A 55,082-nucleotide genomic window follows, 5' to 3' on the forward strand; every position below is an offset into this window, starting at 1 on the left:
CGCGCCGGGCCATGGATGGCCCGTCGCGGCGGCCCGCGGAACCGGGCCTTCGTTCCGGCATGCCGAGCCTAAGCGAGGCACCGAGTGGTGGGGCAAAGACCTTTTGGTTACTTTTGGCTGGGCCGGCATTCCGGGCGTTTGCCAAAAGTGACCCGCTGTAAGAGCGGAACCATAAGTAGCCGTTACCTAAATAACGGATATGTACTCAATACCCCCCCAAAAAACCAAGCCCAAATAAAAGGCCTCGAACCAGCGAGGCCTTTTATTTGGGCTTCAATCTCTTCAACTTTGTGGCCTCATCCCTTGGGACATCCCAAACATGAACAACAACAACTCATGATCAGGCTTGGCCGTAACACCGACCTTGGCGATCCGCGGCATCGGGCATTGCTGCCCGGCACCCTGCACCGCACTGAGGACTTGTGTCCGGGGCTGCTCCCAAGCAGCCAGGGCCAGGGCCGCTATGCCCAACGCCCCCAACAGAAACAAACCTCGTGCAATTTCTAGCTTCATTACGTTAAACCTTTGATAGCGCTGCCAAACGCCGTCTCGTAAAAGTAGCTGAGTTTTTTCCAGTCCGTAGAATTCCACGACGAATGGCGACGCAATTGCAGCATGTCATGCCGAGCCGCCCGCAACGCGGTCAACCGCTGGCGGCACTTCTCGAAATCCAGCAACGCCACTTCCACCTTGGCCGCATCGCCCTCGCCCGTGACCCGCACAAAAATATGCTTGATATACAGGCAACCATGCTGCCAACGACCCTTGTGCATCCGCGCCAGGGTACCGGCCAATTCCTTGAGCAGGCGCTCGTGCACCAACTCACCGTACTGCTCACGACCACCCGCGGCGTACCAGTTTTCGATCTCGTCGAAACCGTCCAGCGACGCCGTCACCAGCAACGCCTTCCATTGGTGTTCCGGGTCGCGGCGGGCTTCGCAGAACACCAGTTCCGGCACGCGTACATCCAGCAAACGCAGGCCCTTGAGGGCATCGCGCTCACGCAACACAGTGGGGCGTCCAAAAGGATGGAGCCAACTGCGGTAGATATGGCCGGTCTGGCGCTTGCTGTAGAGCAAACGACCATTGGTGCCCATCACCCGTTGCACACCACTTTCACCGCCACGACGACGATTGGGTTCCTCGACCCACTCGCCCTGCTGGCGCCAGAAATAATCAAATCGCTCCTCGGGAGCTACTTCACTACCTGCTAAACACTCGACAGCCATCCTGTTACCTCTTGCGCAATACATACACTCGCCACATGGCGTAGAGCGGTATGAAGTCCAGTGATTCCTGAATACGGAAACCGGCTTGTTCAAACTCTGCTTCAACAGTAGCAGCCGGTAACACGAATCGATTTTGGTAACCTTCCTGCTCACCCTTTTTGCGACGGCGCACTTCGGCGCGCTTGCGTTTCCAGGCCTTGAAGTTGCCGTCCACCCACAACGAGATAATCACGCTGTCGCGGGTAACACGTTGAAACTCACGCAGTATTGTCAGCCTGTGCGCGGGATCACCGATGTGGTGCATCAAGCGCATGCAGAAAATGCTGTCGACTGCGTTGTCTGGCAAATCAATATCAAAAGCAGACGTCTGCAAGGGCCGTACCCGTTTCACCACATCCGCCGGTTGGGCGACAGTGGCGATCTTCAACATCGACGCTGAATTGTCGGCGCCGATGATCACACGGTTGGGCTTTTCTGCCAGCAGCGGCCAGAAACGCCCCGCCCCACACGGTAAGTCCAGCACCAGGCCAGGCTCACCGGCCATGGCCAGCGCACCCCGCGCCAATTGCTCGTCGCGTTTGTGGGACAACCGGCGAGCCAGATTGTCCTGATGCTTGAGCAAATATTTCTGCGCGTGTTGATCGTCGTACTTTTCGGAAAATTCGAGCTTGGTCGGAGTAGGCATCAACGGGTCCCCAGTTACTGATGCCTACAACCCTAAGCAGAATCCTGTGATCAACAGGTCAACACGTTGTGAAAAACTTGTCCTGTCGAATCCTATACATTACAAAACTTTGCAGATACAAGTCGTGGCATGTTGCCATCTTCGGCGAAAAATGGGGATTCTGCCGCAGGATAGCGGCAGGACAGGTATCAGGGTTTGACCGGGCTCAACTCGACATGAAAGCGGCAGCCATTGGGCTCCATGGTACTGAGGCTGACGCTCCAGCCCTGGTTTTCGCAGATGCGCTGGACCAGGGACAGCCCCAGGCCCAGGCCTTCGCCGCGCTTTTCACTGCCGCGCACAAATGGCTCGAACATCGCTTCGCGCTTGTCCTCGGGAATCCCCACGCCGGAGTCTTCCACCACGAAGCCACTCGGCTCCAGGGTGAGGCGGATAAAGCCACGTTCGGTGTAATGCAGTGCATTACGCAGCAGGTTGCCCATCACCGCGTGCAGGAAGGTTGCGTTGTAGCGGGTATCCAACGGTGCGCCGGGCTGATAGACCAACTCAAGGCCCTTGTGCTCGATGGGCTCACGCCAGATTCCCAGCAGATCGTCGGCCACCTGCGCCAGGTTGGCCTGGGGCGACATGCCCGCCTCCTCGCGCTGGGCACGGGCCAGCATCAGGAAGGTCTGCACCAGTTCGCGCATTTCTTCACAGGCCCGCGCAATGCGTTCAACCTGTTTGCGGCCGCGCTGATCAATGGCCGGATTCTCCAGCAACAATTCGCAGGAACTGGCGAGCACCATCAGCGGAGTACGCAACTCGTGGCTGACATCACTGGTAAACAGCTGCTCCCGGGACAACGCCTGGCGCAAGCGGCCCAGGGTCGCGTCGAAGGCCACGGCCAACTCGCCCACCTCATCCGCCGCATAATCCGGGGCCAGGGGCGGCGCCAGGCCAAGTAACTGGTCGCGATGGCGTACCTGGCGGGCCAGGCGCACCACCGGCGCCATGACCTTGCGGGCCAGCACCCAGCCGAGGAACACCGCCAGCGCGAGGCTGAGCACAAACCCCACCAGCACCACGGCAAACAGAACGCGCTCGCGCTCTTCGAAATCACTCTGGTCTTGCAGCAGGACATAGCGGCGACCGTCGACGATTTCGACCATCGCGTGGTAGGAAAGCTGCTCGCGGAACACCTCGTGAAAACCGGCGTCCAGGTGGCGCAAGTCTTTGGGCAGCTCGAAATCGCCGGGGCCGCCGCTGAAGTAGAACAACTGGTCGGGCTCGGGACGGTGGCTCCAGTCCTCGACGCTGTCCATCAGCAGCAGGCGTTGCAAGTCACCGCCCAGGCCTGCCGAAATGAGCTTTTCTTCCACCAGGTGCACCGTGGCGACGATGCCCATGGCGAAGGCCCCCGCCACCAACGCGCTCATCAAGGCGAAGGCAATGATGATCCGCTGGGCAAGGCTTTGCTTAAACTCCATCACGACCCTCGGCCAGGCGATAACCCACACCGTGCACCGTTTGCAGCAACGGTTTGGCGAAGGGTTTATCGATCACCTGACGCAGTTGATGGACATGGCTGCGCAAGCTGTCGCTGTCCGGGCAGTCATCGCCCCACAGGGCTTCTTCGAGAATTTCGCGGCGCAACACGTGAGGGCTTTTTTGCATCAGCACCGCCAGCAGCTTCAGGCCGACCGGGTTGAGCTTGAGCAGGCGCCCTTCGCGGGTAACCTCCAGAGTGTCGAGGTCGTAATTCAGGTCACCGACCTGCAACGCACGGCGACCGCCGCCCTGGGCACGGCGCAGCACCGCTTCGATGCGTGCGGCCAGTTCCGACAGCGCAAACGGCTTGAGCAGGTAGTCATCGGCGCCGGACTTGAAGCCCTGCAGCCGGTCGTCCAACTGGTCGCGGGCAGTGAGCATGATCACCGGCGTGTCGCGGCGGGCATCTTCGCGCAGGCGTTTGCACAGGGTGTAGCCATCAATGCCAGGCAGCATGATGTCGAGCACGATCAGGTCGTAATGTTCGGTGGCAGCCAGGTGCAGGCCCGACAAACCGTCCTGCGCACAGTCTACGGTGTAGCCCTTCAGCCCCAGGTAATCGGCCAGGTTGGCCAGAATATCGCGGTTGTCTTCAACCAATAAAATTCGCATGGGCAGTGTCTCCGTACGCGGTAACGGCCGTGTTGGCTCGCGCAGCTTAAGGCCAAGTATGGCTCACGGCTAGGCCTGAAGGCCGCGCCGATTACTGTTTTCAACCGATTGCGGGTGTTAACGAGTTTTTCACTATAGGTTCACAACCTGACTACAGTGTCAGCGCGAAGATCGCGCCCATCGAAAATAAGGAACATTGCCATGGGCTTTCCAAAAACGGCGCCAATGCGCTATTTGCTGTTGGTGACCGGTGCCTGGCTGGTGGTTTTTCTACTGACCCGCATCCTGCTGCTGGTATCCCACCTGGACGAAGTCAGCGGCAACCTGCTGCCGGTATTCGGTGTGGGCCTGCTCTATGACCTGGGCTTCCTCGCCTATGCCGCCCTGCCCCTGGGCCTGTACCTGTTGCTGTGCCCACCAGCGTTGTGGCGCCGCCGTGGCCATCGCTGGTTCCTGCAGGCAGTCCTCACCGTCAGCCTGTTCGCCATGCTCTTCACCAGCGTGGCGGAGTGGTTGTTCTGGGACGAGTTCGGCGTGCGCTTCAACTTCATTGCCGTGGATTACCTGGTTTACTCCAAAGAGGTGCTGAACAACCTGCTGGAGTCGTATCCGATCGGCAAGCTGCTGAGCCTGCTGGCCGTGATGGCCATCGTCCTCAGCCTGGCTTTGCGCAAAGCGTTCAACGCCGCGATGAATGCACCATTGCCTGCCATGCGCAAACGCCTGATCAGCGCCCTGGGCCTGTTGCTGGTGGCCGGCCTGAGCCTGCAATTGATCAACCAGGACCGCCCGCGCAGCCAGGGCGGTAACGCCTACAACAACGAACTGGCGAGCAACGGCCCGTATCAGTTCTTCGCGGCCTTCCGTAATAACGAACTGGACTACAACCAGTTCTACAAGAGCCTGCCGGCCGATGTGGTCGCCAAGCAGTTGCGCGCCGAACTCAGCGAGCCCAATGCACGGTTTATCGGCACTGACCCGCTGGATATCCGTCGCGCCATTACCAACCCGGGCACGCTGCGCAAACCCAATATCGTGCTGGTGACCATCGAAAGCTTCAGTGCCAAGTACATGGGCAGCAACGGCGACGCGAATAACCTCACGCCCAACCTCGACGCGCTGCGCAAGCAAAGCCTGTACTTCAATAACTTCTACGCCACCGGCACCCGCACCGACCGCGGCCTGGAAGCCATCACCCTGGCCATTCCACCGACGCCGGGACGCTCCATCGTCAAGCGCATCGGCCGTGAAAGCGGCTTCGGCAGCCTGGGCCAACAGCTCAACGCCGTTGGCTATGACAGCGTGTTTGTCTACGGTGGCCGTGGCTACTTCGACAACATGAACGCGTTTTTCAGCGGCAACGGTTACCGCGTGGTTGACCAGAGCAGCGTGCCCGAGTCAGAAATCAGCTTTAAAAACGCCTGGGGCATGGCTGACGAAGACCTCTATAAACAAACGCTGAAACTGGCGGACGAAGACTACGCCAAGCAGCAACCCTTCCTGCTGCAACTGATGACCACCTCCAACCACCGCCCCTATACCTACCCGGCGGGCCGCATTGATATCAAATCCGGCGACGGTCGCGACGGCGCGGTGAAGTACACCGACTACGCCATCGGCCAGTTCCTGGACGCGGCGCGCCAGAAGCCGTGGTTCGACAACACTATCTTTATCTTCGTCGCCGACCACACCGCAGGCAGCGCGGGCAAGGAAGACTTGCCGATGGTCAATTACCAGATTCCGCTGTTCATCTACGCCCCCAAGTTGATCGACGCCGGCGAGAACGCGAAGCTGGCCAGCCAGATCGACCTGGCGCCGACGCTGCTGGGCTTGCTGAACCTGAGCTACGAGTCGACGTTTTTTGGCCGCAACCTGCTGCAGGACAACCCGCTGCCGCCACGGGTAGTGGTGGGCAATTACCAATACCTGGGATTGTTCGACGGTAACGACCTGGCGATCCTCAGCCCGCGCCAAGGCCTGCGCCGCCATGACCAGGCACTGGGCGACAGCCACGAGTCCCAGGTTGGCAGTGATGACCCGTTGATCCAGCGCGCCATTACCTACTACCAGGGCGCCAGTTACGGCTACAAACAACAGTTGCTGAGCTGGAAGACGCCCAAGGACGAAGTCCCCCAGGTGAGTGCACGCTAACCAAAACGCCCTGGCCAGGACTGTCCGGGGCTTTTTTTAGAGTTTGAGTTCGCCATGCAAGCAGTCGCTGTTCGTCCCGTTTCCAACCCCCTCAACTTCTGGCTGGGCCTCGGCGTGCCTGCGGTGTTGGCGGTGCTCATGCTGTTGCTGGAGCTGACATCGCTGGACATGGACGTGGCCAAGTTGTTTTACAACGCTGGCGAAGGCGGCTTCGTGGGCCGGCACAGTTTTTTTCTGGAGGACATTCTTCACGATCGCGCCAAGCAGATGGTGATCGTGTTTTCGGTATTGGCCATCGCCGGGTTTGCCGGGGCATTTGTGGTGGAGCGGCTCAAACCCTATCGCCGGGAACTGGGTTGCCTGGTGTTGTCGCTGGCACTGGCCACCTCGTTTGTATCGCCGTTGAAGACCGTGACCGCAGTGCAATGCCCGTGGAGCGTCAAGGAGTTTGGCGGCCAGGAGACCTACAGCGAACTGCTGAGCCCCCGACCGCCCACCGACAAACCCGGGCGCTGCTGGCCGGGCGGGCATGCGGCCACCGGCTTTGCCTTGTTTGCGTTGTTTTTTGCCCTGCGGGATCGCCGGCCGAGGATGGCGCGTTGGGCATTTATGTTTGCCCTGGGGCTGGGCACGGTGCTTTCGGTGAGCCGCACGATGCAAGGCGCGCACTTTCTTTCCCATAACGTGTGGACGGCGATTTTCAGCTGGCTGATCTGTTTGGGGGCGTATTACTTCTTGCTGTACCGGCCAGTCAAAACATCCCCAATACAGGCCGCAACCGCGTGATGAACAGCCCTTGCCTCGCCGGGGGCAAGGGCGCAACACTCTGCGCACTTTTCTGGCAACGATCCCGCTGAGCCATGTCCGATACCCTGCTGCTGATCGAAGACGACCTGCCCCTGGCGGCACTCACGGCCGAGTTCCTGCGCGCCGAGGGATTTACTGTCGCGGTGGAACACCGTGGCGACCGCGCCGCCCAGCGTATCCGCGATGAACAGCCGGCACTGCTGATCCTCGATGTAATGCTGCCGGGCATCGACGGTTTTACCCTGTGCCGCCAGATTCGCGACCACTACCCCGGGCTGATCCTGATGATGACCGCCCTGGACGAGAACGCCGAACAGTTGGTGGGGTTTGCCGCCGGGGCCGACGACTATGTGGTCAAGCCGATCGACCCTTTATTGTTGTTGGCGCGGATCCGCTCGCTGCTGCGCCGCCATCCTCAGGCACACCGCAGTTACTATCAGTGGGGCACTTTTCGGCTGGACCTGAACAACCACTTCGCGTGGCTTGGCGAGGCGCCCTTGCAGTTTTCGGTGGCCGAATTCGAGCTGCTCGCCATCTTCGCCCGTCACTGCGGCGTATTGCTCACCCGGGAAAAACTGCTCCAGCGCCTGCGCGGCCTGGAGTACGACGGCCTGAATCGTTCGATTGACATGCGGGTATCGCGCTTGCGCAAAAAACTGATGAGCCTTGAGTGCCCCGTGACCATCCAGACCATCACCGCCCAGGGATACCTGTTCGTCGAGATCCCGACGGGGAGCCAGCATGCTGTCTAAAGTACGCCCATGGATGGCCATCGCAGCCGGTACCAGTTGGGCGGCCCTCACCCTTTACCTGTTGTGGCTGTGCACGAACGCTGCGGTGTTTATCGGCGACTACAGTTTCCTGCGCCTGATGGCCGGCCCGGGTTATCTGGTGGCCGAGCAACTCAAGGCGTTGCCCGCCGAACAGCGCGAGGCGCAGATCGAGGCGCTGCAAGCGCGCTTTCAGTACCCGGTGAGCCTGGTGAAAAAGGATGATATTGAGCTGCCGCCGGAAGCCCTCGTCATGCTCGACCACCATCAACCGGCACAGAACAGTGATGAAGACATCACCTACTTCCCGCTGGACGACGACACGGTGATTCAATTCGGCCCCCTGTGGGGCACCGCCGAAGTGAAGGACCTGATGCAATACCCGGTGTATTGGCTGACCGCCTGTGTCGCCGGCCTGCCGGTCATGCTGTTGCTCTGGCTCACCTTGCGCGCCCGACGCAAATACACCCACGACCTCAACACCCTCAACGCCAGCGTTGCGGCACTCGCCCGCACACCCAACACGCTGCTGCCGGCGATGAGCCAGGAGTGGGCCCCGCTGCTGCTGACATTGCGACAGCATGCCCAGGACATCACGTCGATGGGCGAACGCCACCGCGAGGTTTCCCAGGCGGTGTCCCACGAACTGCGCACGCCCCTGGCCCGGATGCGATTTGCCCTGGCGCTGCTGAGTAAAAGTGCCGACCCTGACACCCGCATCCGCCTGCAAGAGCGGCTGCAAACCGACATCGAGGAGCTGGAGTCGCTGGTTCGCGCCAGCCTCGCCTTTGCGCGGCTGGCCGATGCACCCAGCGACCTGCAGCATGAGCCGATCAATATCCGTGACTGGCTGCAACAGGAGTTTGCCCTGCTGGACGGGCACCATCGCTTGCTCACCCTGGACACCAACCCCGCCGACCTGGAGCTGATCGGTGATCGCGCCCTGCTGCACCTGATCGTGCGCAACCTGCTGAGCAACGCCATCACGTACGCCCGCGAACAAGTGAACGTCAGTGCCTCGTGCCAGGGCCAACACCTGGTGCTGCATGTGGACGATGACGGCCCCGGTGTGTTGCCGGAAAACCGCGAAAAGATCTTCGAACCCTTCGTTCGCCTGGCCATGGGCGGTGACGAGCCCAGCGGGTTTGGCCTCGGCCTGGCGCTGGCCAAGCGAGCCTGCCATTGGCACCACGGGGAGCTGTCGATCACCCGCAGCCCATTGGGCGGCGCGCGCCTGACCCTGACCCTGGCGCTGCGCCCGGGTTAGGCTGTTACAGCCTGTGACAGTGGAACCTGCGCGCTGCCGCTAACCTCGCGACCTGATTCAGGATCGCCCGCGCCATCCTGAGTCCATGCCCTTTGGATCAGGTTGGAGAGTCACTTCATGCGTCACCCTAAACGGCATCTGTCTACGCTGGTGTTATCACTGTGCATGGCCGCTGGTTCCTGGTCGGGCAGCATTGCAGCCCAAAGTGTTCACGCGCCCTATTACCCCGGCTCGATCCTGCCCAATCGCCAGCCCCAGGCGATCATGGATCAGCAACTGGTCAGGTTCTACAAGGACTGGAAGGCGGTGTATCTGTCGGGGGAATGCGGCAGCGGCCGGTATTTCGTCAAGGTCAACGCCGACCACAAACCAGTGGGCGGTGGCACCGCGCCCGGCACCATCACGGTGTCCGAGGCCCATGGCTACGGCATGCTGCTCACGGTGATGATGGCCGACTACGATGACGACGCCCAAAAAATCTTCGACGGCATGGTGCGCTACTTCCAGGATCACCCGGCGGCCTCCGATCCGGGCTTGATGGCCTGGAACCAGATCGAAGGATGCGGCGATTCCACCGACCCGTTCCGCGGTGACGTCAGCGCCACCGACGGCGACCTGGACATCGCCTACGCCTTGCTGCTGGCCGACCAAAAATGGGGCAGCCAGGGCACCGTCGATTATCGCAACGAGGCCAACACCGTCATGGCCGCGATCATGAAACACGAGGTGCACCCCAGGACGCATCATTTGATACTCGGCGACTGGGCCGGCACCGACGGCGACCCTGAGCTTGAGTACACCACCCGCAGCTCGGACTTCATGCAGTCGCACCTCTACAGCTTCTTCGCCATGACCGGGGATAAACGCTGGCAGGCGGTTCGCGACAAGAACTATTCGATCATCAGCGCCTTCACCCAACGCTACAGCGCCAACAGTGGCTTGGTGCCGGACTTTATCAGCCACCTGGACACCTCGCTCACCCCGGCGCGCCCCGAGTTGGTGGAAGGTCAATACGACGGTGGCTACTCATGGAATGCCGCCCGCTACCCGTGGCGCATCGGCCTGGATTACCTGATGTACGGTGACCCTCGTGCCCTGTACACCTTGACCGCCTTCAACCGCTGGGCACGCTCCACCACCCACGATGAGCCGGGCGCGTTCAACAGCGGCTACCGCATCGACGGCAGCGCCATCGAGGAAGACCAGAATGAGCCGGCCTTTGTGGCGGCATTGGGGGTCAGCGCGATGATCAGCCCCGACAATCAGCCGTGGCTCAATAATATTTGGGACAACCTGCAACGCCGGTCCATCAGGGATCAGGACTACTACGGCAATACCCTGAAACTGCTGGGCATGGTGATCATGTCCGGCCATTGGGAGCGGCCCCAACCGGCGCCCATCAAAAAAACCGCGCACGTGCCTGTCGATCCGCCATCCGGCATTGCTGCACCGGGACCCGTGGCATCTTTGCCGCCCGCCCCGCAGCTGATGCTGGCCCGCGGGTTCAGTTTCAAGAAACTCCTGGGGCGCCGCGGCTTCAGCTGAGGTACGCACATAAAAAAACCCCGCCTGCATCGCTGCAGGCGGGGTTTTTCAGTAGCGGGGTAAGGCTGGCTTACATCATGCCGCCCATGCCGCCCATACCACCCATGTCTGGCATACCGCCGCCGCCAGCGCCTTCAGCCTTAGGCTTGTCAGCAATGGCTGCTTCGGTGGTCAGGATCAGGCCACCGATGGAGGCTGCTGCCTGCAGAGCCGAACGAGTCACCTTGGTAGGATCCAGGATGCCCATTTCGATCATGTCGCCGTAGACGCCAGTCGCAGCGTTGTAACCGTAGTTACCTTTGCCGTTCTTGACTTCGTTGACCACAACGCTTGGCTCGTCGCCGGAGTTGGCAGCGATCTGACGCAGCGGTGCTTCAACAGCACGACGCAGTACAGCGATACCGACGTTCTGGTCGGCGTTGTCGCCGGTCAGGTTGGTCAGGGCTTCCAGAGCACGGATCAGCGCAACGCCACCGCCAGGTACCACGCCTTCTTCAACGGCTGCGCGGGTTGCGTGCAGGGCGTCTTCAACGCGGGCTTTCTTCTCTTTCATTTCAACTTCGGAACCAGCGCCAACCTTGATCACTGCAACGCCGCCAGACAGCTTGGCCAGGCGCTCTTGCAGTTTTTCACGGTCGTAGTCCGAGGAAGTTTCGGCAACCTGGGCACGGATCTGAGTGATGCGAGCCTGGATGTCCTGATCAACGCCAGCACCGTCAACGATGATGGTGTTTTCCTTGGAGATGGTCACGCGCTTGGCACTGCCCAGGTTTTCCAGGGTGGCGCTTTCCAGGCTCAGGCCGATCTCTTCGGAGATAACGGTACCGCCGGTCAGTACGGCGATGTCCTGCAGCATGGCCTTGCGACGGTCGCCGAAGCCTGGAGCCTTGACGGCTGCGACTTTAACGATGCCACGCATGTTGTTCACAACCAGAGTCGCCAGGGCTTCGCCTTCAACGTCTTCGGAAACGATCAGCAGTGGGCGGCCGGCTTTGGCAACGGCTTCCAGCACTGGCAGCATTTCGCGGATGTTCGAGATTTTCTTGTCAACCAGCAGGATCAGCGGGCTGTCCAGCTCGGCAACCATGGTTTCTGGCTTGTTGACGAAGTACGGGGACAGGTAGCCACGGTCGAACTGCATGCCTTCAACAACCGACAGTTCGTTTTCCAGGCCAGTGCCTTCTTCAACGGTGATCACGCCTTCTTTACCGACTTTTTCCATGGCTTCGGCAATGATGTCGCCGATGGAGCTGTCGGAGTTGGCGGAGATGGTGCCTACCTGAGCGATGGCCTTGGTGTCGGCGCATGGCTTGGACAGGTTTTTCAGCTCGGCAACAACGGCGATGGTCGCCTTGTCGATGCCGCGCTTGAGGTCCATCGGGTTCATGCCGGCAGCGACAGCCTTGTAGCCCTCGTTGACGATGGCCTGGGCCAGAACGGTAGCGGTGGTGGTGCCGTCGCCTGCGTCATCGTTGGCACGGGAGGCAACGTCTTTGACCAGCTGCGCGCCCATGTTTTCGAAACGGTCTTCCAGTTCGATTTCTTTGGCGACGGAAACGCCGTCCTTGGTGATGGTCGGAGCGCCGAAGCTCTTCTCGATGATCACGTTACGGCCTTTAGGGCCCAGGGTCGCTTTTACTGCGTCAGCCAGGACGTTTACACCGGCGAGCATTTTCTTACGGGCGGAATCGCCGAATTTAACTTCTTTAGCAGCCATGATCGATATTCCTTAAATACTTTGTAGTAACGGGAAGATGAGCGGGGAAATCAGCCTTCCAGAACAGCGAGAATCTCGTTCTCAGCCATTACCAGCAGGTCTTCGCCGTCGATTTTCACAGTGTTGCTGCCGGAGTAAGGGCCGAAAACAACCTTGTCACCCACTTTCACAGCCAGCGCACGTACTTCACCGTTTTCCAGGGTCTTGCCTGGGCCAGCAGCGAGAATCACACCGTGGTTGGCTTTTTCAGCAGCCGAACCTGGCAGCACGATACCGCCAGCGGTTTTCTTTTCTTCTTCACTGCGACGGATGACGACGCGGTCATGCAGAGGACGAAGCTTGCTCATTGTCGATCTCTCCTAATTGTGTTTTTCATCAGCCGGTGTCAATTCCGGCAGGTTAAATTCCGGCGGTGCCGGTCGCGGTTCGCGGCGCGAAACGCGGAAGTCTGTCTGGTGTCGCCACCAGAAACCTTGCGGTGACCGTTACATAAGGGCGCATAAGGTTATTACAAGGGTGCAGAGATGAAAATTTTTGTGTCGGGGGAGTCTTCAAACGCCGCACGGCACCCGCAGGTGCCGTGCCGCTGAAGGGATTACTTGGGGTCGCGGTGTTCGAATTCGCCTTCGATCACGTCACCTTCACGCCCCAGAGGCTGGCGCGGGGCCGGACCACCACGGGGTTGCAGGTCGTCGGCAAAGGCGCGCTGGCGGATCGCCGCCTCTTCGGCACGCTGGCGCATCTTGCCCGCCAGCAACTTGCGGGTGAAGGGCAACAACATGACCAGGCCCACCACATCGCTGATAAAGCCCGGGAGGATCAACAGGCCACCGGCCAAGGCCATCATCAGGCCTTCAAGCATGGTCTGGGCCGGCAGTTCGCCGCGATTCAGGCTTTCACGGGCACGCAGCGCCGTGGCCAGGCCGGCGACGCGCAGCACCAGCACGCCGAGCATCGAGCCGAGAATGATCAGCAGCAGTGCCGGGAAAAACCCGATTGCGCTGCTGACTTGTACGAATACGAACAGCTCCAGCACCGGAAACAACAAAAAGAGCAACAAAAAAGGGCGCATCAAATGGTTCCTCAACGCAAGAATGCCTTGCTACTTCACCTTAGATGACGTCGCCGTTTCGTGAATTCAAGCTTCAGCGCCTGCTTTTTTCGGCCAGACCTCAGCGTGAGCCAGGAAAACCAAGGCCTCGCGCACTTGTGTCGGCGTGTTGCAAGGCTCGGCAAAGGGTAGCCAATAGAGCGCCTGGCCGATGCGCAGGTGCATGCCCTCGCTGTCGATGCCCGCCAATTGCGCGGGATCGGTGGTCGGCAGGCCTGCCAGTTCGACGTAATGGGCGATGGCCTTGGTGTGGTCGCTGTTCATGTGTTCGATCATGCTCAGCTCGGCCTTGCCGGCGAACGGGTTGGCCAGGGTCAACTGGTCGACCCAGTGGATCGCGCCAAACCCACCGATATAACGGTGGCGTACCGGCTTGAGCACCCAGAAGTCAAAATCATGGGCCTTGTGGTAGTTGGCCGAATCCGGGAAATAGCGGTAGTAACGCTCGGCGGCGGCGTCAATCTCGGCACTGTCTTCGAGTTTCTCGGCTTCGGCCAGGTAGGTCAGGCGCCCTACCGCCTGCACGTCGTCCGCCTCACGCTCACCCACCAACAGCGAACACTTGGGGTCTTTCTGCAGGTTGTGGGTGTGCTGGGCGATGCGGCTGATCAGGATCAGCGGCCGGCCCTCGGCATCCAGGCAGTACGGCACCACTGAGCCAAACGGGAAACCGGGCATGGCCTTGGACAGGGTGGCGAGTGCCCCACGGTATTCCTTGAGCAGTAGTTCTCGGGCATTCTTGGCAACGTGCGCGCTCAACTTATGACTCCTTTGATAAATATCGTCAAAAAATAAACCTGGATAGTCGCTTCATTCTGCCCACAGGACTTGCGAATGCATCTCAACGACAAAGTAATCATTATCACCGGCGGTTGCCAGGGTTTGGGCCGTTCCATGGCCGAGTATTTTGCAGCCAAAGGCGCGCACCTGGCGCTGGTGGACCTCAATCAGGAAAAGCTCGACCAGGCGGTGGCCGCCTGCCAGGCCCATGGCGTGAAGGCCCGGGCCTACCTATGTAACGTGGCGAATGAAGAACAGGTGACCCAGACCGTGGCACAGATCGCCGAAGACTTTGGCGCGATCAACGGCTTGATCAACAACGCCGGGATCCTGCGCGATGGCCTGCTGCTCAAGGTCAAGGACGGCGAGATGACCAAGATGAGCCTGGCCCAGTGGCAGGCGGTGATCGACGTCAACCTCACCGGCGTCTTCCTGTGTACCCGTGAAGTGGCGGCAAAAATGGTGGAGCTGAAGAATCAGGGCACCATCATCAACATCTCATCGATCTCCCGCGCCGGTAACGTCGGCCAGACCAACTACTCCGCCGCCAAGGCCGGCGTGGCGGCCGCTACCGTGACCTGGGCCAAGGAACTGGCGCGCTACGGCATCCGCGTGGCGGGCATTGCACCGGGGTTTATCGAGACGGAGATGACCCTGGGCATGAAGCCCGAGGCACTGGAGAAGATGACCTCGGGCATTCCCCTCAAGCGCATGGGGCGGCCCGAGGAGATTGCCCATTCGGCGGCGTATATCTTCGAGAACGACTACTACACCGGGCGGATCCTGGAAATGGACGGCGGGTTGCGCCTGTAATGACCCGATGGCCCTTTACCAGGTGACGCCGAACCCAGCGGTATAGCGGGTCTTGCTCAACGCGCTTTCCGAGTCGCCACTAATAACGTCGCGCTCGGCCTTGAGGTTGAGAGAGGCCCACTCGGTGACTTTGTAGCGCAGGCCCATTTCCGCGTCCAGGGAATAGTCGGACGGCCCTGCCAACGGCTTGCCAAGCTCGCCATTGGTGAAGAATTCGACGGTCTTGCCCACCAGGTAGCGGTTGTAGTTCCACTTCATGGCCAGCGAGTAGAAGTTGTCCTTGCCGCCGTCCTGATATTCGTAATCGGTGCGGTTGACCAGCGAACCCAGGGAGAACGCACCCAGTTCGTCATCCCAGAACTGGTAGCCCGGGCCGGTACCCACCGTGCGCTGGCGAGACAGGTCTTCGACCTTGTCGCGCTTGTAGGTCAGGCGGCCCTGCCAGAACCAGTGTTCGGTGAGAAACCGGTCCAGGTCGTATTCCAGCGCCCAGTTGTCGGTGGTGGTCACATCGTCCTGGAATTCGCGGTTGTATTCGCCCTGGGCGGTATGCCGCCATTGGCCATGACGCGCGGTAGTCTTGAAGTCGATGTCGTAGTCGTTGGTGTCTTTTTCCGCACGCTTATAGTCCAGCGCCATATCGACATTGCCCTTCCACACCAGGTCTTCGATCACGGGTTTGGGCTTGATGATCTGCTGGATACTGGCCAGTTCGACCGTCTTGGGCGCTTCGCCGTTGGCCAGGGTGACTTTGCCGTCATCCGCCGCCTGCAGGGACTTGGCCTTCTCACCGGTATAGGCATCCTGCTTGACCAGAAGCTCCTGGTCACTTTCCAGGGTCTTGACCTGCTTCCAGTCCACCGGGATGGCGCCAGCGTAGTCGGTCTGGATCAACAGTTTGCCACCGTCGAAAACCTTGATCTTGCCGGTCAGGCGGTCACCGTTCTTCAACCAGACGGTATCGGCGAGCAGCGGCGTGGAGGCGCTGAAAACAGCGAGGCATAGCAGGGTTCTGGACAACATAAGCAGATATGGGGCTCGAGTTTGGCGAAAAAACGGGCATTATCGGGGTGGATAACTTCTTAGCAAGGACTGACTCGGGTATTGCTATCGAGTTCCATGCTTAACGTTAGATTTGCAGACGTTTCCTACAAATAGACGAACATTTTCATCGGATATGCCCAGCGTGAACGAAACGACCGACGCCCCGCAAAGCCCGGCCGAAATGCGCCGCACGGTGCTGTACCTGACTCTCGCCCAAGTGCCTGAGGGCTGCGTAATCAGCTACGGGGAGCTGGCGCGCCTCGCCGGTTTGGGGCGCGCCGCGCGCTGGGTGGGCCGTACCCTGAGCCAACTGCCCGAGGACACCAAACTGCCCTGGCACCGGGTGCTGGGTGCCGGCGGTCGGATAAGTCTGCCGGTGGGCAGTGCCTCAGGTGACGAGCAACGCGCGCGTTTGCGCGGCGAAGGTGTCAGCATCCTGAACAATCGTGTTGATATTCAGCGTCATGGCTGGCGCCCGGTAGAGCACAGCGGTTAGAGTGCGCGCTTTATTTGCGTAATTCTGAGGCAGACTCCAGCCCATGCCCCGTAAAACCTGGCGCGCCGCGCTCGCCGCCTATGCCAGCCCCTCGACGTTAGTGCTGTTGCTGCTCGGCTTTGCTGCCGGCTTGCCTTACATGTTGGTGTTCTCGACGCTTTCGGTGTGGTTGCGTGAGGCCGGTGTGGCCCGCGAAACCATCGGTTATGCGAGCCTGATCGGCCTGGCATACGCCTTCAAGTGGGTCTGGTCGCCCTTGCTCGACCAATGGCGCCTGCCGCTGCTCGGCAAGCTCGGACGTCGTCGTTCCTGGCTGGTACTGTCCCAGACGCTGGTGATCCTCGGATTGATCGGCATGGGGTTCTGCGATCCGCAAAAGCACCTGTCCTGGCTGATCGCCATCGCCGTGATCGTCGCCTTCGCTTCCGCCACGCAAGATATCGCCGTCGACGCCTACCGCCTGGAAATCGCCAGCGACAGCCAGCAGGCCGCGTTGGCCGCCAGCTATATGTCCGGTTATCGCGTGGCCGCCCTGCTGGCCACCGCGGGTGCACTGTTTTTCGCTGAAGGCTTTGGCTCCACCGGCTTCAATTACAAGCACTCGGCGTGGGCTGGCACTTATGTGCTGTTCGGTGCGCTGATGGTGCCTGCGTTGCTGACCACCCTGTTCATGCGCGAACCCAATGTGCCACTGCGCACCCAGTTACAGGCCGGGCGCTACAGTTTTGCGCACCAGTTGGTCTCGGTGTTCGTACTGATCGTGCTGTTGGTGTCGGTACCGGCGATGTTTACCCAGCTGTACAACACAGACTTCGCCAGCGTGCTGTTCCACGGCGTCAGCCTGCTGGATCTGCTGCTGGAAGACCGCGCGTTCCTGCGGGCCATCCTCTATATCATCCTGACCACCCTGTGCCTGTCGACCATGGGTCGCCGAGGCCTGGCGCCGGTGCTCACGCCGGTCAACGACTTCATCCTGCGCTACCGCTGGCAAGCCTTCCTGCTGCTGGGGTTGATTGCGACCTATCGGATGTCGGACACGGTGATGGGCGTGATGGCCAACGTGTTCTATATCGACCAGGGGTTTACCAAGGACCAGATCGCCGGCGTCAGCAAGGTGTTCGGCCTGATCATGACCCTGCTGGGTGCCGGCATGGGCGGCCTGCTGATCGTGCGCTTCGGCATCCTGCCGATCCTGTTTATCGGCGGCATTGCATCGGCCGGTACCAACCTGCTGTTCGTGATGCTCGCCGACATGGGCCCGGACCTGCAGATGCTGATTTTCACCATCTCCCTGGATAACTTCAGCTCAGGCATGGCGACCTCAGCATTCGTCGCGTACCTGTCGAGCCTGACCAACCTGAAATTCTCTGCCACCCAATACGCCTTGCTCAGCTCGATCATGTTGCTGCTGCCACGCTTGATCGGCGGGTATTCAGGGGTGATGGTCGAGAAATTCGGTTACCACAACTTCTTCCTGGTCACCTGCCTGCTGGGTGTGCCGACGCTGATCCTGATCGCCTTGCACTGGTTCCAGGAAAGCCGGCGGATTCGCTTGAATCCTCCCGAGGAAAACGAATCACTGTAGGAGCTGGCTTGCCCGCGATAGCATCACCGCGGTGCAACTGATACACCGTGTTGCCTGCATCGCAGGCAAGCCAGCTCCCACAGAAGCCCCGCTCCAGCAACCAGATGCCTGTACGTCGGCAGCAAGCGCCCGTACAATCCAAAGTCATTTAAAGTCCAAGCAACCGACAACGGCCTACCATGCGCACCAGTCAATATTTGCTCGCCACACAGAAAGAAACGCCTTCCGACGCGGTCGTGATCAGCCATCAGCTGATGCTGCGCGCCGGCATGATCCGCAAACTGGCCTCGGGCCTGTACACCTGGCTGCCCATGGGCTTGAAGGTGATGCGCAAGGTCGAAGCCATCGTTCGTGAAGAAATGAACGCTGCCGGCTCTCTGGAAGTGTTGATGCCGAGCACCCAACCGGCTGAGCTGTGGCAGGAATCCGGGCGCTGGGAAGAGTACGGCCCTGAATTGCTGCGCTTCAAGGATCGTCACGGCCGCGATTTCTGCGCCGGCCCGACCCACGAAGAAGTCATCACCGACCTGATGCGCAACGAGTTGAGCAGCTACAAGCAGCTGCCCCTCAACCTGTATCAGATCCAGACCAAGTTCCGTGACGAAATCCGCCCACGCTTCGGTTTGATGCGCGGCCGTGAATTCATCATGAAGGACGCCTATTCGTTCCACGCTGACCAGGCGTCCCTGCAGGTCACCTACGACCGCATGCACACCGCCTATTGCAACGTGTTCACCCGCCTGGGCCTGAAATTCCGCCCGGTTGAAGCGGACAACGGTTCCATCGGCGGTGCCGGCTCCCACGAGTTCCACGTGCTGGCCGAATCCGGTGAAGACGATATCGTGTTCAGCAACGGTTCCGACTACGCGGCGAACATCGAGAAAGCCGAAGCCGTGCCACGGGAAACTTCCCGCCCTGCGCCAAGCGAAGAGCTGCGCCTGGTGGACACGCCTGAGACCAAGACCATCGCGGCCCTGGTGGAAAAATTCAATCTGCCGATTGAAAAGACCATCAAGACCCTGATCGTGCGTGCCGAGGAAGAAGGCAAGCTGATCGCCCTGGTGATTCGTGGCGACCACGAGCTTAACGAAATCAAGGCCGCCCAGCAGCCAGGCGTTGCCAGCCCGCTGGTCATGGCCACCGACTCCGAACTGCGCGACGCCATTGGCGCCGGCGCCGGTTCCCTGGGTCCGTTGAACCTGCCGCTGCCGATCATCATCGACCGTTCGGTTGAGCTGATGAGCGACTTCGGCATCGGTGCCAACATCGATGACAAGCACTACTTCGGCGTGAACTGGGAACGTGACCTGCCGGTTCCGACCGTGGCCGACCTGCGTAACGTGGTAGCCGGCGATCCAAGCCCGGATGGCAAGGGCACGCTTGAAATCAAGCGCGGCATCGAAGTCGGGCACATCTTCCAGCTGGGCAACAAATACAGCAAGGCGATGAAGTGCGAAGTGCTGGGCGAGAACGGCAAGCCGATCACCCTGGAAATGGGCTGCTACGGCATTGGTGTTTCCCGCGTGGTTGCGGCTGCCATCGAGCAGAACAACGACGAGAAAGGCATCATCTGGAGCGACGCCCTGGCGCCATTCCAGGTTGCCCTGGTACCGCTGCGCTACGAAACCGAGCAAGTACGCGAAGCCACCGACAAGCTGTACGCCGAACTGACGGCTGCCGGCTTTGAAGTGCTGCTGGATGATCGGGACAAGAAAACCAGCCCGGGCATCAAGTTCGCCGACATGGAACTGATTGGCATCCCGCACCGGATCGTGGTCAGTGACCGCGGCCTGGCCGATGGCAATCTGGAATACAAGAGCCGGACCGAAGCCGAAGCCCAACCGTTGCCGGTGGCTGACGTGCTGTCTTTCCTTCAGGCGCGTATTCGTCGCTGAAAACCAGATCAAGAGTCGTCATGTTCAAGCGAAACACCATAGCCCTGGGGGGCGCCACGTTATGTGGCGCCCTGCTGGTCAGCGGCTGCGCCAACCAGATGTCGCAACGCAGCGAGCACGAGGAACGCATCGAGCGCAAATTGCTCGATCACAGCCTGCAGATCGATGTGGGCGAGCCCAAGGTGCTGGAGCTGCCGCAACGCCGGGTTCGCATTCACGAGCAAAAGACCTTTGAGGTCACCGAATTCGAAGTCACCCGTCGCTACGACCGCTACACGCCCTACCAGCCTTGGCGCAAACTCTATGAGATGCCCCTTGGCGCGGTTGCGCTCGTGGCGGGTGTCGGCGCCAACGTGGCGAATATCTTCGCCCTGGGCAACCTGCCTGCGAGCATGACCCGCGACTGGCTCAGCTACGGCGTGGACGGGATCAACCCGTTCATGAACGTGCAATCCAACGGCCGTGCGCAACAGAACCTGGCGGGCATCGATGAAGTCCAGCGCGACAAGCGCGTGGAGTATTCGAGCCTGCCCTGGAGCGAGCGCCCGGTGCAGGTGACCGCCGGCAAGCAAACCTTTGACCTGACCACCGACCGTAATGGCGTACTGCGCCTGAACCTGTTGGACAGCCCGTTTGCCGAACATGACCTGAACCGCATCAGCACCCTGAAGATCAGTGTTGAGGATGCCCAGGATGACGTGCATTCGGACTCGTCACTGGCCATCAGCAGCACCCTGCGGGGCAAATTGCTCGAAGCACATGCGCTGATCTACGACGACCTGGAAGACGACGAGGTCAACGAGTGGGTGCACCGGGTCAAGCGCCTGTCGGAGCTGGGCCTGGAAGAGGAAGCCAGTGAGCTTGAACAAAGCCTGATCGAGCTGACCCGTAATGATCCGGAGCTGCAGCAGGAATTCCTGCAGGCCTTGACCAAGGATGCAGGTCGCCTGGTAGCAGACCCTGAGGCACGCTAACCTCCCGTAGCAGCTGTCGAGCCCCAGCGAGGCTGCGTCAGCGGTGTCCCTGATACACCGCTGACGCAGCCTCGCTGGGGCTCGACAGCTGCTACGCGGATAACCTACCAACACAGCTCAAGCTGCTCGTTGCCGTTACTCAAATCCAGCAATCGAACCCCAATCCCCAGCAATCGCACCGGCTTGCCGCCGCGATTGAACGCCTGGGTCAACAGCTGCCGATAACTCTCCAGGTCCCGCCCTGCTCCGGCCTGTTCCAGGGTCGTCTGGGTAAAGTCGTGAAACTTCACTTTGACGAACGGCTTGCCCGCCCGATAGCTACTGTCGATGCGCGCCATGCGCCCGGCGAGGGTGTCCATCAGTTCAGGCAATTTTTCCAGGCAACTGGGCAGGTCCGGCAGGTCGACATCGTAGGTATTTTCCACACTGATGGACTGCCGCCGGCTGTCGTTCTGCACCACACGGTCATCGATCCCACGAGCCAGGCTCCAGAGGCGCTCGCCAAAGCTGCCGAATTCACGCACCAGCGCCAGCTTGTTCCAGTCCCGCAGTTGCAGGCAATCCTCAATCCCCAACCGCGCCAGCTTGTCAGCCGTGACCTTGCCCACGCCGTGGAGCTTTTTCACCGGCAGCGCCGAGACAAAGTCTTCGACCTGGTCGGGGGTGATCACAAACAATCCGTTGGGCTTTTTCCAGTCGCTGGCGATCTTGGCGAGGAACTTGTTCGGCGCCACGCCCGCAGAAACGGTGATGTGCAATTGGTTGGAGACCCGCCGGCGAATGTCCTGGGCAATGCGCGTGGCACTGCCGCCGAAATGTGGGCTGTCAGAGACGTCCAGGTAGGCTTCGTCCAGGGACAACGGTTCGATCAGGTCGGTGTAGTCGCGAAAGATCGTCTGGATTTCCTTGGACGCTTCTTTATAGGCATCCATGCGCGGTTTGACGATGGTCAGGTCCGGGCACAGCTTCAAGGCGTGCCGGGACGACATGGCCGAACGTACACCGTAGGCCCGCGCCTCATAGTTGCAGGTGGCGATCACCCCGCGCCGGTCTGCCGAGCCGCCCACCGCCAGCGGTTTTTGCGCCAGGGTCGGGTCGTCGCGCATCTCGATGGCGGCGTAGAAGCAATCACAGTCGACGTGGATGATTTTGCGCTGCGTCATATATAAGGCAGTGGTTCTGGGCAGAAAACGAACAGGCGGGCAGTATCTCACTCACACCTGTATATAGCACCAGTAGTTTGAATCTTCCGCCTAAGCGGTGGGAAAATTCGCACATGAATTCATTTTCTCAATCGAAACTCACCCCCCGATAGAGCTGAAAGCCTCGGCCAGACTGGCCCGCAGGCCCATCAAGGGGCCACCTTGGAGAGCTAACCGATTGAACCACAAGCGCTTTTCTTTGAATCAGCGGTTGACACACTCGCGTTCCTCTGTAGAATGCCGACACACAGACGCGGGATGGAGCAGTCTGGTAGCTCGTCGGGCTCATAACCCGAAGGTCGTCGGTTCAAATCCGGCTCCCGCAACCAAACATCAAAAAAGGCTACTCGAAAGAGTGGCCTTTTTTGTGCCTGTCTGTTTTAGCCCTCTTTTCGATTGTCTGACAAAAAACCTTTTCCAATCGCGCACTTACCACCCGTGCGTGACAATCCGAGGCTAATTCGCACTTATTTGACCCATCGGCCGATTAACGGTTGACACCCCGGCGTTGCTCTGTAGAATGCCGCCACACAGACGCGGGATGGAGCAGTCTGGTAGCTCGTCGGGCTCATAACCCGAAGGTCGTCGGTTCAAATCCGGCTCCCGCAACCAAACATCAAAAAAGGCTGCTCGAAAGAGTGGCCTTTTTTGTATCTGACGAAAAAGTCCTTTTGAAACAATGGCATGGCATCTTTCATGAAACCGTACACGGTTTGTAGAGTCCATCTCATTGCAAGCTATGCTAAGTCTTCAAGCACTGTCCTTCTACGACCAATGGGCGCTGTCGCTGCACTTCGCGATACGCGTTAATATTTGTAATTATTTTGTCCATAGGGATTGGTAACTTGGCTGGATACCTCCATCCTGTCGCGCACAATCCACGAGGTGATTGATGCGCGCCAACTCGTCTGAACCACAAGACACTGTCACAGCGACACAACCGATCACTCCCACCCGTTTGCGCTGGCTGGATCTGTTGAGCAAATACCGCCAACCCATCGGGCTGGCCGTCACGTTGTTGCTGTTCGCAATCGCCCTTATTGCCTGTCGCCACCTGCTGCTTGAGCTGGACTTGTACGCGCTCCACGATTCGATCCTGGAAGTGCCGAAACCTGCACTGCTGGGCGCATTCGGTGCCGCGGTCGCAGGCTTTATCATTTTGCTGGGCTATGAGTTTTCCGGCGCCCGCTATGCCGGGGTGAAACTGCCGGCCAAGACCCTGGCCTACGGCGGCTTTACCGCATTCGCCATCGGCAACGCCATTGGCCTGTCGATGCTCTCGGGCGGCTCGGTGCGCTACCGTTTATATGCACGGTATGGCGTCGGCGCCTCGGAAGTGGCCCGCATGACCGTGTTTGCCAGCCTCGCCCTGGGTTGCGCCCTGCCACCACTGGCAGCCCTGGCCACCCTGAGCAACCTGCCCGCCGCCTCCAACGCACTGCATTTGCCGGCGAGCCTGCTCGGCGGTATCGCAGGCGCTGTACTGTTGTTGACCGCAGCACTGTGCATCGGCATCTACCGTCGTCGCCTGCCGGAACAACCGTATCCGGACAACCTGCTGGTCAAGGCCGGGCGCCGCACCCTGCGCCTGCCAGGCCGTCGCCTGACCTTCCTGCAACTGATCATCACCGCCCTCGACGTCGCCGCTGCCGCCACCGTGCTTTATCTGCTGCTGCCGGAAGCGCCGCCCTTCGGCCCGTTCCTGCTGGTGTACCTGCTGGCCCTGGCCGCGGGTGTGCTCAGCCATGTGCCGGGCGGTGTCGGGGTATTCGAAGCGATCCTGCTGGCGGCCTTTGCCGACAAGCTTGGCGCTGCGCCACTGGCGGCCGCCTTGCTGCTGTACCGGATGATCTACGTGGTGCTGCCGCTGTTGATCGCCTGTGTGTTCCTGCTGATCAATGAAGCCCAGCGCCTGTTCCAGACGCAGCAAAGCCTGCGGGCGGCCTCGGGCCTGGCCGCACCGATCCTGGCCGTACTGGTTTTTTTGTCCGGCGTGGTCCTGCTGTTTTCCGGCGCAACCCCGGAAATCGACTCACGCCTGGAAAACATCGGCTTCCTGATTCCTCATCGCCTGATTGACGCTTCGCACTTTGGTGCCAGCCTGATCGGCGTGCTCTGCCTGTTGCTGGCACAAGGACTGCGTCGCCGGTTGTCCGCCGCGTGGATGCTGACCATGGTGCTGCTGCTGACCGGCGCCCTGCTCTCGCTGCTCAAGGGTTTCGACTGGGAAGAAGCCAGCCTGATGACCATGACGGCGGTGCTGCTGGCGATCTTCCGGCGCTCGTTCTACCGCGCCAGCCGCCTGACTGAACTGCCATTCTCGCCGCTGTACCTGGTGGCGAGCGTGTGCGTGCTCGGTGCGTCGATCTGGCTGCTGTTGTTCGCCTACCAGGACGTGCCCTACAGCCATCAGCTGTGGTGGCAGTTCACCCTCGACGCCAACGCCCCACGTGGCCTGCGCTCGCTGCTGGGCGCTGCCGTGGTATTGGTGGTGGTCTCGCTGACCTGGCTGCTGCGCACCGCGCGCCCGATCATCCACCTGCCAACACCCGACGAACTGGAACGCGCCACCAAGATCCTGATGAACTCGGCGCAACCCGACGGCGGCCTGGCCCTGACCGGCGACAAGGCCCTGCTGTTTCACCCCAACGACGAAGCGTTCCTGATGTACGCGCGTCGCGGTCGCAGCCTGGTGGCCTTGTATGACCCGATCGGCCCGACCCTGCAACGGGCCGAGATGATCTGGCAGTTCCGTGACCTGTGCGACATTCACCATGCGCGCCCGGTGTTCTACCAGGTGCGGGCAGAGAACCTGCCGTACTACATGGACATCGGCCTGACCGCGATCAAACTGGGCGAAGAAGCCCGGGTCGACTTGAAACGCTTTGACCTGGAAGCCAAGGGCAAAGAGATGAAGGACCTGCGCTACACCTGGAACCGCGGGACCCGTGACGGCCTGTCCCTGGAGATCCACGAAGCCGGCCAGGCCCCGATGGAGGAGCTGAAAGTCATCTCCGACGCGTGGCTGACCGGCAAGAACGTGCGGGAAAAGGGCTTTTCCCTCGGACGATTCAGCGACGACTACCTCAAGCACTTTCGTATTGCGATCATTCGCTTCGAAGGGCGCCCGGTAGCGTTTGCGAACCTGCTTGAGACCTACAGCCATGACCTGGCCAGTCTCGACCTGATGCGTGCGCACCCGGACGCGCCGAAGTTGACCATGGAATTCATGATGGTCGGCCTGATTCAACATTATAAGAACCATGGCTACGCCCGCTTCAGCCTCGGCATGGTGCCGTTGTCGGGCCTGCAACCACGACGTGGCGCCCCGCTGACCCAACGCCTGGGCTCGATGGTGTTCCGCCGTGGCGAGCAACTGTATAACTTCCAAGGCTTGCGCCGCTTCAAAGACAAGTTCCAGCCTGACTGGGAACCCCGTTACATGGCCGTGCCCGCAGGACTTGATCCGCTGGTGGCACTGGCCGATACCGCCGCCCTGATTGCGGGCGGCTTGACTGGATTGGTGAAACGCTGATGATTCGACGCTCCTGGCGGTATGTATTGGCCTTTGTAGTGCTGCTCGCCCTGGTCCTGGGTGGCGGCTATTGGTACTGGAACCGCCCTGCCCCGCAGCCCACCCTGGAGCAATTGCCCCAGGCCGATGGCTCGGTCATGACGCGGGTAACCCCCGGCACTACCCCGAAGGCCCGCGTGGCCGTGGCCGTACTGGCCGACGAAACCCTGACCGACAGCCAACTGATCGCCCTGAGCCAAGGCGGCGCGGCGCAGATCGTCCAGGTGATCCTGCCCAAGGACGACTGCAAGCTGCAGGAACAAGCCCTGCAAACCGCCCTGGGCCAGCTTGCCGGCCCGGCGACCCTGGTCAGCGGCATCGGCCCTGGCGCATCCCTGGCCTGGCGCTGGCTGGCCGCACAGAACGACGACAAGGCCAACGCCATCTCCGTCGGCTTCGCAATCGCACAGCCAGGCTGCAATGACCCGCTGCCGAAAACCTCGGCCCACGGCAGCTGGCTGGTAGCCTGGAACGACAACCCTGACGACGATGCCGCCAGTTTCGTACGCGATACACCGCGTGCCACCACCAGCATCAGCGACTACGACGTTCACTACCCGCAAGTGCTGAACAACGAACTGCGCAAACAGCTGGTAGGTTCGGACAACGGCGGCCTGGCGATCCCGGTGGTCGAAGTACCTGCGGGCCAGGCCAAGGACACGGTCACCCTGTTCCTCTCCGGTGACGGCGGCTGGCGTGATCTGGACCGCGACGTAGCCGGGGAAATGGCCAAGATCGGCTACCCGGTGGTCGGCATCGACACCCTGCGCTACTACTGGCAGCACAAGACCCCGGAACAAAGCGCCAAGGACCTCACCGAGCTGATGCAACACTACCGGCAGAAGTGGGGCACCAAGCGCTTCGTGCTGACCGGTTACTCGTTCGGCGCCGATGTGTTGCCGGCCATCTACAACCGCCTGCCGGAAAACGAGCAGCAGCGTGTAGACGCAATCATCCTGCTGGCCTTTGCCCGCACCGGCAGCTTCGAAATCGAAGTGGAAGGCTGGTTGGGCAACGCCGGCAAAGAAGCCGCCACCGGCCCGGAAATGGCCAAGCTGCCGGCCGACAAGGTGGTGTGCATCTACGGTGCCGAAGAAGTCGACGAGAGTGGCTGCACCGACAAGACCGCTGTCGGCGAAGCCGTGAAGCTGCCTGGCGGCCATCACTTCGACGAGAATTACCCGGCGCTGGCCCAGCGCCTGGTGGACATCATCAATAAGCGTCAAGGCACCCCCAAGGCCGAATAAGCGCCCACAAAAAAGCCCCCGCTGCCGCAAGGCACCGGGGGCTTTTTGTTGATTGCTCGTAGCAGCTGTCGAGCCCCGGCGAGGCTGCGTCGGCAGCACCACCGCTTCACGGTCAGACCTCTGGACCGGGTCGCGCCCCTCGCAGCCTCGCCAAGGCTCGACAGCGGCTACGGGGGGACGCGGCCAGGGCTTACATTTCTACCTGGGTGCCCAGCTCGATTACCCGGTTAACCGGCAGCTTGAAGAAGCGCAGGTTGCCGTTGGCATTCTTGAGCATGAAGGCGAACAAGCCTTCGCGCCAGCGCGCCATGCCCTTGATGCGGGAAGCGATCACGGTTTCACGGCTGAGGAAGTAGGTGGTGCGCATCGGGCTGAAGTCCAGGTCATCCAGATGGCACAGCTTCAGCGCCTCGGGCACGTCCGGCTCGTCGGTAAAGCCGAAATGCAGGATCACCCGGAAGAAGCCTTCGCCGTAGGCATCCACCTCGAAGCGGCGGGCGACAGGCACCCGCGGAATGTCCTCGTAGACCACGGTCAACAGCACCACTTGCTCGTGCAATACCTGGTTATGCAGCAGGTTGTGCAGCAGTGCATGGGGCACGGCGTCGGGCCGCGCGGTGAGGAATACCGCAGTGCCCTGCACGCGGTGAGGCGGCTGCACGCGGATACTGCTGATAAAGATCGGCAACGGCAGCCCCCCCTCGTCGAGGCGGTCCACCAACAGTTGCTTGCCACGCTTCCATGTCGTCATCAGCACAAACAGCACAATCCCCGCAAGTACCGGGAAGGCGCCGCCCTGGACGATCTTCGGCACGTTGGCCGCGAAGTACAGCCCGTCCACCAACAGGCAGCAGACCAGGACCGGCACTGCAAAGATCGGTGGCCATTTCCACAGCAGCAGCATCACCGCCGACACCAGGATAGTGGTCATCAACATGGTGCCGGTCACCGCTACGCCATAGGCCGATGCCAGTGCGTTGGAGGACTCGAAACCCAGCACCAGCAGGATCACGCCGACCATCAGCGACCAGTTCACCGCGCCGATGTAGATCTGGCCCTGTTCGGCACTGGAGGTGTGCTGGATATGCATGCGCGGGATGTAACCCAGCTGGATAGCCTGGCGGGTCAGGGAAAACGCGCCGGAGATGACCGCCTGGGACGCGATCACCGTGGCCAGCGTGGACAACACCACCAACGGGATCAGCGCCCAACTCGGCGCCAGCAGGTAGAACGGGTTGCGCGCGGCTTCAGGATCGCCAAGCAGCAGGGCACCCTGGCCGAAATAATTGAGCACCAGCGCCGGCAACACCAGAATGAACCAGGCGCGGGCGATGGGTTTGCGGCCGAAGTGGCCCATGTCGGCGTACAGCGCCTCGGCACCGGTCAACGCCAGCACCACCGCGCCAAGGATGGCCACGCCAATGCCCGGGTGAGCCTCGAAGAAACGCACGCCCCACATCGGGTTCATGGCGTTGAGTACTTCCGGATGCTGGGTGATGCCGTAGGCGCCGAGGCCGCCCAGCACCAGGAACCAGGTCACCATCACCGGCCCGAATAACTTGCCGATGCGATCGGTGCCGTGTTTCTGGATCAGGAACAGGGCCACCAGCACGACCAGAGCAATCGGCACGACCCACTTTTCCAGGCCATCGAATGCCAGCTCCAGGCCTTCAACCGCTGATAACACGGAAATCGCCGGGGTGATCATGCTGTCGCCGTAGAACAGCGCTGCGCCGCACAGGCCACAGACCACCAGGAAACTGCGCAATCGCTTGCGCTCACCCGCCGCCCGTCGCGCCAACGCGGTCAAGGCCATGATGCCGCCTTCGCCCTGGTTATCGGCGCGCAGCACGAACAGCATGTATTTGATCGATACCACCCAGATCAGCGACCAGAAGATCAGCGCCAGGATCCCCAGCACACCGTCATGGTTGACCTGAACCCCATAGCCGCCGGTAAACACCTCTTTAAGGGTGTAGAGCGGGCTGGTACCGATATCGCCGTAAACCACCCCCACTGCCGCCACCAGCATGCCGATCGGCTTTGCGTTGGACTGCTCGGCACCTGCTGCCTGACTACTTGCCTGACCCATCAACCACTCCTGCCCTTTGACCTGCGGTCTTTTATAAACAGCGCGCCTGCTGCGGGCGCCTATGCTGTGCACAGCATGCGCTGTTTTACTTCTCGTTACAGACGATTTATTGACCGAGGAAATTCACTCAGGTGCAACGGCGCGAAGCATAGCGCAGCACTCGTCGTATTTCCCTGCATAAAGCTGGTCAAGAGCGATTCCCGTCGCTAGAATTGCGCACTTTTTGATCAGAGGCACACCAAGTGCCCATCCGCAGCCTTTCGTGCACGACTGGCGGCGTCATTCAATACCGAGGTTAGACATGTCCACCACCATCGCAAAAGCCAACCCCAAGGTCGGCTTTGTATCCCTGGGTTGCCCAAAGGCTCTGGTCGACTCCGAACGCATCCTTACGCAACTGCGCATGGAAGGTTATGACGTCGTGTCCACCTACCAGGACGCGGACGTGGTGGTGGTCAACACCTGCGGCTTCATCGACTCGGCCAAGGCCGAGTCCCTGGAAGTGATCGGCGAAGCCATCAAGGAAAACGGCAAGGTGATCGTCACCGGCTGCATGGGCGTGGAAGAAGGCGCTATCCGCAACGTGCACCCGAGCGTGCTGGCCGTGACCGGCCCGCAGCAGTACGAGCAAGTGGTCAATGCCGTGCACGATGTGGTGCCGCCGCGCCAGGACCACAACCCGCTGATCGACCTGGTGCCGCCACAAGGCATCAAGCTGACGCCGCGCCACTACGCCTACCTGAAGATTTCCGAAGGCTGCAACCACAGCTGCAGCTTCTGCATCATCCCCTCGATGCGCGGCAAGCTGGTGAGCCGCCCGGTGGGCGACGTCCTTGACGAGGCCCAGCGCCTGGTCAAATCCGGCGTGAAAGAGCTGCTGGTGATCTCCCAGGATACCAGCGCCTACGGCGTCGACGTGAAATACCGCACCGGTTTCTGGAACGGCGCGCCGGTGAAAACCCGCATGACCGAACTCTGCGAAGCCCTGAGCAGCCTCGGCGTCTGGGTGCGCCTGCACTACGTTTACCCGTACCCGCACGTTGACGAGCTGATCCCGCTGATGGCCGCCGGCAAGATCCTGCCGTACCTGGACATCCCGTTCCAGCACGCCAGCCCGAAAATCCTCAAGGCCATGAAACGTCCGGCTTTCGAAGACAAAACCCTGGCGCGCATCAAGAACTGGCGCGAGATCTGCCCGGACCTGATCATCCGTTCCACCTTCATCGTCGGCTTCCCGGGCGAAACCGAAGAAGATTTCCAGTACCTGCTGGACTGGCTGACCGAGGCCCAACTGGACCGCGTCGGCTGCTTCCAGTACTCGCCGGTGGAAGGTGCTCCGGCCAACCTGCTGGACGCCGCCATCGTTGCGGACGACGTCAAGCAGGACCGTTGGGAGCGCTTCATGGCCCACCAGCAGGCCATCAGCTCGGCGCGCCTGCAACTGCGCGTCGGCCGCGAGATCGAAGTACTGATCGACGAAGTCGACGAGCAAGGCGCTGTTGGCCGTTGCTTCTTCGATGCGCCGGAAATCGACGGTAACGTGTTCATCGACGATGCCAGCGGCTTGAAGCCGGGCGACAAGGTCTGGTGCACCGTGACCGACGCCGACGAGTACGACCTGTGGGCTGAAAAGCGTGCATAAGATGTAAAGAATTGAAAAAGCCCTGCCTCTGGACAAGATGCGGGGCTTTTTTAGGTCTATCGTTTTGCCCATCGGCGCCAATCATCGGCAAGGGGCAGCGGGCATGCGTCAGCATTCGGTTATCCATACACCCAAATCCAGCGACTATCAGGAACTGACCCGTATCTGGGAGGCATCGGTGCGGGCCACCCATGACTTCCTGCCGGACAGTTACATCGAGTTGCTGAAAACCCTGGTGCTGACCCGCTACCTCGACGCGGTGATGCTGATCTGCACCAAGGACTCACGCCAGCGCATCACCGGGTTTGCCGGAGTGGCGGCGGGCAAGGTCGAGATGCTGTTCATCGACCCAGCACACCGTGGCCAGGGCCTGGGGCGGCAGTTGCTGCGCTATACCATCGAGTCGATGAATGCCGACCAACTGGACGTCAACGAACAGAACCCGCAGGCCCTGGGTTTCTACTTCAAGCAGGGCTTCGAGGTGATCGGACGCACGGAGCACGACGGCATGGGCCAGCCTTATCCGTTGCTGCACATGCGCCTTAAACAGGTACAACAAGCTCGCAGCGGCTGACACAACAAGGATCAAATGTGGGAGCTGGCTTGCCTGCGATGCGGCTCCCCCGGTATGCCAGATACACCGAGGCGATGCCATCGCAGGCAAGCCAGCTCCCACAAAAAGCCACAGCGCCAAAATGGAGCCGGGATTAACCGGCGCCACACAGGTACAATAGCCGCCCCCTTTTGTTTCGGCCCTTGTCATGACTGAACCCCTACGCCTCTCCAAACGCCTCATCGAACTGGTCGGTTGCTCCCGTCGGGAGGCTGAGCTGTTCATCGAAGGCGGCTGGGTCACGGTGGACGGCGAAGTGATCGACGAGCCGCAGTTCAAGGTCACTACCCAAAAGGTCGAGCTCGACCCTGAAGCCAAGGCCACCGCGCCGGAGCCAGTGACCATCCTGTTCCACGCCCCCGCCGGCGTGGACGCCGAGACGGCCATGGCGTCGATCAACGCCGAGACCCTGTCGGAAGAACACCGCTTCAGCAAGCGCCCGCTCAAAGGCCACTTCCTGCGCCTGACCGCCAGCAGCGACCTGCAAGCCAAGGCCAGCGGCCTGCTGGTGTTCACCCAGGACTGGAAGATCTTGCGCAAGCTGACCGCTGACGCGAACAAGATCGAACAGGAATACGTGGTGGAGGTGTCCGGCGACATGGTCGCCCACGGCCTGAACCGCCTCAACCACGGCCTGACCTACAAAGGTAAGGAATTGCCGGCGGTGAAAGCCAGTTGGCAGAACGAGAACCGCCTGCGCTTTGCGCTGAAAAACCCGCAACCGGGTGTGATTGCCTTGTTCTGCGAAGCCGTCGGCCTGAAAGTCGTCGCCATTCGACGCATCCGCATCGGCGGAGTGTCCATCGGCAAAGTGCCGGTGGGCCAATGGCGCTATCTGTCCGGCAAAGAAAAGTTCTAAGACTTTTTTCGCCGCCGAATCTCTCGATACCGCCTGCCTGGGCGGTGTCCACAGTTGAATGACCAGGATTGCCCACATGATTCACAACGACGTACTGCGCAGCGTGCGCTACATGCTCGACATCAGCGACAACAAGATGGTCGAGATCACCAAGCTCGGCGGCATGGAAGTCACCAAGGACGACCTGCTGACCTATCTCAAGAAAGACGAGGAAGAAGGCTTCGTGTTCTGCCCGGACGAAGTCATGGCGCATTTCCTCGACGGCCTGGTGATCTTCAAGCGCGGCAAGGACGAAAGCCGTCCGCCACAGCCGATCGAACTGCCGGTGACCAACAACATCGTCCTGAAGAAACTGCGGGTGGCCTTCGAACTGAAGGAAGACGACATGCACGCGATCCTCAAGGCCTCCGAGTTCCCGGTGTCCAAGCCTGAGCTGAGCGCGCTGTTCCGCAAGTTCGGCCACACCAACTACCGCACCTGCGGTGACCAGCTGCTGCGCAACTTCCTCAAGGGCCTGACCCTGCGCGTTCGCGCCTAAGCCCGTGAACTACAGCGTCTCACCCATCGGCTTTGTCCGCTCCTGTTTCAAGGAGAAATTCGCCATCCCGCGCCAGCCCCAACTGGCGCCTGCCGCCCGGGGCGTGCTGGAGCTGGTGGCGCCGTTCGACCAGGGTGAGGCGGTGCAGGGTTTGGAACAGGTCAGCCATGTGTGGTTGCTGTTCCTGTTTCACCAGGCGCTGGAAGACAAGCCAAGGCTGAAAGTGCGCCCGCCGCGGTTGGGCGGCAACAAGTCCATGGGCGTGTTTGCCACCCGCGCGACACACCGGCCCAACGGTATCGGGCAGTCGGTGGTCAAGCTGGACAAGGTGGAGGACGGCCGCTTGTGGATATCCGGCATCGACCTGCTGGACGGCACACCGATTCTCGACATCAAGCCGTACGTGCCGTACGCAGACATCGTTGACACCGCGAGCAACAGCATCGCCAGCGCCGCGCCAGCGCTGATTCCTGTGCAGTGGCTGAAGACGGCACTGCAACAGGCAGAAGGCCACGCTCAGCGCCTTGGCGAGCCATTGGTGGCATTGATCGAGCAGTGCCTGGCGCAGGATCCACGGCCGGCATACCAGACGCCGGGGCCGGAGCGGGAATACGGGGCGCAGTTCTGGGATGTGGATGTGCGGTGGCACTATCCCGAGGCGGGGATGATTTGTGTGCTGGAAGTCGTGTCGGCTGGATAAACCGGAAACAAATGTGGGAGCGGGCTTGCTCGCGAAGGCGGTGGATCAGTCAATACATCTGATGACTGTTACACCGCCTTCGCGAGCAAGCCCGCTCCCACATTTTTTTGCGTCGCCCTTATTTCTCGACGAACGCACGCTCGATCAAGTAGTCACCCGGCTCACGCATCCGCGGGGAAACCTTCAGGCCGAAGCTGTTCAGCACTTCGCTGGTCTCGTCCAGCATGCTTGGGCTGCCGCACAGCATGGCGCGGTCGTCTTCAGGATTGATCGGCGGCAGGCCGATGTCGCTGAACAGCTTGCCGCTGCGCATCAGGTCGGTCAGGCGGCCTTCGTTTTCGAACGGCTCGCGGGTGACGGTCGGGTAGTAGATCAACTTGTCACGCAGGGCCTCGCCGAAGAACTCGTTCTGCGGCAGGTGCTCGGTGATGAATTCGCGGTAGGCGACTTCGTTGACGTAACGCACGCCGTGGCACAGGATCACTTTTTCGAAACGCTCGTAGGTTTCAGGGTCCTGGATCACGCTCATGAAGGGCGCGAGGCCGGTGCCGGTGCTGAGCAGGTACAAATGCTTGCCAGGCTTCAAATCGTCAAGCACCAGGGTGCCCGTCGGTTTTTTGCTGATGATGATCTCGTCGCCTTCCTTCAAGTGCTGCAACTGGGAAGTCAGCGGGCCATCCGGCACCTTGATGCTGAAGAACTCCAGATGCTCTTCCCAGTTCGGGCTGGCAATGGAGTAAGCGCGCATGAGCGGGCGGCCGTTGGGCTGTTGCAGGCCGATCATCACGAACTGACCGTTCTCGAAGCGCAGGCCCGGATCGCGGGTGCACTTGAAGCTGAACAGAGTGTCGTTCCAGTGATGAACACTGAGGACACGCTCGTGGTTCATGTTGCTCATGTACGGGGGACTCCTGGAAATGGGTCTGCGCCAAATGTTGGATGCGCAATTGCACAGCATTCTAATGGCGGCGACAATATCTGTTAACTGGATTATTAAGATAAGGGTTATCGGTTATATCGATATGCGATTTACTCTACGTCAACTGCAAGTCTTCGTCGCCGTCGCCCAGCAGGAAAGCGTCTCGCGCGCTGCTGGCCTTCTGGCCTTATCTCAATCCGCCGCCAGCACCTCGATCACCGAGCTGGAGCGTCAATCCAGCTGCCAATTATTCGACCGCGCCGGTAAACGCCTGAGCCTCAACGCCCTCGGTCATCAGCTATTGCCCCAGGCCGTGGCGCTGCTGGACCAGGCCAAGGAGATCGAGGACCTGCTCAACGGCAAGTCGGGCTTCGGCTCCCTGGCGGTGGGCGCCACGCTGACCATCGGCAACTACCTGGCCACGCTGCTGATCGGCAGCTTCATGCAGCAGCATCCCGAGAGCCAGGTGAAGCTGCATGTGCAGAACACTGCGCATATCGTGCATCAGGTGGCGCACTACGAAATTGATCTGGGTCTAATCGAAGGCGACTGCAGCCACCCGGACATCGAGGTGCAAACCTGGGTGGAGGATGAACTGGTGGTGTTCTGCGCGCCCCAGCATCACTTGGCCAAGCGCGGCCAGGCCACCATGGAGGAGCTGACCCATGAGGCGTGGATCCTGCGGGAACAAGGCTCCGGTACGCGCCTGACCTTTGACCAGGCCATGCGGCATCACCGCAGCGCGCTGAATATCCGCCTGGAGCTGGAACACACCGAGGCGATCAAGCGGGCTGTGGAATCCGGATTGGGGATTGGCTGCATTTCCCGGCTGGCGCTGCGCGACGCCTTCCGGCGCGGCAGCCTGGTGCCGGTGGAAACCCCGGACCTGGACCTGGCCCGGCAGTTCTACTTCATCTGGCACAAGCAGAAGTACCAGACCTCGGCCATGCGCGAGTTCCTGGAACTGTGCCGTTCCTTTACCGCCGGTGTGCAACGCAGCGACGAGATCGTGCTGCCGACCATCGCCTAGATCAGGATGACGGCCCACACCAGGGTAATGATGGTCAGCGCGACAAACTGGGCCGCGCTGCCCATGTCCTTGGCGTTTTTCGACAAGGGGTGCAGGTCCAGGGAAATCCGGTCGATCGCCGCTTCGACGGCCGAGTTGAGCAACTCGACGATCAACGCCAACAGGCACACGGCAATCAGCAACGCGCGCTCCACCCGGCTGACGTTGAGGAAGAAACTCAGCGGGATCAGGATGACGTTGAGCAGCACCAACTGACGAAACGCCGCCTCGCCGGTGAAAGCCGCACGCAGGCCATCCAGGGAATATCCCCCCGCGTTGAAGATACGTTTGATACCGGTTTGACCTTTGAAAGGCGACATAGAGTAGGCAACTGAGCAAAAAGATGTGGGGAAACTAGAGCAGGCAAAGTCAAAAAAACGTGAATGAACAGCGTCTTAATGCTGCGAAATTGACTCAAGTTGTTGCAAGAGTAGCGCTGCCTGGGTTCGCGTGCGTACACCCAGCTTGCGGAAGATCGCCGTGACATGGGCCTTGATGGTCGCTTCCGACACGCTCAGCTCATAGGCAATCTGCTTGTTGAGCAGGCCTTCGCAGACCATGGTCAACACCCGGAACTGCTGGGGCGTCAGGCTGGCCAGGCCATCACGGGCGGCCTTGGCTTCGTCGGAGACATTGATCTCTTCAAAGGCTTGCGGCGGCCAGGAGACGTCGCCGTCCAGCACCGTACGCACGGCTTTCTGGATGTCTTCCATGGAGCTGGACTTGGGAATGAAACCGCTGGCACCGAACTCCTTGGAGCGCACCACCACCGACGCTTCCTCCTGGGCCGAGACCATCACCACAGGAATCTGCGGGTATTGCCCGCGCAGCAGCACCAGCCCGGAAAAACCGTAGGCACCGGGCATGTTCAGGTCCAGCAGGACCAGATCCCAGTCGGATTTTTCGGTGAGGCGGGTTTCCAGCTCGGCAATGCTGGCGACTTCGACGAGGCGTACATCCGGCCCCAGGCCCAGCGTGACCGCCTGGTGCAGCGCGCTGCGAAACAGCGGGTGGTCATCGGCAATCAGGATTTCGTATGTGGCCATTTATTAAATGATCCTGTTTTTTAGGGGGCACTGATGGGTTCAGTGCTCGCCAACGCGCAAGGTGGCTGCCAGGCAAGCAGTCACCAAAGGGCGCGCTCAACGTCAAAACACGACGTATCCAATCTGTGACAGCGCCCCAATCGGCGCCAAGCATGCCCAGCGCAGCCTGGGTGGTCAAGCGCTACGCCCGCGGCCATTTTAGCGGGCTGCAGGTTTGTGCGGCCATCATGCAAAGGTCGGCTGGCCATGACCCCTATAGATAAGGTGCAAGGCGAGTATGGACGATGTCGGCCGGGTCCAGCGCCAACTGAAATTTAGCGGCCAGGTAATGGGTGCTGAACACGTCCAGATAGGCGTCCAGCACTTCGCTGGCCGCCTGATCGTCAGCGAGCTCCAGGCACAGGGCCGCGACTTCGGCGGTGCAGAAATGATCATCACGCTTGGAGCGGCGCAGCTTGTAGCGCGACAGCTGCTCCGGGGCCAGGCTCAGCACCGGCAAGTGCTCCAGGTAGGGGCTCTTGCGGAACATCTTGCGTGCTTCACTCCAGGTACCGTCCAGCAGAATGAACAGCGGGCGCTTGCCCTCCTCCAGCCGGACCTGATTGACCACCCGCTCCGGCGCGACGAATTCGCCGGGAAACACGATGTAAGGCTGCCATTGCGGGTCGGCCAGCAAGGTCAGCAACTCCGGTTCAACCTCAGTTCGTGACCAGGGGAACGCGGTGGTGTCGTTGATCACATCGGCAATCAGCCAGCCGGTGTTGCTGGGCTTCATCGGTTCTACGTCATGCATCAGCAGGCACATGGCGGATTTGGCCTGGACCTTGGGCCGCCAGGCACACAGGCAATACTCGGGAATTACCCGACAACCTGGGCAGCGCTCGGCGCGTGAACCCCGTGCCACAAAAGGCTTTACGGCGCGGGCCAGGCGCTGGGTGCGCAAACGGGAGACGGCATGGCTCATCGGGTGCGCCGCAGGAAAGTGGAAATCGACACGAATAGAACTCGGCAAGGCAAAAGTTGCCGCAGTTTACCAGAGGCGCCTGCGCCCACCTGCACTTCCCGGCAATACACTGGCCGTAGTGGCAAGCCCTCACCTATAATCCCGCGCCACTGAACGCATAGCGCAGTGGCTGGTCTATGCACCAGTAACCGAATCAGGAGAGTTTCATGCTGCGTCTTATGTCGCGTGTTGTAGTTCCGTCCGTCGCCCTGGCGCTGGTCTTGCCTCTGGGCGCCCAAGCGGCCTCGCTGCTGGAGGCTCAACTGAACAGGAAGCTGCAAAGCGTCGCAGAGGAAAGCAACAAGGACCTGCCCCGGGAAATCGACGACAAGACCCTGGAAGTGGCCTACACCGTCGAAGGTTTGCAACTGATCGATCATCTCAGCGTACAGCCTGATCGCGCCGAGCAAATGCGCGCCAATCCCAAGGCTGTGTATTTCCAGCTGGGGCAAAGCGTGTGCCTGAACAAGGGCTATCGCGAGCTGATGGCCAAGGGCGCGATCATGCGTTACGAGATTACCGAGAACAAAACCAACCGCCCAGTGGCCTCAGTGAAATTCCAGGAAGCGGATTGCCCGGCTCCGGCTGCGGCGAAGAAGAAAAAGTAAGCGATGCCTCCTTTCGCGCGCCGCTGACCAGCGGCGCGCAAAATGCCCCTCTGAACCATCCGCCCTTGCCCGCTCGCGGCAGCGTCTAAACTCCCTCACAAGTGATCAATAAGCGGTTGCCAGCCAAGACTTTATAGGCTCATGATCAATTCATCCCGAAAGCCTGAAACAGCGGGTTTTCACACCGTTTTGTAACATTTTCAGGGCAAAAGAGGGTTGCCCTCCTGTGCGTGCAGTGCAAAGGTTTTTAAACATAAGGAACATACAGAACCGGTTTCGCCCACCTCGTTAATCAGAGGCAACGACACATGCAGTGTCGTGGTCCCGACGAATTTCTCGCCGGCACCCAGGGTTCTGTGAAGAAGGAGAAGTTGAATGCCTTACGAACCGAATGAACTCCTGATCCGCCAATTTCAAGAAAACGGCACCGACCTCACGCAGCAGGTCGACGCGCAACTCCACCTGATTGCGCCCAACAGCCCGAATATTCCCCTTTATCGCGACATGATCTTCACCGTATTGCGCATGGCCCAGGACGACCGCAGCCGCTGGAACGCCAAGATCACCCTGCAAGCAATCCGCGAACTGGACCACGCCTTCCGCGTGCTCGAACAGTTCAAGGGGCGACGCAAAGTCACGGTGTTCGGCTCGGCGCGCACGCCGGTGGAAAGCCCGCTGTACGCATTGGCCCGGGAAGTGGGCGCGGTGCTGGCACGCTCGGACCTGATGGTGATCACCGGCGGTGGCGGCGGCATCATGGCGGCGGCCCACGAAGGTGCCGGCCTGCAACACAGCCTGGGGTTCAACATCACCCTGCCCTTTGAACAGCATGCCAACCCGACCATCGATGGCACCGAGAACCTGCTGTCCTTCCACTTCTTCTTTACCCGCAAGCTGTTCTTCGTCAAGGAAGCCGACGCCTTGATCTTGTGTCCGGGCGGTTTTGGCACCCTGGATGAAGCGCTGGAAGTGTTGACCCTGATCCAGACCGGCAAAAGCCCGCTGGTTCCGGTGGTGCTGCTGGATGCACCCGGCGGCAGCTTCTGGCAAGGCGCCCTGGACTTTATCCGCAGCCAGCTGGAGGCCAATCGCTACATCCTGCCCACCGACCTCAAGCTGGTACGCCTGGTGTACAGCGCTGAAGAGGCAGTAGAGGAGATCAATCAGTTCTATGCCAACTTCCACTCCACTCGCTGGCTCAAGCGCCAGTTTGTGATTCGCATGCATCATCCGTTGAGTGACCGTGCACTGGCTCACCTGCAAGAAGCGTTTGCCAGCCTGCGACTGAGTGGCGACTTCCAACAAATCGCCTACACCGGTGAAGAGCATGATGAGCCAAGCTTCAGCCATCTGACGCGGCTGGTGTTCAACTTCAACGGGCGCGATCAGGGACGGTTGCGTGAGTTGGTGGATTACATCAACTTGCCGGAGAACTGGGCCCAGGCCCAGGGAAAAACGCAGCAGCGGGTGACGGAGACGGCGTGATCTGCCCCTGAAACGCAAAAAGGCCCGCTATTTTCATAGCGGGCCTTTTTGTTTTAACTGTGCCTGAACAAGCCACACACATTTAGTGTGGGAGCTGTCGAGCCTTGGCGAGGCTGCGATGCAGGCGCTGCGGGCTCTCAGGTACACCGAGGCGATCCCATCGCAGCCTCGCCAAGGCTCGACAGCTCCCACATATGATCTCTATATGGCCTGGACCAAGCGCTCAGTTGGCTTAGTCATACAGATCCTTACCGCTCAACAAGCGGCTGATCATCTCCATCGAAAAACCGCGATAACTCAGGAAGCGACCTTGCTTCGCCCGCTCCCGCGCATCAATCGGCAGATGACCGGCAAACTTGCGCCGCCAGGTATCTTCCAATTGCGCCTGCCAGTTGATGCCCGACTCACGCAAAGCGAGTTCGATATCAGCACGTTGCAGGCCGCGCTGGCTCAGCTCTTCACGAATTCGCGCAGGGCCATAGCCGGATCGGGCTCGGTAGGAGACAAAACTTTCGAGGTAACGGGATTCCGACAGCAGTCCTTCTTCCGTCAAACGGTCAAGGGCTGCGTCGATCATCTCGGGATCTGCGCCGCGCTGACGCAGCTTACGCGTCAGCTCGACTCGACCGTGCTCGCGCCGTGCGAGCAGGTCCATTGCAGTGCGCCTTACGGCGACGGGTGTATCGAGGACAACACTCATCGTTTGCTTCAGATGTCAGTGTCGACTTCTTCCACTTCTTCAACCGGCTCGCGGTTTGCGGCAGCCTTGACGTCAGGTGCCGGGGTCAGCAGCTTGTCGCGGATCTGCTTCTCGAGCGTAGCGGCAACATCCGGGTTATCCGCAAGGAACTTGGCCGAGTTGGCCTTGCCCTGGCCGATCTTGCTGCCGTTGTAGGCATACCAGGCACCGGACTTCTCAACGAAACCGTGCAGCACGCCCAAGTCGATCATCTCGCCGTTCAGGTAGATACCCTTGCCGTAGAGAATCTGGAACTCGGCCTGACGGAACGGCGGAGCCACCTTGTTCTTCACGACTTTAACGCGGGTTTCGCTACCCACAACCTCGTCACCTTCCTTCACCGCGCCGGTACGGCGGATGTCCAGACGGACCGAAGCGTAGAACTTCAGCGCGTTACCACCGGTGGTGGTTTCCGGGCTGCCGAACATCACGCCGATCTTCATCCGGATCTGGTTGATGAAGATCACCAGGCAGTTGGCGTTCTTGATGTTACCGGTGATTTTACGCAGGGCCTGGGACATCAGGCGGGCTTGCAGGCCCACGTGCATGTCGCCCATTTCGCCTTCGATTTCAGCCTTGGGTACCAGGGCTGCCACGGAGTCGACCACGATCACGTCGATGGCATTGGAGCGCACCAGCATGTCAGTGATTTCCAGCGCTTGCTCACCGGTGTCCGGTTGCGAAACCAGCAGGTCGTCAACGTTGACGCCCAGCTTGCCGGCGTATTCAGGATCCAGGGCGTGCTCGGCATCGACGAACGCACAGGTAGCGCCCATTTTTTGTGCCTGGGCAATCACCGACAGGGTCAGGGTGGTTTTACCGGAAGATTCAGGACCGTAGATTTCAACGATACGGCCTTTTGGCAGGCCGCCAATGCCGAGCGCGATGTCCAGACCCAGAGAGCCAGTGGAAATAGCCGGGATCGCCTGACGGTCGTGATCGCCCATACGCATTACGGCACCCTTGCCGAATTGACGTTCGATCTGACCCAGGGCCGCAGCCAAGGCTTTCTTCTTGTTGTCGTCCATTAAAGTCCTCACGTAATCAATAAGGCCTGGCGGCCAACACCTGTATAAGTAGACAGTATTGTTCCACAAAGATCCGTGATCGCCTACCCCTGATTTTCTATTTCTGCTGCAGCTCGTCGCAACAAGCCCTCTAGCGCGGCCTTTACCGTTTGTCGGCGGACTTCATCGCGGTTGCCGGGGAAGTGTTCGAGCTCGGCGCTGACCTCATCGCCAACCCCAAAGGCCAGCCATACGGTGCCCACCGGCTTGTCCGGCGAACCGCCATCGGGGCCGGCCACGCCGCTGACCGCCACGGCAAAACGCGCCAGGCTTTTCTCCTGGGCGCCGCGGACCATGGCTTCCACCACTTCGCGGCTGACGGCCCCGACTTTCGGGAACAGGGCTTCCGGCACATTCAACTGCCGGGTCTTCTGGCGATTGGAATACGTGACGTACCCGGCCTCGAACCAGGCCGAACTCCCGGGAATCCGCGTGATCGCCTCGGCGATACCGCCGCCGGTACAGGACTCGGCTGTGGTGACGTGGGCATTCAGAACCTGCAAGCGTCGGCCAAGTTCAGCGGCGAGTTGAGTAATTTCCTTCACGGTCGTCTCCTGGGATGGGCGGGCGTTTGCCTACCCTACAGGAGCCCATGGGCCATGCAAGTTACAAGAGACTAACGCGCGACGGCTCGGACATACGCCTGGCAGGCACGCAAAGCAATCATTGCGTTATCGCCGTCGTCGGTGATGGCGATAATTCGTTGAGCATGCGCCGGGTCAAGTCGGGCTCGCGGGGCTGCATGAACCAGGCTGCCGGGGGCGGCGGTGGCTGGCATTGCGCAGCGGTTGGCGGGGTCGCTGGCGTCGAGAAGGACTGACAACCGCACATCAGCAGTGGCCAGGCGATCCCGCAGGTGAGCCTGATCACGTTGTGCATCGGAAAGCTCCCGGGCGTGTTGTTGGTCGCTGGCACTGAGTTGTTGCTCCAGTGCCAGCCGTTTGTCCTGTTCGGCCTGTTGTTGCTGGCTTTGCGCTTCGGCGTACATAGCCCCGAGTCGCTCCAGTTGCGTGCCGTACCGCCAAGCCTGTACCTGCCATGCAACTGCCGCCGAAACCGCCAACAACAGCAAAAAGCCAAGCAGCCGGTACGACGTCAGGAAGCCCATAGCACCGCCTTTGCCCGCGCCCACAACTGCAGACGGTTATCCAGCCCATTAAGGCCGCCATTGATGCGCCGGGTGATGGTGGTGAACTGGTCGTTGTCGGCCAGCTCGTTCAAGCCATTGCTCTGCCAAAACCACGCGGCGGATTCGCACGCCCATTGCGGCTGCTCCAGCAACTCCGGTTGCTGCAACAGACGCTCATCACCGAACAACGCCTGGCTGCACGCCTGGTAGTTGCGCCGTCCGGTGATCTGGATCAGGCCACGGCCACGATACTTCTGGCCGTCGCCATCGGCTTCGGGTGTGTTGCCCAGGCGGGCTGCCTGGGTGCCGGTGTCGTATTTGCTGAGGTATTGATCGCTGCCCAATTCACGTACGTAACGCAGTTCGCCGGATTCGTGGCCAATTTGGGCGAGGAAGGCGGCGATGCGTTTGGGGGTGGTGATCTGGTAAAGCGTAATAGCCTCATTTAAAGAAGCTAAAAAAATGCCCGCTCTAAGGCGGGCTCCAGGCATTACTTGGATAAGCTGAGGGAGTGTTATCAGCATCGTTTTTTACTCTCACACGCCCAGACATTTACTGAGCAACAGCGACCAACCAAGGCAATCCAGCGGGCCGTTTGGCTATCGAGGGGAAGCTCTCAGCCTGGGGCCAGTCACGCAATGCTTGAGTGTATTTGAGCAACTCTTTGAACTGCTCAGCAGAAAGCGTGGTTTTCAATCCCATGTCCAACTGATCACGATGACGATCGCGCACCCAACTGATGCGCTGAATTTCCGAATCACGCCACATGCGCTCATTTGCCTGGACTTCAGCATCGGAAATGACGGGGTCAATGTGCTCCTGGCACCGCTCACCCGAATCAATCAATAAACGCACTGCGCGATAAACTTCCGGTGTTTCTGCTTCAGTCACATGGTAGGGATAGCCGTCCAAGGTGACTAAGTAACTACCGTCTTTTTTAAGATAGATGTCCTCTATGTTGTACTGCTCGGGACGTTGTTCGTTATCCATTACTGAATCCTCCATGCAAAACCGACGCTATTTCCGTTACCCACTGCGGTGCCTCCAGCGACCACGCCGCTGCTGCCCCCAAGTGCCTGACCATTGCCGTTGTAATTGGCACAGAAATAGGCCCAAGTTCCGCCGGCCGGGATCGCACCGCCCAACGAAATCCATTGCCCAGCTACTGGTTTTAAAAAGCTGGAAGCTGACAGCGCATCGGTAATCCCGTAACCCGCCAGCGTAGTAGCCACGTTCGCTTTACGCGTAGGGTCAAAATTCCCGGAAGTCCAAGCTGTCTGTGATCCCCACATGAGTTCGCCCGCAGAGTTCATAGCTAAAGACCTGGCAATCAGCCCCGCCCAGTGGAATAGGATTCGCGGTGCATAGTCAAAACCGGTCTGGCTATTACTGACTTCCTGCGCCTCACGAATTTCCAACGCACCACCAACACCATTGCCAAGTTCTCCCAAGACTTGCGCGGATAAGATAGGTCGTTGACGGCTGGTGCCCCCAACCACTAATGCATCAGTAATTCCATATCCCGCCAGCGATGTTGCTTTATCTGCTTTGGCTGCCGGATTGAAATTCCCGTCATGCCACAGCATACGCCATGCTCCACTGCCATCTTCAGCAAGCTTGCGCATACCAAACCACTCCCCCGTAACGCCTGAAAGGAGATCAAAGCCATACTTTCGATCGGGGTACTTTATATGCAAGCCAGCGCCATAACTCACCGCAACAGGTTTATCGGTCGTGGCGTCGCCGGCTGCGATGAACTGATTAGCAGGAAGATCAGATACCTTGCCCTGGACAATAGAAGCAACAGAAAGAAGACCGCCCGCCCCCGCTGGCATTGCATCGGTGATTCCATACCCCGCCAACGTCGTCGGCTTATTCTTCAACTTCAACCAATCACTCAAAACGCTAAGCGCCTGCGCCAACTGATCGGTCTTCGCCTCATCCGGAACAATCCCCGCCGCCGCCAGCACATTCAAAATCTCCTGCGTAACCCCATTCCCCCACGCCGCCGGAATCAAACTCCCCGGCGTCCCCGTCACCGGGTTTTCATCCACAAACTTGCCATTCACCAGCCCAACGCTGGGCACACTCTTTGGATAATCCACGCTTCTACCCTCTAGTCATAATTGATGTGCACCTGCGTATGAGCAGGTGCGCTGCGATGAATCAGGCACTCCAGGGCATTCCCCGGGTTGACGCCAAACCGCTCCCCCCAATAACTCGCCCCAAACCGTCGGCCCAGGTGCTGGCGTCCACCGGTGTTGAGGGTCCACATGAAGTGCGCCTGCCAGGTGCCGAAATGCGCGGCGCCGAAGCGCGAGCGGCCCATGCGCGGGGCGCGATGCTCAGTGACACTGGCGTCCGGATAGCCCTGGCTGCGGGCGATTTCGATGTAGTACGCGGCGCGCTGGCTGCCCACCGCCAACAGGCGTCGACGCACTGCCAGGCGACGGTCGTCGTACAGCGGACTCAAGCCCAGGCAAGGGTCGGGCAGTTGCATCACCCTTTCCCACTCGGGCACCAGTTCGCTGACCGTCACCGGGTCCATTTCGTTTTGCAGGTCGCAGGCCCGGGCGTCGATGCGCGTGAGTTCTTCGGCGATGCCTTTGAGCACCGTCTCCAACTGCGGCACCGTCTCCAGATCCCAGGCCGGACCGCTGGGCAACAAGGCGATCAGTTGTTCTTGATACTGGCCAGCGGTCCTTACTCCAGCCATGTGATACCTCCGAACACCAGCAACTGATTCGTCGCTGCCGTAACGTCCGCCAGCGGGCTTGTCAGTGTGTGATCGGTCTCACCGGTCGCAGTGCTGATGGCTTCGGCGATATGGGTCAGCAACAAGGTCTCACCCAGCCCCGCCTCACGGTTGTGCAAGTCCCGCAGTTGCGCCTCGACCGCCGCACGCACGGCGCTGGTGTCGGGTGTCAGCCGCAGCTGATAAGCCACCGGCTTCATCACGGGCGCCAACACATACACATCAGCCGTCACCGGCCGCAGCGGTTCGATATGGGCTTGCACCTGCGCCAACTGCGCTGCATTCGGGATCGGTTGCGGGTCGTCATCACGCATCACGAACACCCCCACCGTCCCCGGCCCGAGGTAATTTCCGCGACACCACGCTCGGGTAATCCCGGGCACTTCGAGTGACCATGTCTCGTAATCCTGCGCCGAACCGCCCTGGGGAATAACCCGGTAGGAACGAATCACCCGCGCCCGCAGCGACTCCAATGTTTCTCGCGCCACACCGCCGGTCAGCCCCGGCGCCAGCACGGTAAAGGTCGAGCCAATGCCTTGCAGCGGCTGCACCGCGATCAGGCTCAACCCAGCATCAGCGTTGCCCAGAGTGCCGGCATCAATCGCCTGCACCGTGGTGGTGTTGAGGCCGGCGTGGGTCGTGCCGGCAGCAGTGACTTTGAAGCTGCGCCCATCACTGGCTTGCAGCACCGTGTCCACATCCAGCACCGCGCCCGCCGCGGCGGTAAAACTCACGCTGCCAGTGGCCGCCACCGCAGCCTTGCGCGCCTGGTTCAAGCGCAACGCGGCAATGCGCTCCAGGGTGGATTCATCAGCGGTATCCGGCAGGATCTGCTCAGCGATCCAATCGAGATAACCGTACAGGCCGAACGCCGCACCACTCAGGGTACGCGCCAGAACCTGGGCATCGGACTGGCGCAGCGAATCGCTGGCCAGGTCGCTTTGGGTGCGTTTGATCAGCACCGGCAGCGAAGGGGTTTCAAACGGCATAGATCACCTGCCAACTGTTATCAGGGTTGATGTCCAGGCGCTCGCCGTCGGCCAGGGTCAGCTGCGTGCGCAGGCTGAGGCGCTGGGCGTCGAGGCGTTCACTGAGGACTTCGATGGCGCTGCAATGCCCGTCGTGGATCAGCCATTGCAGGGCTTCGCGGGCATAGAATTCGGCGTCCAGTTGCGTCTGGCGGGTCAGCTTGACCCGGCGCAGCAGCCACAGCCTTGAGCCGATACGGTCGTCGGCCACGCTGGGAAAACTGTCGCCCCACCAGCCGAAGCGCTCGTCATCGTCAACGGCATCGTCCGGCGCGGCACGGCGCCAGGTGAACAGGCTGATCATCACCGAACGGGTCAGGGCATTTTTCAGGTTGTCGGAGACAAACATCACTGGCCTCCCGCCGGCGCGCCGGTCTGGCCATTGCCCGGCTGTACGCCCACATGCACGTGCCGGATCTGGCTGATACCGCCGGCAATCTGGTCGCCCTGGGAGATGATCTTGCCGCTCTGGGTCAGGGTCGGCGTATCAATGTTCACGGCACTGCTGGCGCGGATGTTCAGGGTGGCGGTTTCAATGTCGATCACCCGCCCGCGCTTGAAGTGAACCTTGTCGCCTTCGTCGGTGTAGATCGCCACTTCACCCGGTGCCAGGGACTGCAACCGATAGCGCCGGTCAGCCACCACCAACACGATGGCATGGGAACGGTCGCCGCCCAGAAATGTGGCGATGCCTTCAGCACCGGCCAACGGGTTGCTGGTGAAACCGTAGGGTTCGAAGTGCTCCATGTCGTCGTTCACTTCGCCTGCGGTCAGGCGCATTTGCAGCGATTGCAGCTTGGTGGCCGAGTGGGCGAGCACGACAGTGCCGCGCGCCAGCAGGCGAGTCAGTAGGCTCATGGAAATTCCTTGGGGGTTAAGCAGAGGGCAACGGATTGGCATCAAAGGTGGACGGCGGCGCCACCTGCAGGGTGGTGATCGAACCTTGCTCGGAAAGCGAATAAGTAATCCTGGAGATCAGCAAGTCCTGGTCGAAACCCAGCACCGGATCGATCACTCGCACCAACAGGTTGTGGCGCCACAGATCGCCGTTGGACTGCCGCCAGCCTTGCACGGTGTAGGTGGTGGTCAGGGCTTTGCCAGTGCGGGTGGAGCGCTCCCAGTCGGCGCGTTGCTGGGCCAACTCAGGCGTCAACTGCGTCGGTTCGCTGATCACCGTGACGCGTTTTCGCGTGGCTTTTTCATCCCGGGAAATGCCTGAAACCTCACTCACCGCCGTCGCGCTTTTCTGATCATCGCCCTTGTGCTGGCCGATGACCCGGTACTCGGAAAACACCGAGCCAAAGTCCCTCGGAGCATTCGCCGAAAGGATGTTCTTGCCCAGCTCCAGGCTGTCATTTGCGCGCCCGGCACTGCCGGGCAATGCCAACACCAGGCGTCCGTCTGCATCGTCGGTGGAGAACACCCGATACAACGTCAGCAAGCGGTCGATGGATTGAAATACCGTCTCACCGGGCACGATGCTGTGGGTATGCAAACGCGTGGTCTCGGCAATCTCGCTGAGCACCTCGACGCCATAGGTAGCCGTCAGTGCACGCACGATGCTCAGCACACTTTGCCCACGCCACTGACCGGGCTGGTTGATCGCGGCGCAGTCCACCAGGTCCTGGGTCAGCGAACCGCCCTCGATACTCAGGCTGATCTGTTTGCCGTCATAGCTGACCGGCACCTTGAACACAAAGCCGGTGAGCACCAGGTCGCAACCGATCCGTACCTGGCAGCGGGCACCCGGTTTGATGGGAACCGCCAGGGTTTGCCCGGGCCATTGCCAGGTGATGTTGAGGGTGAAGGTGCGAAACTGGCGTTCCAGGTCGGCGCTGATTTCGACGCTTTTCCAGCCGCCATAGTCCAGGCCGTCAACGGTCAGGGTGACGGCATTGTCCAGATCGTTCATGGGTTACTCCCTGACCACTTGCAGGTCGGCAGGCGGCAGGAAGCCCGGATGCGCCACCCGATTGCGCTGCACCACCTCGCCCACTCGCGTCGCATCACCAAAGCGCTGATAAGCCAACACCAGGGCCGGCATGCTGCGCATCGGCGTCAGGTTGACCAGCCGTACACCAGACGAAGCCACCGCCGTCAGATGCGTAAACATCTGTTGGCGCAAGTCGTTCAGTGCAACGTAGTGCCCGACGTCGGCCTTCAATGCGGACTGCCACATGGCTTCGTTCAGAAGGTCACGCAGCACCAGCACATCGTCAGCCACCGGCACTTCACGGCGCTGCACCGGCTGTGCCGCCTGTTGCGCCAGGGACGGCGTAGTGCTGAGGGTCACCGCTTTGGTCGCCACCGGTACATCCGCCAGCCAATGGGCGATCTTCACCCACAACGCATCCTGTACCAGATTGGCGGTGGCCTGCACGGAGGCCACGCTGTCCTTGCCAGTGGTCAGCTTTGGCACGTCGATATTCCGAGCCGCTTCCACCTGCTGCGAGAGGTCGGCCAACATGCCGCGATAACCCGTGCGGGCAAACGCCTTCAGCTCCTTCACATCGCCGAGCAAGCCCTTGAACTCGGCGCTCAATTCCTTGGGCACTTCCTTGATGGCTTTGACCAAGGCATTCAGGTCGCCATACAACTGAATCAGTGGGGCAAACTGCTGCTCAATCACCTGGTAAACCTCTGCCAGGCCATTGCGCAACGCCTGGATGCCCACCCGCGCCTGCTTCACCAGCGCGACGGCCTGCTCAAAACGCAGTACTGCCGAACCCAGCAAACTGTCGGCCGACACCAGCAACAACTGGCGGGTATTGACCGCTGCCGTGGGAAACTTCAAGGGTTCGTCGGGATAGAACTTCAGGGCAAATGTCACCAGCCCGCCGTCCTGACGGGTCTGGGTCATCTCGCATTCGCCGACCTTGACCTGCAACCGTCCAAGCCAAGGGTGCACCAGCTCACCGGCGCCCTCCTCCAGGGCCTTGAGCAGCTTGTCGCGTTGTTCCAGGCAATCCTCGCCCACCACAAACGCCGTCAGCTCATGCACCCTGGATTGCTGGCCGAGCCCTTCAAAGAACGGCAGGTCGCGCTGAGGGTATTCGTGCAACTGGCCCTTCTTGCCGACCGGGACTTTTGCCTGGTCGACCCAAAACCCGACGCCACGAAACGACGCCGGCAACAAACGATCACGCCAGCTCATTGGAGCCTCCAAGGGACAGGGAACGGTAGCCGACACGCGGGGTGACACTCAGGCCGGGTTGGTTGGTGCTGGGTTGGTCGACCCGCAGGCCGGCCGGAGCATTGTCGAAACTCACCCGCAGGTCGCCATTGAGCTGGGTGCGGTTGTTGGCGGCGGTTTGTTGCAGCAGCGAACTGGAGCTGGACGCCAGCGGCGAAATCAACTCAGGCCCCTTGCGAAACCAGGATGGATTACGCGCGCTTTCGGCATTGCGCGCCTGCTGCTCAGTGGTCAACTCCACCACACTGCCGGTAGCCCGGTTGATCGCTTCACCCAGCCCACCATCAAACAGCTTGCGAATCGGCGCGGTGATCACCGCAAGCTTCTCCGACAACTCGGTGAACCAACTCAGTACCGGTGCCCACAGGGCTTCGAGCTGTTCCATCGGATGCCAGTCGTCGAACAGGCCACTCAACACCACAAAGGCATCCTGGGCCTGCAACTTGATATCGCTCCAGATCGAGGCAAATGCACCGGTTACGGTGCCCCAGACGGCAGAGATCTTGTCCAGGGGTGACCAGTCAAAGTAACTGCTGACGACGGTGAAGGCCGCCAGCGCGGTGAGCTTGAAGTCACTCCAGATCGCCGCAAACACCCCGCTGATCACGCCCCAGTTGGCAATGATTTGCCCCAAGGGTGACCAACTGAACAGGCTCTTCATGAACTCGACCACCGGCACGCTGAGCGCCTTGAGCAAGTCCCAAAGCGCGGCAAAAAAACCAGTGATCGGCCCCCACAGGCGCATCAGTTGTTCCAGCGGACGAAACGCAAAGACCGTCTGAAAAAACTCGCCCAGGGTTCCAATCGCCGACATCACGCGCTCGCCAAGCCCGACAAAAAACGCCGATATCGGCTTCCAGTTGGCGACGATCAATCCCGCGGCCACCGCAATGCCGACGGCAACCAGCACAATCGGATTGGCGCTGAGCACCAGTTGCATCAAGCCGAGTGCCTGAGACACGCCGGTGACGGCCGCCTGTATCGCGGTAAACGCCACCGCGCCGGCAGCCAGGCCCTGCACCAGTTGCGGATTTTCAGTGAGCACCTGGGCCACCGACGCCAGCAACGGCTCCAGCCCGACCACCACCGCCGTGACGGCCGGCAACAGTGCGGTACCGAAAGCCACCGAGACCTTGTCCAGCGACGCGTTGAAATCCTTCATCCCCTGCGCCGCCGCTTCGGTAACGCCCTGCCCCACGGCGGCACTCACCCCGCCGACCTCAGCCTTGAACGCCAATGCCGATTTGATACCGCTGACAAACGGCGCCGCCAGCCCGCCGCCCTTCACCAAACCAGCGATGTCCAGCTTGCCGAGGCCGGTCTGCTCCAGGTTCTGCCGGAAGCGCCCGACGGTGGCCTGCAACGCAGCAAGCTTGGGCGACAGCTGGTCGATGCCGGTCAGGCGCACGGCGGTACTTTCTACTTTCTGAGCTTCTGCCATCACTGCACCTGCTGCATCGCATTGATCCGTTGCGCATGCTCCAGGGATTCCCGGAGCGTATCCAAAGGCCTGGCCAGCATCTGTTCAGGGTCAACCTTCCAGAACCAGGCCAGGTCATAGGCCACCGCAATCAGCTCGGCGACGGTGCCTGCGCCGCACTCATGAAAAAACCGGCGACGGCCCAGCTCAGCGCGTTGAAGTCCACCAGGTCGAGTTGGTTGACCGACGACGGCGGAATACCCGCGCACACCGCGATGTACTTGGCGGCCACGTCGAGATCCAGACTCACGTCTTCGCCCTTGTCGATCTTGTACGGCAGCGCCTTGATCGCCCGCACTTCCTGCACCGTCGGGCGGCGCAGGGTGAGTTCGGCCAGTGGCTCGCCGTGGGCCTCGATGGCCACTTGCAGCTTCACCGTATCGCTCATTGCCAGGTCCCCTTGATGCCTTCGAATTTCAGCTCGATCACGGCATCGTCGCCCTTGGCCACCGGTTCTTCCACCAGGTAGGCACCGGCCAGCACGTAGACTTTGCCGTTGTTGAATTCGCAGGTGACGGTCATGTCGGTGCCCGCGATCAGCTGCTTGAGCGGAAAGTCCGGCGTGTGCAGTGCGGTGACTTTGAAGGACGGGGTGATGTCGGTTTCCTTATAGAAACCCGGCACCACAGTTTCCCGTTTGACGGCCATCAACGGTGCTTCGCAGCCGCCGTTGATGGTCAGTTGAGCGCCGTCCACTTTGACGTAGCAGGTGCCCGCAATCAGTTGACCCATGATGTTTCTCCCAAAAATAAGCCCGCACGCGGCGGGCTGGAATCAGTTGCGAAAAGCGCGGGGGTTACACCGCCGCGTCGTACTGCAAACGGAACTGGTTGAGCAGCGCAAACACCCGCAGCCCATTGACGTAATCGGGCGGGAACAGCACGTTGACCCGGCTTGGGTCCTGGCTGTCACGCTCGACAATCAGGTGCTCGGCGAACAGTTCGGCGTTCTCCACATGGCCTTCCAGTTCCAGCTTGGCGTACTGGGCGATCAGCTCACCGCGAATAGTGCTCGGGGTCACGATCGGCTGGCCGGCGCCAAAGCGCGTGCCGTCAGCCGCGAGTTTGTGGCGCCCGTACTTGCTGGTGATCACGCTTTGCAGGCGGCGCACGATAAAGGCCGACTGGTGCAGGGTTTCGCTGTCCAGGTAGGAGTTGTCCGCCTGGCCGAAGGCGTTCTTCTGGTAGGTGGTGATCGCCCGCTGAATGCGCACGTAGCCGCCTTCGTAGTAAGCCGTGGCGATGCCGTAGTTGAGCAGCGATTGGCGCTCGGTCAGGGTGAAGCGCTCGCTGGCGTCGGCCGGGTCGAGGCCTGGCAGGCTGCCGCTTTGGGTCGGACGGCTGGCATCGGCGGAGATAAACACCGCGGTGCGCGCGGCCAATGCAGCGGCCTGAACCCAGAACGGTTGCGGCACGCCCGGCTCCATGGCCTGGATGGTCACGTGCTGGTCGTTACGCCCTTGCCCGGCCGCCACCAGAGTGCCGATGGTGCCGCGCTTTGCGGTATAGACGTGGCCGAACAGTTGCTTGGCCCACGACCAGCGACCGCTGTTGTCATCCATCACCGCTTGCCAGGCGTTGAGGCTGGTGGTGTCGGCCCAGGGCATGCAGATGAATTCAAACGGCTCGTCGCCCAGTGCCGCCAGCGCTGCGAGTTGGTCCGGTACACCGGCGCCCGCCGCCATTTTGCCGATCACGGCGGTCAGGCCGTCGGGAATTTGCTCGCCGCTGCTCTGGCCCAAACGGTTGAGCTGCAGGCTGATGTCGTTACCACTCTCACCGGTCCATTTGGCGGTCAGGGTGACAGTGCCATCGGCGGCTACCGCACTCACCGGCAGGTCGGCGCTGGCGTTGATTTTCAGCGCCAGGGCGGTGGCGGCAACGGCCGCCGTGGCGCCATTGATCACGGTCGCTTGAACCCGGGTGCCGCCGACGTACAGGCTGAGAATGCCGCCCTGGTTCGCGGTGCCGGTCAGCTTGAGATCCGCCTTGGCGGCACTGCCTTCGGTGCTGTGCAGCGGCAGGCACCAGATCTCGCCCACCGGGTCACTCTTGCGGAACGTCTCGTACATCGACGCCAGCATCGAACCCTGGCCACCGATGCGCTTGGCCATGGCCGCGCTCGACACCAGCACCAGGCTGCCGATTTCCGGGCTGGTGACGTTGTCGTTGACCTGGGCCACGATCAGCCGGCGCAAGGCCGACGACGCGCTATTGGCCGCCGAATTGTCCATCTCGGCGTAGAACAGCGGCACACGAATGTCCGCCGGAATATGACTGAATCCAATCGCCATTATTTGGCTCCCTGTAGTTTTGCCGCCTTGACGGCTTTGGTGGTGATGTCGCCATCGGCCAGACGTCGACGCCACCAGGCGTTGTCCGGGACTTCGCGACCTTCGGCCGGCAGCAGATCGCCCGCCTCCGGGTCAGGTACGGCACGGCCGGAAACCGGCAGTACGGTGATGCGTTTGCTCATGGTTTTACCTCGGCAGAAAAGGTCATTTCCAGGCGCCCGTCGGGGCCTGGGCGTTGCAGATTGGGGTCGGCCGGGTCGATGGCATCGACCCGCACCGTCACCCCGGTGAAGGACGGCAAAGCGTCCAGCTCAAGCTCGGGCCAGGTTTCGGCTGGCTGTGTGCTGAGGTTGCGTCCCAGTTGGAACTCGGCGAAAAAGCGCAGCCGGTACAGCCCGCGGGTTTTCGTCAACAGCAGCCAGTCGCCGCCTTCGTACTGGATGGGTTCGTAGAAACGCTCGGGCCTGAAACCCACCAGGGCACGCCAGACTTCGGCGCGCAGGGCGTGGAGTTGGTCCATCGCCATGGCTTGTTGGCCGTCCGCCAGATCGAGTACCAGCACCACGCCGAAATGCTCGCGCAGGGTTTGTCGGGTGGTGTTTTGTGAGCTGTTGGCAGCGGCTTCGTCGGCGATCGGCGTGATGACCGCAGCAGGTGCGTCAGGCAGGGTTTGCAGGGCATCGAGATCAAGGCCGGCATGGATCTGTTGGTTGAAGCCTTGGCAGTGATCACGCAGGTGATTCAGTAACGGGGTGATCTTCATGGGTTCACCGGGCAATAAAAAACCCGCTCGGGAGCGGGTTTGGTTGAGGGGGCGCGGCTAGACAGACAACCCGCCAGCAACAATCGAACTTCGATACCCCGTCGCCGGGTCGCCAACGTGAGTCACCTTGCTGATCGACCAACGTCCCTGCATGTACGACGGCCAGGTTTCATCCAGCAGCAGCAAGCCTTCGGCGGATAGCAACGGGTTGCCGGGGCAATCGATCAGCAACTGCAAATCTTCACGGCCAACACGGCGCAGCTCACCTTCGGCCACGGCACGCGCTTCCGCTTCGTTCTGGCAGCGTTGGCGCAAGGTTTTGAACGGGGCATTGCCGACCTGAACCACGCGCTGCTTGCCCGCCGGCGCATCCCACCAGGCGACGCGGCTACCCTCGTATTTCGCCCGGGATTTCTCATCGAGCCTGGCGGTGATAAAGGCCTGGTCACCGGGGCGATTGTCAGCCGTGATGGATAATTTCACTTCCGGCAGTTGCTGGAGGGACAGCGATTTGACCTGACCACTTTCAGCCAGCACATACAGCTCGTTGATCGGCTTGCTGACCGCGCAGTAACGCTTGGCGAGGCGTGTGATAAAGGCCATGTCGCTTTCGTTGGACTGGTCGATATGGGGAATCGCGATCCCTTCCAAAGACGGCGCCACACGGGGTGAATAACCGTGACGACCCACCAGTTGGCGAAACAACGTCCCCAAGGTCGTCGGCCCATAACTGGCAGATCGGCGCTGACGGTAGCCTGTTTGGTCGACCACGCTGAAGGGCGCCGCCGTGGCGACGATCATCAGGCGCATGGGGAACAGCACCGGGGTTCGCTGGGTGACGACGAACTCGCCTTTTTCCACCAGCCCCGACTCCTGGTACCCGACTCGCAAGCCGATTTTTCCACTGAGACTCGGCAGGCCTTCCAGGCCCTCGATATTGAGGGTCAGTTCAAGTCGGTCGGACTCAATGCCCGCCGCGTCGGTGTGGCTCCAGTGCATCAGGCGTTGATTGAGCAGCGCCGCATTG

General features: G+C 60.7%; 57 protein-coding genes and 2 tRNA genes (1 of these 59 running past the window's edge). 22 read left to right on the forward strand and 37 right to left on the reverse strand.

Translation table 11 applies throughout. The features are described from left to right. Nucleotides 1-282: 282 nt before the first annotated feature. From HX875_RS25170 to colR, 5 genes are all read right to left on the reverse strand, one after another. Nucleotides 283-513, reverse strand: a complete 231-nt coding sequence (locus tag HX875_RS25170) for a hypothetical protein (protein WP_177046750.1) — start codon at nucleotides 511-513, stop codon at nucleotides 283-285. After that, nucleotides 513-1,229, reverse strand: coding sequence for a lipopolysaccharide kinase InaA family protein (locus HX875_RS25175; protein WP_177046752.1), 717 nt, complete (start codon nucleotides 1,227-1,229; stop codon nucleotides 513-515). The genes HX875_RS25170 and HX875_RS25175 overlap by 1 nt, the downstream gene beginning before the upstream one ends. Nucleotides 1,230-1,233: 4 nt before the next feature. After that, nucleotides 1,234-1,914, reverse strand: a complete 681-nt coding sequence (locus tag HX875_RS25180) for a class I SAM-dependent methyltransferase (protein WP_177046754.1) — start codon at nucleotides 1,912-1,914, stop codon at nucleotides 1,234-1,236. Nucleotides 1,915-2,102: 188 nt separating this feature from the next. Beyond that, nucleotides 2,103-3,383 carry a sensor histidine kinase gene (locus tag HX875_RS25185; RefSeq protein ID WP_177046756.1) on the reverse strand — a complete coding sequence of 427 codons (1,281 nt, stop codon included), beginning with the start codon at nucleotides 3,381-3,383 and terminating at the stop codon, nucleotides 2,103-2,105. Continuing rightward, entirely contained in the window at nucleotides 3,373-4,056 is a 684-nt protein-coding gene (gene colR, locus HX875_RS25190) for a two-component system response regulator ColR (RefSeq protein WP_003208587.1), read from the reverse strand. The genes HX875_RS25185 and colR overlap by 11 nt, the downstream gene beginning before the upstream one ends. 201 nt (nucleotides 4,057-4,257) lie before the next feature. Here colR and HX875_RS25195 point away from each other — a divergent pair, with 201 nt between their 5' ends. The 5 genes from HX875_RS25195 (at nucleotide 4,258) to HX875_RS25215 (ending at nucleotide 10,596) form a co-directional block, all read left to right on the forward strand. Then, entirely contained in the window at nucleotides 4,258-6,207 is a 1,950-nt protein-coding gene (locus tag HX875_RS25195; protein ID WP_177046758.1) for an LTA synthase family protein, read from the forward strand. Nucleotides 6,208-6,261: 54 nt separating this feature from the next. Next, nucleotides 6,262-6,993, forward strand: coding sequence for a phosphatase PAP2 family protein (locus tag HX875_RS25200; RefSeq protein WP_177046760.1), 732 nt, complete (start codon nucleotides 6,262-6,264; stop codon nucleotides 6,991-6,993). Between the two features lie 74 nt (nucleotides 6,994-7,067). After that, entirely contained in the window at nucleotides 7,068-7,766 is a 699-nt protein-coding gene (locus tag HX875_RS25205; RefSeq protein WP_177046762.1) for a response regulator transcription factor, read from the forward strand. After that, the gene (locus HX875_RS25210; protein ID WP_177046764.1) at nucleotides 7,756-9,051 is read left to right on the forward strand and encodes a sensor histidine kinase; all 1,296 of its coding nucleotides are present in this window, start codon (nucleotides 7,756-7,758) and stop codon (nucleotides 9,049-9,051) included. The genes HX875_RS25205 and HX875_RS25210 overlap by 11 nt, the downstream gene beginning before the upstream one ends. A 117-nt stretch (nucleotides 9,052-9,168) precedes the next feature. After that, on the forward strand, nucleotides 9,169-10,596 hold the full coding sequence (locus HX875_RS25215; RefSeq protein WP_177046766.1) for a glycosyl hydrolase family 8: 1,428 nt from the start codon (nucleotides 9,169-9,171) through the stop codon (nucleotides 10,594-10,596). Between the two features lie 70 nt (nucleotides 10,597-10,666). Here HX875_RS25215 and groL read toward each other — a convergent pair whose 3' ends face one another. The 4 genes from groL to HX875_RS25235 all read right to left on the reverse strand — a co-directional run bounded on the left by groL (nucleotide 10,667) and on the right by HX875_RS25235 (nucleotide 14,183). Next, complete coding sequence (gene groL / locus HX875_RS25220; RefSeq protein ID WP_177046768.1) at nucleotides 10,667-12,313, reverse strand: chaperonin GroEL; 1,647 nt, start codon at nucleotides 12,311-12,313, stop codon at nucleotides 10,667-10,669. 50 nt (nucleotides 12,314-12,363) lie between these two features. Next, complete coding sequence (locus HX875_RS25225; RefSeq protein WP_003208599.1) at nucleotides 12,364-12,660, reverse strand: co-chaperone GroES; 297 nt, start codon at nucleotides 12,658-12,660, stop codon at nucleotides 12,364-12,366. 248 nt (nucleotides 12,661-12,908) lie between these two features. Then, nucleotides 12,909-13,385: an FxsA family protein gene (locus tag HX875_RS25230; RefSeq protein ID WP_177046770.1), complete on the reverse strand. Its 477-nt coding sequence runs from the start codon at nucleotides 13,383-13,385 to the stop codon at nucleotides 12,909-12,911. A gap of 66 nt (nucleotides 13,386-13,451) precedes the next feature. Continuing rightward, entirely contained in the window at nucleotides 13,452-14,183 is a 732-nt protein-coding gene (locus tag HX875_RS25235; RefSeq protein ID WP_177046772.1) for a HugZ family pyridoxamine 5'-phosphate oxidase, read from the reverse strand. Between the two features lie 75 nt (nucleotides 14,184-14,258). Between HX875_RS25235 and HX875_RS25240 the strand changes: the two genes are divergently transcribed. Further along, entirely contained in the window at nucleotides 14,259-15,017 is a 759-nt protein-coding gene (locus HX875_RS25240; protein ID WP_177046774.1) for an SDR family oxidoreductase, read from the forward strand. A 15-nt stretch (nucleotides 15,018-15,032) separates the two neighbouring features. On the opposite strand, the gene HX875_RS25245 is transcribed toward HX875_RS25240, so the two are convergent. Continuing rightward, a complete protein-coding gene (locus HX875_RS25245) occupies nucleotides 15,033-16,040 on the reverse strand; it encodes a DUF481 domain-containing protein (protein ID WP_177046776.1) in 1,008 nt (335 codons plus the stop codon). Between the two features lie 154 nt (nucleotides 16,041-16,194). Between HX875_RS25245 and HX875_RS25250 the strand changes: the two genes are divergently transcribed. The 4 genes from HX875_RS25250 (at nucleotide 16,195) to HX875_RS25265 (ending at nucleotide 21,011) form a co-directional block, all read left to right on the forward strand. Further along, the gene (locus tag HX875_RS25250) at nucleotides 16,195-16,557 is read left to right on the forward strand and encodes an MGMT family protein (RefSeq protein ID WP_177046778.1); all 363 of its coding nucleotides are present in this window, start codon (nucleotides 16,195-16,197) and stop codon (nucleotides 16,555-16,557) included. A gap of 43 nt (nucleotides 16,558-16,600) precedes the next feature. Continuing rightward, nucleotides 16,601-18,142, forward strand: a complete 1,542-nt coding sequence (locus HX875_RS25255) for an AmpG family muropeptide MFS transporter (RefSeq protein WP_177046780.1) — start codon at nucleotides 16,601-16,603, stop codon at nucleotides 18,140-18,142. A gap of 179 nt (nucleotides 18,143-18,321) precedes the next feature. Then, nucleotides 18,322-20,037 carry a proline--tRNA ligase gene (locus HX875_RS25260; protein WP_003208614.1) on the forward strand — a complete coding sequence of 572 codons (1,716 nt, stop codon included), beginning with the start codon at nucleotides 18,322-18,324 and terminating at the stop codon, nucleotides 20,035-20,037. A gap of 20 nt (nucleotides 20,038-20,057) precedes the next feature. After that, nucleotides 20,058-21,011 (forward strand): hypothetical protein, encoded by a 954-nt coding sequence (locus tag HX875_RS25265; RefSeq protein WP_177046782.1) that lies wholly within the window; start codon nucleotides 20,058-20,060, stop codon nucleotides 21,009-21,011. 104 nt (nucleotides 21,012-21,115) lie between these two features. Here the strand turns inward: HX875_RS25265 and dinB are convergent, their stop codons facing one another. Beyond that, on the reverse strand, nucleotides 21,116-22,174 hold the full coding sequence (dinB, locus tag HX875_RS25270; RefSeq protein ID WP_177046791.1) for a DNA polymerase IV: 1,059 nt from the start codon (nucleotides 22,172-22,174) through the stop codon (nucleotides 21,116-21,118). 291 nt (nucleotides 22,175-22,465) lie between these two features. Between dinB and HX875_RS25275 the strand changes: the two genes are divergently transcribed. The 4 genes from HX875_RS25275 to HX875_RS25290 all read left to right on the forward strand — a co-directional run bounded on the left by HX875_RS25275 (nucleotide 22,466) and on the right by HX875_RS25290 (nucleotide 27,034). Continuing rightward, nucleotides 22,466-22,542, forward strand: a tRNA-Met gene (locus HX875_RS25275). 206 nt (nucleotides 22,543-22,748) lie between these two features. Then, a tRNA-Met gene (locus tag HX875_RS25280) sits at nucleotides 22,749-22,825 on the forward strand. A 280-nt stretch (nucleotides 22,826-23,105) separates the two neighbouring features. Next, the gene (gene mprF, locus HX875_RS25285; protein WP_177046793.1) at nucleotides 23,106-25,748 is read left to right on the forward strand and encodes a bifunctional lysylphosphatidylglycerol flippase/synthetase MprF; all 2,643 of its coding nucleotides are present in this window, start codon (nucleotides 23,106-23,108) and stop codon (nucleotides 25,746-25,748) included. Continuing rightward, nucleotides 25,748-27,034: a virulence factor family protein gene (locus HX875_RS25290; protein WP_177046795.1), complete on the forward strand. Its 1,287-nt coding sequence runs from the start codon at nucleotides 25,748-25,750 to the stop codon at nucleotides 27,032-27,034. Before mprF ends, HX875_RS25290 begins: the two co-directional genes overlap by 1 nt. Before the next feature lie 190 nt (nucleotides 27,035-27,224). On the opposite strand, the gene HX875_RS25295 is transcribed toward HX875_RS25290, so the two are convergent. Next, nucleotides 27,225-29,126: a potassium transporter Kup gene (locus HX875_RS25295; protein WP_177046797.1), complete on the reverse strand. Its 1,902-nt coding sequence runs from the start codon at nucleotides 29,124-29,126 to the stop codon at nucleotides 27,225-27,227. Nucleotides 29,127-29,427: 301 nt separating this feature from the next. Here HX875_RS25295 and rimO point away from each other — a divergent pair, with 301 nt between their 5' ends. The 5 genes from rimO to tsaA all read left to right on the forward strand — a co-directional run bounded on the left by rimO (nucleotide 29,428) and on the right by tsaA (nucleotide 33,478). Further along, entirely contained in the window at nucleotides 29,428-30,768 is a 1,341-nt protein-coding gene (rimO, locus tag HX875_RS25300; protein ID WP_218171121.1) for a 30S ribosomal protein S12 methylthiotransferase RimO, read from the forward strand. Between the two features lie 103 nt (nucleotides 30,769-30,871). Beyond that, a complete protein-coding gene (locus HX875_RS25305) occupies nucleotides 30,872-31,342 on the forward strand; it encodes a GNAT family N-acetyltransferase (protein WP_177046799.1) in 471 nt (156 codons plus the stop codon). 187 nt (nucleotides 31,343-31,529) lie between these two features. Further along, nucleotides 31,530-32,240, forward strand: a complete 711-nt coding sequence (locus tag HX875_RS25310; protein WP_003208627.1) for an rRNA pseudouridine synthase — start codon at nucleotides 31,530-31,532, stop codon at nucleotides 32,238-32,240. Nucleotides 32,241-32,316: 76 nt separating this feature from the next. Beyond that, the gene (locus HX875_RS25315) at nucleotides 32,317-32,778 is read left to right on the forward strand and encodes a DUF1456 family protein (RefSeq protein WP_010170047.1); all 462 of its coding nucleotides are present in this window, start codon (nucleotides 32,317-32,319) and stop codon (nucleotides 32,776-32,778) included. A 4-nt stretch (nucleotides 32,779-32,782) separates the two neighbouring features. Continuing rightward, nucleotides 32,783-33,478: a tRNA (N6-threonylcarbamoyladenosine(37)-N6)-methyltransferase TrmO gene (tsaA, locus tag HX875_RS25320; protein WP_177046801.1), complete on the forward strand. Its 696-nt coding sequence runs from the start codon at nucleotides 32,783-32,785 to the stop codon at nucleotides 33,476-33,478. Nucleotides 33,479-33,596: 118 nt separating this feature from the next. On the opposite strand, the gene fpr is transcribed toward tsaA, so the two are convergent. Beyond that, complete coding sequence (fpr, locus tag HX875_RS25325) at nucleotides 33,597-34,376, reverse strand: ferredoxin-NADP reductase (protein WP_003189055.1); 780 nt, start codon at nucleotides 34,374-34,376, stop codon at nucleotides 33,597-33,599. A gap of 124 nt (nucleotides 34,377-34,500) precedes the next feature. On the opposite strand from fpr, the gene HX875_RS25330 reads away from it, so the two are divergent. Next, a complete protein-coding gene (locus tag HX875_RS25330) occupies nucleotides 34,501-35,427 on the forward strand; it encodes a LysR family transcriptional regulator (protein ID WP_003208633.1) in 927 nt (308 codons plus the stop codon). Here HX875_RS25330 and HX875_RS25335 read toward each other — a convergent pair. The 3 genes from HX875_RS25335 to HX875_RS25345 form a co-directional block, all read right to left on the reverse strand. Beyond that, nucleotides 35,424-35,786, reverse strand: a complete 363-nt coding sequence (locus HX875_RS25335; protein WP_177046803.1) for a diacylglycerol kinase — start codon at nucleotides 35,784-35,786, stop codon at nucleotides 35,424-35,426. The genes HX875_RS25330 and HX875_RS25335 overlap by 4 nt on opposite strands. A gap of 75 nt (nucleotides 35,787-35,861) precedes the next feature. After that, the gene (gene erdR / locus HX875_RS25340) at nucleotides 35,862-36,512 is read right to left on the reverse strand and encodes a response regulator transcription factor ErdR (protein ID WP_003208636.1); all 651 of its coding nucleotides are present in this window, start codon (nucleotides 36,510-36,512) and stop codon (nucleotides 35,862-35,864) included. Between the two features lie 253 nt (nucleotides 36,513-36,765). Next, on the reverse strand, nucleotides 36,766-37,476 hold the full coding sequence (locus HX875_RS25345; RefSeq protein ID WP_177046805.1) for a tRNA-uridine aminocarboxypropyltransferase: 711 nt from the start codon (nucleotides 37,474-37,476) through the stop codon (nucleotides 36,766-36,768). A 206-nt stretch (nucleotides 37,477-37,682) separates the two neighbouring features. Here HX875_RS25345 and HX875_RS25350 point away from each other — a divergent pair, with 206 nt between their 5' ends. Both HX875_RS25350 and HX875_RS25355 read left to right on the forward strand, forming a co-directional pair. Further along, complete coding sequence (locus HX875_RS25350; RefSeq protein ID WP_177046807.1) at nucleotides 37,683-38,123, forward strand: PA3611 family quorum-sensing-regulated virulence factor; 441 nt, start codon at nucleotides 37,683-37,685, stop codon at nucleotides 38,121-38,123. A 375-nt stretch (nucleotides 38,124-38,498) separates the two neighbouring features. Next, entirely contained in the window at nucleotides 38,499-39,608 is a 1,110-nt protein-coding gene (locus tag HX875_RS25355) for a TIGR00730 family Rossman fold protein (RefSeq protein ID WP_177046809.1), read from the forward strand. Between the two features lie 232 nt (nucleotides 39,609-39,840). Here the strand turns inward: HX875_RS25355 and recX are convergent, their stop codons facing one another. From recX to HX875_RS25455, 21 genes are all read right to left on the reverse strand, one after another. Continuing rightward, nucleotides 39,841-40,308, reverse strand: coding sequence for a recombination regulator RecX (gene recX, locus HX875_RS25360; protein WP_177046811.1), 468 nt, complete (start codon nucleotides 40,306-40,308; stop codon nucleotides 39,841-39,843). An 8-nt stretch (nucleotides 40,309-40,316) separates the two neighbouring features. Continuing rightward, on the reverse strand, nucleotides 40,317-41,375 hold the full coding sequence (gene recA, locus HX875_RS25365) for a recombinase RecA (protein ID WP_003208645.1): 1,059 nt from the start codon (nucleotides 41,373-41,375) through the stop codon (nucleotides 40,317-40,319). Between the two features lie 83 nt (nucleotides 41,376-41,458). After that, on the reverse strand, nucleotides 41,459-41,959 hold the full coding sequence (locus HX875_RS25370) for a CinA family protein (RefSeq protein ID WP_177046812.1): 501 nt from the start codon (nucleotides 41,957-41,959) through the stop codon (nucleotides 41,459-41,461). Nucleotides 41,960-42,030: 71 nt separating this feature from the next. Next, complete coding sequence (locus tag HX875_RS25375) at nucleotides 42,031-42,522, reverse strand: lysis system i-spanin subunit Rz (RefSeq protein WP_177046814.1); 492 nt, start codon at nucleotides 42,520-42,522, stop codon at nucleotides 42,031-42,033. Next, entirely contained in the window at nucleotides 42,510-43,067 is a 558-nt protein-coding gene (locus HX875_RS25380; protein WP_177046816.1) for a glycoside hydrolase family 19 protein, read from the reverse strand. The genes HX875_RS25375 and HX875_RS25380 overlap by 13 nt, the downstream gene beginning before the upstream one ends. 28 nt (nucleotides 43,068-43,095) lie before the next feature. Beyond that, nucleotides 43,096-43,533, reverse strand: a complete 438-nt coding sequence (locus HX875_RS25385) for a phage tail assembly chaperone (RefSeq protein ID WP_177046818.1) — start codon at nucleotides 43,531-43,533, stop codon at nucleotides 43,096-43,098. Continuing rightward, nucleotides 43,533-44,648 carry a hypothetical protein gene (locus tag HX875_RS32890; RefSeq protein WP_371321497.1) on the reverse strand — a complete coding sequence of 372 codons (1,116 nt, stop codon included), beginning with the start codon at nucleotides 44,646-44,648 and terminating at the stop codon, nucleotides 43,533-43,535. Before HX875_RS32890 ends, HX875_RS25385 begins: the two co-directional genes overlap by 1 nt. Nucleotides 44,649-44,659: 11 nt before the next feature. Beyond that, on the reverse strand, nucleotides 44,660-45,259 hold the full coding sequence (locus tag HX875_RS25395) for a YmfQ family protein (RefSeq protein WP_169386173.1): 600 nt from the start codon (nucleotides 45,257-45,259) through the stop codon (nucleotides 44,660-44,662). Continuing rightward, nucleotides 45,247-46,287 (reverse strand): baseplate J/gp47 family protein, encoded by a 1,041-nt coding sequence (locus HX875_RS25400; protein WP_177046820.1) that lies wholly within the window; start codon nucleotides 46,285-46,287, stop codon nucleotides 45,247-45,249. The genes HX875_RS25395 and HX875_RS25400 overlap by 13 nt, the downstream gene beginning before the upstream one ends. Continuing rightward, entirely contained in the window at nucleotides 46,277-46,675 is a 399-nt protein-coding gene (locus tag HX875_RS25405) for a phage GP46 family protein (RefSeq protein WP_177046822.1), read from the reverse strand. The genes HX875_RS25400 and HX875_RS25405 overlap by 11 nt, the downstream gene beginning before the upstream one ends. Continuing rightward, a complete protein-coding gene (locus HX875_RS25410; RefSeq protein WP_010170077.1) occupies nucleotides 46,675-47,184 on the reverse strand; it encodes a phage baseplate assembly protein V in 510 nt (169 codons plus the stop codon). The genes HX875_RS25405 and HX875_RS25410 overlap by 1 nt, the downstream gene beginning before the upstream one ends. A 16-nt stretch (nucleotides 47,185-47,200) precedes the next feature. Then, nucleotides 47,201-48,238 carry a phage baseplate assembly protein gene (locus tag HX875_RS25415; protein WP_177046824.1) on the reverse strand — a complete coding sequence of 346 codons (1,038 nt, stop codon included), beginning with the start codon at nucleotides 48,236-48,238 and terminating at the stop codon, nucleotides 47,201-47,203. A gap of 3 nt (nucleotides 48,239-48,241) precedes the next feature. Continuing rightward, nucleotides 48,242-49,480 carry a DNA circularization protein gene (locus HX875_RS25420; RefSeq protein ID WP_177046826.1) on the reverse strand — a complete coding sequence of 413 codons (1,239 nt, stop codon included), beginning with the start codon at nucleotides 49,478-49,480 and terminating at the stop codon, nucleotides 48,242-48,244. Next, nucleotides 49,467-50,960: a hypothetical protein gene (locus tag HX875_RS25425; protein WP_177046828.1), complete on the reverse strand. Its 1,494-nt coding sequence runs from the start codon at nucleotides 50,958-50,960 to the stop codon at nucleotides 49,467-49,469. The genes HX875_RS25420 and HX875_RS25425 overlap by 14 nt, the downstream gene beginning before the upstream one ends. Continuing rightward, nucleotides 50,960-51,085, reverse strand: coding sequence for a hypothetical protein (locus tag HX875_RS32895; RefSeq protein WP_010170085.1), 126 nt, complete (start codon nucleotides 51,083-51,085; stop codon nucleotides 50,960-50,962). Before HX875_RS32895 ends, HX875_RS25425 begins: the two co-directional genes overlap by 1 nt. A 5-nt stretch (nucleotides 51,086-51,090) precedes the next feature. Beyond that, nucleotides 51,091-51,387, reverse strand: coding sequence for a phage tail assembly protein (locus tag HX875_RS25430; RefSeq protein ID WP_010170087.1), 297 nt, complete (start codon nucleotides 51,385-51,387; stop codon nucleotides 51,091-51,093). Beyond that, nucleotides 51,384-51,731: a phage tail tube protein gene (locus HX875_RS25435; protein WP_010170089.1), complete on the reverse strand. Its 348-nt coding sequence runs from the start codon at nucleotides 51,729-51,731 to the stop codon at nucleotides 51,384-51,386. Before HX875_RS25435 ends, HX875_RS25430 begins: the two co-directional genes overlap by 4 nt. A gap of 64 nt (nucleotides 51,732-51,795) precedes the next feature. Further along, the gene (locus HX875_RS25440) at nucleotides 51,796-53,292 is read right to left on the reverse strand and encodes a phage tail sheath subtilisin-like domain-containing protein (protein ID WP_177046830.1); all 1,497 of its coding nucleotides are present in this window, start codon (nucleotides 53,290-53,292) and stop codon (nucleotides 51,796-51,798) included. After that, a complete protein-coding gene (locus tag HX875_RS25445) occupies nucleotides 53,292-53,474 on the reverse strand; it encodes a DUF2635 domain-containing protein (protein WP_177046832.1) in 183 nt (60 codons plus the stop codon). The genes HX875_RS25440 and HX875_RS25445 overlap by 1 nt, the downstream gene beginning before the upstream one ends. Beyond that, nucleotides 53,471-54,055 (reverse strand): phage tail terminator protein, encoded by a 585-nt coding sequence (locus HX875_RS25450; protein WP_177046834.1) that lies wholly within the window; start codon nucleotides 54,053-54,055, stop codon nucleotides 53,471-53,473. Before HX875_RS25450 ends, HX875_RS25445 begins: the two co-directional genes overlap by 4 nt. Nucleotides 54,056-54,112: 57 nt before the next feature. Continuing rightward, nucleotides 54,113-55,082, reverse strand: the 3' portion of a protein-coding gene (locus HX875_RS25455) for a contractile injection system protein, VgrG/Pvc8 family (RefSeq protein WP_177046836.1). Its footprint extends 41 nt past the window's final position; only the last 970 of its 1,011 coding nucleotides appear in the window; its start codon lies beyond the right edge, outside the window; it ends in the stop codon at nucleotides 54,113-54,115.

The sequence above is a fragment of the Pseudomonas yamanorum genome, assembly GCF_013386765.1.
Lineage (GTDB): Bacteria > Pseudomonadota > Gammaproteobacteria > Pseudomonadales > Pseudomonadaceae > Aquipseudomonas > Aquipseudomonas yamanorum_A.

What these genes read in the sequence shown, in the direction of transcription:
- HX875_RS25305 (WP_177046799.1), top strand. Translation starts at nt 30,872, where the DNA reads ATGCGTCAGCATTCGGTTATCCATACACCCAAATCCAGCGACTATCAG.
- HX875_RS25375 (WP_177046814.1), bottom strand. Translation starts at nt 42,522, where the DNA reads ATGGGCTTCCTGACGTCGTACCGGCTGCTTGGCTTTTTGCTGTTGTTG.
- HX875_RS25445 (WP_177046832.1), bottom strand. Translation starts at nt 53,474, where the DNA reads ATGAGCAAACGCATCACCGTACTGCCGGTTTCCGGCCGTGCCGTACCT.
- HX875_RS25335 (WP_177046803.1), bottom strand. Translation starts at nt 35,786, where the DNA reads ATGTCGCCTTTCAAAGGTCAAACCGGTATCAAACGTATCTTCAACGCG.
- HX875_RS25385 (WP_177046818.1), bottom strand. Translation starts at nt 43,533, where the DNA reads ATGGATAACGAACAACGTCCCGAGCAGTACAACATAGAGGACATCTAT.
- HX875_RS25185 (WP_177046756.1), bottom strand. Translation starts at nt 3,383, where the DNA reads ATGGAGTTTAAGCAAAGCCTTGCCCAGCGGATCATCATTGCCTTCGCC.
- HX875_RS25195 (WP_177046758.1), top strand. Translation starts at nt 4,258, where the DNA reads ATGGGCTTTCCAAAAACGGCGCCAATGCGCTATTTGCTGTTGGTGACC.
- HX875_RS25255 (WP_177046780.1), top strand. Translation starts at nt 16,601, where the DNA reads ATGCCCCGTAAAACCTGGCGCGCCGCGCTCGCCGCCTATGCCAGCCCC.
- fpr (WP_003189055.1), bottom strand. Translation starts at nt 34,376, where the DNA reads ATGAGCAACATGAACCACGAGCGTGTCCTCAGTGTTCATCACTGGAAC.
- rimO (WP_218171121.1), top strand. Translation starts at nt 29,428, where the DNA reads ATGTCCACCACCATCGCAAAAGCCAACCCCAAGGTCGGCTTTGTATCC.
- HX875_RS25430 (WP_010170087.1), bottom strand. Translation starts at nt 51,387, where the DNA reads ATGAGCGATACGGTGAAGCTGCAAGTGGCCATCGAGGCCCACGGCGAG.
- HX875_RS25420 (WP_177046826.1), bottom strand. Translation starts at nt 49,480, where the DNA reads ATGAGCTGGCGTGATCGTTTGTTGCCGGCGTCGTTTCGTGGCGTCGGG.
- mprF (WP_177046793.1), top strand. Translation starts at nt 23,106, where the DNA reads ATGCGCGCCAACTCGTCTGAACCACAAGACACTGTCACAGCGACACAA.
- HX875_RS25290 (WP_177046795.1), top strand. Translation starts at nt 25,748, where the DNA reads ATGATTCGACGCTCCTGGCGGTATGTATTGGCCTTTGTAGTGCTGCTC.
- groL (WP_177046768.1), bottom strand. Translation starts at nt 12,313, where the DNA reads ATGGCTGCTAAAGAAGTTAAATTCGGCGATTCCGCCCGTAAGAAAATG.
- dinB (WP_177046791.1), bottom strand. Translation starts at nt 22,174, where the DNA reads ATGACGCAGCGCAAAATCATCCACGTCGACTGTGATTGCTTCTACGCC.
- erdR (WP_003208636.1), bottom strand. Translation starts at nt 36,512, where the DNA reads ATGGCCACATACGAAATCCTGATTGCCGATGACCACCCGCTGTTTCGC.
- HX875_RS25295 (WP_177046797.1), bottom strand. Translation starts at nt 29,126, where the DNA reads ATGGGTCAGGCAAGTAGTCAGGCAGCAGGTGCCGAGCAGTCCAACGCA.
- HX875_RS25330 (WP_003208633.1), top strand. Translation starts at nt 34,501, where the DNA reads ATGCGATTTACTCTACGTCAACTGCAAGTCTTCGTCGCCGTCGCCCAG.
- HX875_RS25230 (WP_177046770.1), bottom strand. Translation starts at nt 13,385, where the DNA reads ATGCGCCCTTTTTTGTTGCTCTTTTTGTTGTTTCCGGTGCTGGAGCTG.
- colR (WP_003208587.1), bottom strand. Translation starts at nt 4,056, where the DNA reads ATGCGAATTTTATTGGTTGAAGACAACCGCGATATTCTGGCCAACCTG.
- HX875_RS25205 (WP_177046762.1), top strand. Translation starts at nt 7,068, where the DNA reads ATGTCCGATACCCTGCTGCTGATCGAAGACGACCTGCCCCTGGCGGCA.
- HX875_RS25245 (WP_177046776.1), bottom strand. Translation starts at nt 16,040, where the DNA reads ATGTTGTCCAGAACCCTGCTATGCCTCGCTGTTTTCAGCGCCTCCACG.
- HX875_RS25240 (WP_177046774.1), top strand. Translation starts at nt 14,259, where the DNA reads ATGCATCTCAACGACAAAGTAATCATTATCACCGGCGGTTGCCAGGGT.
- HX875_RS25225 (WP_003208599.1), bottom strand. Translation starts at nt 12,660, where the DNA reads ATGAGCAAGCTTCGTCCTCTGCATGACCGCGTCGTCATCCGTCGCAGT.
- HX875_RS25425 (WP_177046828.1), bottom strand. Translation starts at nt 50,960, where the DNA reads ATGGCAGAAGCTCAGAAAGTAGAAAGTACCGCCGTGCGCCTGACCGGC.
- HX875_RS25345 (WP_177046805.1), bottom strand. Translation starts at nt 37,476, where the DNA reads ATGAGCCATGCCGTCTCCCGTTTGCGCACCCAGCGCCTGGCCCGCGCC.
- HX875_RS25400 (WP_177046820.1), bottom strand. Translation starts at nt 46,287, where the DNA reads ATGCCGTTTGAAACCCCTTCGCTGCCGGTGCTGATCAAACGCACCCAA.
- HX875_RS25180 (WP_177046754.1), bottom strand. Translation starts at nt 1,914, where the DNA reads ATGCCTACTCCGACCAAGCTCGAATTTTCCGAAAAGTACGACGATCAA.
- HX875_RS25405 (WP_177046822.1), bottom strand. Translation starts at nt 46,675, where the DNA reads ATGTTTGTCTCCGACAACCTGAAAAATGCCCTGACCCGTTCGGTGATG.
- HX875_RS25380 (WP_177046816.1), bottom strand. Translation starts at nt 43,067, where the DNA reads ATGCTGATAACACTCCCTCAGCTTATCCAAGTAATGCCTGGAGCCCGC.
- HX875_RS25450 (WP_177046834.1), bottom strand. Translation starts at nt 54,055, where the DNA reads ATGAAGATCACCCCGTTACTGAATCACCTGCGTGATCACTGCCAAGGC.
- HX875_RS25260 (WP_003208614.1), top strand. Translation starts at nt 18,322, where the DNA reads ATGCGCACCAGTCAATATTTGCTCGCCACACAGAAAGAAACGCCTTCC.
- recA (WP_003208645.1), bottom strand. Translation starts at nt 41,375, where the DNA reads ATGGACGACAACAAGAAGAAAGCCTTGGCTGCGGCCCTGGGTCAGATC.
- HX875_RS25215 (WP_177046766.1), top strand. Translation starts at nt 9,169, where the DNA reads ATGCGTCACCCTAAACGGCATCTGTCTACGCTGGTGTTATCACTGTGC.
- HX875_RS25310 (WP_003208627.1), top strand. Translation starts at nt 31,530, where the DNA reads ATGACTGAACCCCTACGCCTCTCCAAACGCCTCATCGAACTGGTCGGT.
- HX875_RS25175 (WP_177046752.1), bottom strand. Translation starts at nt 1,229, where the DNA reads ATGGCTGTCGAGTGTTTAGCAGGTAGTGAAGTAGCTCCCGAGGAGCGA.
- HX875_RS25200 (WP_177046760.1), top strand. Translation starts at nt 6,262, where the DNA reads ATGCAAGCAGTCGCTGTTCGTCCCGTTTCCAACCCCCTCAACTTCTGG.
- HX875_RS25435 (WP_010170089.1), bottom strand. Translation starts at nt 51,731, where the DNA reads ATGGGTCAACTGATTGCGGGCACCTGCTACGTCAAAGTGGACGGCGCT.
- HX875_RS25315 (WP_010170047.1), top strand. Translation starts at nt 32,317, where the DNA reads ATGATTCACAACGACGTACTGCGCAGCGTGCGCTACATGCTCGACATC.
- HX875_RS25250 (WP_177046778.1), top strand. Translation starts at nt 16,195, where the DNA reads ATGCCCAGCGTGAACGAAACGACCGACGCCCCGCAAAGCCCGGCCGAA.
- HX875_RS25355 (WP_177046809.1), top strand. Translation starts at nt 38,499, where the DNA reads ATGCCTTACGAACCGAATGAACTCCTGATCCGCCAATTTCAAGAAAAC.
- HX875_RS25170 (WP_177046750.1), bottom strand. Translation starts at nt 513, where the DNA reads ATGAAGCTAGAAATTGCACGAGGTTTGTTTCTGTTGGGGGCGTTGGGC.
- HX875_RS25210 (WP_177046764.1), top strand. Translation starts at nt 7,756, where the DNA reads ATGCTGTCTAAAGTACGCCCATGGATGGCCATCGCAGCCGGTACCAGT.
- HX875_RS25265 (WP_177046782.1), top strand. Translation starts at nt 20,058, where the DNA reads ATGTTCAAGCGAAACACCATAGCCCTGGGGGGCGCCACGTTATGTGGC.
- HX875_RS25440 (WP_177046830.1), bottom strand. Translation starts at nt 53,292, where the DNA reads ATGGCGATTGGATTCAGTCATATTCCGGCGGACATTCGTGTGCCGCTG.
- HX875_RS25415 (WP_177046824.1), bottom strand. Translation starts at nt 48,238, where the DNA reads ATGAACGATCTGGACAATGCCGTCACCCTGACCGTTGACGGCCTGGAC.
- recX (WP_177046811.1), bottom strand. Translation starts at nt 40,308, where the DNA reads ATGAGTGTTGTCCTCGATACACCCGTCGCCGTAAGGCGCACTGCAATG.
- HX875_RS25410 (WP_010170077.1), bottom strand. Translation starts at nt 47,184, where the DNA reads ATGAGCCTACTGACTCGCCTGCTGGCGCGCGGCACTGTCGTGCTCGCC.
- HX875_RS25350 (WP_177046807.1), top strand. Translation starts at nt 37,683, where the DNA reads ATGCTGCGTCTTATGTCGCGTGTTGTAGTTCCGTCCGTCGCCCTGGCG.
- HX875_RS25395 (WP_169386173.1), bottom strand. Translation starts at nt 45,259, where the DNA reads ATGGCTGGAGTAAGGACCGCTGGCCAGTATCAAGAACAACTGATCGCC.